Source organism: Tabrizicola sp. (assembly GCF_030694085.1).
GTDB lineage: Bacteria > Pseudomonadota > Alphaproteobacteria > Rhodobacterales > Rhodobacteraceae > Tabrizicola.
In genome coordinates this window covers 110057-165704 of the sequence record NZ_JAUXZE010000093.1, presented here as the reverse complement: position 1 = coordinate 165704, position 55648 = coordinate 110057, and the positions used below count along the sequence as shown (strand labels likewise).

The 55648-nt window shown below is 66.0% G+C and carries 55 protein-coding genes (1 of these 55 only partly in view); 27 read left to right on the top strand and 28 right to left on the bottom strand.

Annotated elements, in window-relative coordinates; translation table 11 throughout:
• The 4 genes in view from Q8M85_RS21855 to Q8M85_RS21840 are tightly spaced (at most 28 nt apart) and all read right to left on the bottom strand, a layout consistent with a single transcriptional unit that may run on beyond the window.
• On the bottom strand, positions 1–1088 hold the 5' portion of the coding sequence (locus Q8M85_RS21855; protein WP_305548702.1) for an NADH-quinone oxidoreductase subunit D. It extends 148 nt beyond the left edge of the window; the window shows 1088 of its 1236 coding nt (coding positions 1–1088); its start codon is at positions 1086–1088; its stop codon lies beyond the left edge, outside the window.
• 28 nt (positions 1089–1116) lie between these two features.
• The gene (locus Q8M85_RS21850; RefSeq protein WP_305548700.1) at positions 1117–1722 is read right to left on the bottom strand and encodes an NADH-quinone oxidoreductase subunit C; all 606 of its coding nucleotides are present in this window, start codon (positions 1720–1722) and stop codon (positions 1117–1119) included.
• A 5-nt stretch (positions 1723–1727) separates the two neighbouring features.
• The gene (locus tag Q8M85_RS21845; protein WP_305548697.1) at positions 1728–2261 is read right to left on the bottom strand and encodes an NADH-quinone oxidoreductase subunit B family protein; all 534 of its coding nucleotides are present in this window, start codon (positions 2259–2261) and stop codon (positions 1728–1730) included.
• Positions 2252–2617, bottom strand: a complete 366-nt coding sequence (locus Q8M85_RS21840; RefSeq protein WP_305548695.1) for an NADH-quinone oxidoreductase subunit A — start codon at positions 2615–2617, stop codon at positions 2252–2254. Before Q8M85_RS21840 ends, Q8M85_RS21845 begins: the two co-directional genes overlap by 10 nt.
• A gap of 270 nt (positions 2618–2887) precedes the next feature.
• On the opposite strand from Q8M85_RS21840, the gene Q8M85_RS21835 reads away from it, so the two are divergent.
• On the top strand, positions 2888–3295 hold the full coding sequence (locus Q8M85_RS21835) for a hypothetical protein (RefSeq protein ID WP_305548693.1): 408 nt from the start codon (positions 2888–2890) through the stop codon (positions 3293–3295).
• Positions 3296–3437: 142 nt separating this feature from the next.
• On the opposite strand, the gene Q8M85_RS21830 is transcribed toward Q8M85_RS21835, so the two are convergent.
• From Q8M85_RS21830 to Q8M85_RS21810, 5 genes are all read right to left on the bottom strand, one after another.
• Positions 3438–4217: an MBL fold metallo-hydrolase gene (locus Q8M85_RS21830; RefSeq protein ID WP_305548691.1), complete on the bottom strand. Its 780-nt coding sequence runs from the start codon at positions 4215–4217 to the stop codon at positions 3438–3440.
• Positions 4218–4222: 5 nt separating this feature from the next.
• Entirely contained in the window at positions 4223–4741 is a 519-nt protein-coding gene (locus tag Q8M85_RS21825; RefSeq protein WP_305548689.1) for a thermonuclease family protein, read from the bottom strand.
• Entirely contained in the window at positions 4741–5973 is a 1233-nt protein-coding gene (locus tag Q8M85_RS21820; protein WP_305548687.1) for a DegT/DnrJ/EryC1/StrS aminotransferase family protein, read from the bottom strand. The genes Q8M85_RS21825 and Q8M85_RS21820 overlap by 1 nt, the downstream gene beginning before the upstream one ends.
• On the bottom strand, positions 5970–7229 hold the full coding sequence (locus Q8M85_RS21815; protein WP_305548684.1) for a TCR/Tet family MFS transporter: 1260 nt from the start codon (positions 7227–7229) through the stop codon (positions 5970–5972). Before Q8M85_RS21815 ends, Q8M85_RS21820 begins: the two co-directional genes overlap by 4 nt.
• Before the next feature lie 382 nt (positions 7230–7611).
• A complete protein-coding gene (locus Q8M85_RS21810) occupies positions 7612–8262 on the bottom strand; it encodes an HAD-IA family hydrolase (RefSeq protein WP_305548681.1) in 651 nt (216 codons plus the stop codon).
• Between the two features lie 92 nt (positions 8263–8354).
• On the opposite strand from Q8M85_RS21810, the gene glmU reads away from it, so the two are divergent.
• From glmU to Q8M85_RS21790, 4 genes are all read left to right on the top strand, one after another.
• The gene (gene glmU / locus Q8M85_RS21805) at positions 8355–9707 is read left to right on the top strand and encodes a bifunctional UDP-N-acetylglucosamine diphosphorylase/glucosamine-1-phosphate N-acetyltransferase GlmU (protein WP_305548679.1); all 1353 of its coding nucleotides are present in this window, start codon (positions 8355–8357) and stop codon (positions 9705–9707) included.
• A 1-nt stretch (position 9708) separates the two neighbouring features.
• Entirely contained in the window at positions 9709–11526 is a 1818-nt protein-coding gene (glmS, locus tag Q8M85_RS21800) for a glutamine--fructose-6-phosphate transaminase (isomerizing) (RefSeq protein ID WP_305548676.1), read from the top strand.
• 125 nt (positions 11527–11651) lie between these two features.
• On the top strand, positions 11652–12185 hold the full coding sequence (locus tag Q8M85_RS21795) for a DUF3833 family protein (protein ID WP_305548674.1): 534 nt from the start codon (positions 11652–11654) through the stop codon (positions 12183–12185).
• Positions 12186–12240: 55 nt separating this feature from the next.
• Positions 12241–12915, top strand: a complete 675-nt coding sequence (locus Q8M85_RS21790) for a DNA alkylation repair protein (RefSeq protein ID WP_305548671.1) — start codon at positions 12241–12243, stop codon at positions 12913–12915.
• Positions 12916–12970: 55 nt separating this feature from the next.
• On the opposite strand, the gene Q8M85_RS21785 is transcribed toward Q8M85_RS21790, so the two are convergent.
• The 3 genes from Q8M85_RS21785 to Q8M85_RS21775 all read right to left on the bottom strand — a co-directional run bounded on the left by Q8M85_RS21785 (position 12971) and on the right by Q8M85_RS21775 (position 16086).
• Positions 12971–13276 carry a hypothetical protein gene (locus tag Q8M85_RS21785; protein WP_305548669.1) on the bottom strand — a complete coding sequence of 102 codons (306 nt, stop codon included), beginning with the start codon at positions 13274–13276 and terminating at the stop codon, positions 12971–12973.
• A gap of 186 nt (positions 13277–13462) precedes the next feature.
• The gene (locus Q8M85_RS21780; RefSeq protein WP_305548666.1) at positions 13463–15298 is read right to left on the bottom strand and encodes a beta-N-acetylhexosaminidase; all 1836 of its coding nucleotides are present in this window, start codon (positions 15296–15298) and stop codon (positions 13463–13465) included.
• Entirely contained in the window at positions 15295–16086 is a 792-nt protein-coding gene (locus Q8M85_RS21775; protein ID WP_305548664.1) for a GntR family transcriptional regulator, read from the bottom strand. Before Q8M85_RS21775 ends, Q8M85_RS21780 begins: the two co-directional genes overlap by 4 nt.
• Before the next feature lie 206 nt (positions 16087–16292).
• Between Q8M85_RS21775 and Q8M85_RS21770 the strand changes: the two genes are divergently transcribed.
• The 10 genes from Q8M85_RS21770 to Q8M85_RS21725 all read left to right on the top strand — a co-directional run bounded on the left by Q8M85_RS21770 (position 16293) and on the right by Q8M85_RS21725 (position 27634).
• Positions 16293–17219 carry a carbohydrate ABC transporter permease gene (locus Q8M85_RS21770; RefSeq protein WP_305548662.1) on the top strand — a complete coding sequence of 309 codons (927 nt, stop codon included), beginning with the start codon at positions 16293–16295 and terminating at the stop codon, positions 17217–17219.
• Entirely contained in the window at positions 17220–18062 is an 843-nt protein-coding gene (locus Q8M85_RS21765) for a carbohydrate ABC transporter permease (protein ID WP_305548660.1), read from the top strand.
• A 32-nt stretch (positions 18063–18094) separates the two neighbouring features.
• A complete protein-coding gene (locus Q8M85_RS21760) occupies positions 18095–19303 on the top strand; it encodes an ABC transporter substrate-binding protein (RefSeq protein WP_305548658.1) in 1209 nt (402 codons plus the stop codon).
• Between the two features lie 58 nt (positions 19304–19361).
• Positions 19362–20459, top strand: coding sequence for an ABC transporter ATP-binding protein (locus Q8M85_RS21755; RefSeq protein WP_305548655.1), 1098 nt, complete (start codon positions 19362–19364; stop codon positions 20457–20459).
• 32 nt (positions 20460–20491) lie between these two features.
• Positions 20492–21634 (top strand): Gfo/Idh/MocA family protein, encoded by a 1143-nt coding sequence (locus tag Q8M85_RS21750; protein ID WP_305548653.1) that lies wholly within the window; start codon positions 20492–20494, stop codon positions 21632–21634.
• A gap of 313 nt (positions 21635–21947) precedes the next feature.
• The gene (locus tag Q8M85_RS21745) at positions 21948–22955 is read left to right on the top strand and encodes an SIS domain-containing protein (protein WP_305548650.1); all 1008 of its coding nucleotides are present in this window, start codon (positions 21948–21950) and stop codon (positions 22953–22955) included.
• Between the two features lie 297 nt (positions 22956–23252).
• Complete coding sequence (locus Q8M85_RS21740; RefSeq protein WP_305548648.1) at positions 23253–24311, top strand: SIS domain-containing protein; 1059 nt, start codon at positions 23253–23255, stop codon at positions 24309–24311.
• Complete coding sequence (locus tag Q8M85_RS21735) at positions 24308–25228, top strand: ROK family protein (RefSeq protein ID WP_305548646.1); 921 nt, start codon at positions 24308–24310, stop codon at positions 25226–25228. Before Q8M85_RS21740 ends, Q8M85_RS21735 begins: the two co-directional genes overlap by 4 nt.
• Positions 25221–26486 (top strand): class II D-tagatose-bisphosphate aldolase non-catalytic subunit, encoded by a 1266-nt coding sequence (locus Q8M85_RS21730; protein WP_305548644.1) that lies wholly within the window; start codon positions 25221–25223, stop codon positions 26484–26486. The genes Q8M85_RS21735 and Q8M85_RS21730 overlap by 8 nt, the downstream gene beginning before the upstream one ends.
• Positions 26483–27634 carry an N-acetylglucosamine-6-phosphate deacetylase gene (locus Q8M85_RS21725; protein ID WP_305548642.1) on the top strand — a complete coding sequence of 384 codons (1152 nt, stop codon included), beginning with the start codon at positions 26483–26485 and terminating at the stop codon, positions 27632–27634. The genes Q8M85_RS21730 and Q8M85_RS21725 overlap by 4 nt, the downstream gene beginning before the upstream one ends.
• Positions 27635–27808: 174 nt before the next feature.
• On the opposite strand, the gene Q8M85_RS21720 is transcribed toward Q8M85_RS21725, so the two are convergent.
• Complete coding sequence (locus Q8M85_RS21720) at positions 27809–28282, bottom strand: hypothetical protein (protein WP_305548640.1); 474 nt, start codon at positions 28280–28282, stop codon at positions 27809–27811.
• A gap of 85 nt (positions 28283–28367) precedes the next feature.
• Here Q8M85_RS21720 and moaA point away from each other — a divergent pair, with 85 nt between their 5' ends.
• The gene (gene moaA / locus Q8M85_RS21715; RefSeq protein ID WP_305548637.1) at positions 28368–29369 is read left to right on the top strand and encodes a GTP 3',8-cyclase MoaA; all 1002 of its coding nucleotides are present in this window, start codon (positions 28368–28370) and stop codon (positions 29367–29369) included.
• Between the two features lie 85 nt (positions 29370–29454).
• On the opposite strand, the gene Q8M85_RS21710 is transcribed toward moaA, so the two are convergent.
• A complete protein-coding gene (locus tag Q8M85_RS21710) occupies positions 29455–29814 on the bottom strand; it encodes a hypothetical protein (protein ID WP_305548635.1) in 360 nt (119 codons plus the stop codon).
• Between the two features lie 136 nt (positions 29815–29950).
• On the opposite strand from Q8M85_RS21710, the gene ppsA reads away from it, so the two are divergent.
• Positions 29951–32365, top strand: coding sequence for a phosphoenolpyruvate synthase (gene ppsA, locus Q8M85_RS21705; RefSeq protein WP_305548632.1), 2415 nt, complete (start codon positions 29951–29953; stop codon positions 32363–32365).
• 134 nt (positions 32366–32499) lie between these two features.
• Here the strand turns inward: ppsA and hemP are convergent, their stop codons facing one another.
• On the bottom strand, positions 32500–32658 hold the full coding sequence (gene hemP, locus Q8M85_RS21700; protein WP_305548630.1) for a hemin uptake protein HemP: 159 nt from the start codon (positions 32656–32658) through the stop codon (positions 32500–32502).
• 262 nt (positions 32659–32920) lie between these two features.
• Here hemP and Q8M85_RS21695 point away from each other — a divergent pair, with 262 nt between their 5' ends.
• Together Q8M85_RS21695 and Q8M85_RS21690 are read left to right on the top strand one after the other, a co-directional pair.
• Positions 32921–33946: a phosphotransferase gene (locus Q8M85_RS21695; RefSeq protein WP_305548628.1), complete on the top strand. Its 1026-nt coding sequence runs from the start codon at positions 32921–32923 to the stop codon at positions 33944–33946.
• A complete protein-coding gene (locus Q8M85_RS21690; protein ID WP_305548625.1) occupies positions 33943–35256 on the top strand; it encodes an aspartate aminotransferase family protein in 1314 nt (437 codons plus the stop codon). The genes Q8M85_RS21695 and Q8M85_RS21690 overlap by 4 nt, the downstream gene beginning before the upstream one ends.
• On the opposite strand, the gene Q8M85_RS21685 is transcribed toward Q8M85_RS21690, so the two are convergent.
• The 4 genes from Q8M85_RS21685 to pstB all read right to left on the bottom strand — a co-directional run bounded on the left by Q8M85_RS21685 (position 35253) and on the right by pstB (position 38217).
• A complete protein-coding gene (locus Q8M85_RS21685; protein WP_305548623.1) occupies positions 35253–35675 on the bottom strand; it encodes a nuclear transport factor 2 family protein in 423 nt (140 codons plus the stop codon). The genes Q8M85_RS21690 and Q8M85_RS21685 overlap by 4 nt on opposite strands.
• Before the next feature lie 337 nt (positions 35676–36012).
• On the bottom strand, positions 36013–36705 hold the full coding sequence (gene phoB, locus Q8M85_RS21680) for a phosphate regulon transcriptional regulator PhoB (protein ID WP_305548622.1): 693 nt from the start codon (positions 36703–36705) through the stop codon (positions 36013–36015).
• Between the two features lie 2 nt (positions 36706–36707).
• On the bottom strand, positions 36708–37409 hold the full coding sequence (gene phoU, locus Q8M85_RS21675) for a phosphate signaling complex protein PhoU (protein ID WP_305548621.1): 702 nt from the start codon (positions 37407–37409) through the stop codon (positions 36708–36710).
• 10 nt (positions 37410–37419) lie between these two features.
• Positions 37420–38217 carry a phosphate ABC transporter ATP-binding protein PstB gene (pstB, locus tag Q8M85_RS21670; RefSeq protein WP_305548619.1) on the bottom strand — a complete coding sequence of 266 codons (798 nt, stop codon included), beginning with the start codon at positions 38215–38217 and terminating at the stop codon, positions 37420–37422.
• Between the two features lie 206 nt (positions 38218–38423).
• On the opposite strand from pstB, the gene Q8M85_RS21665 reads away from it, so the two are divergent.
• Positions 38424–39227 carry an alpha/beta hydrolase gene (locus Q8M85_RS21665; RefSeq protein ID WP_305548618.1) on the top strand — a complete coding sequence of 268 codons (804 nt, stop codon included), beginning with the start codon at positions 38424–38426 and terminating at the stop codon, positions 39225–39227.
• A 167-nt stretch (positions 39228–39394) separates the two neighbouring features.
• On the opposite strand, the gene Q8M85_RS21660 is transcribed toward Q8M85_RS21665, so the two are convergent.
• The 8 genes from Q8M85_RS21660 to Q8M85_RS21625 form a co-directional block, all read right to left on the bottom strand.
• Positions 39395–40258 carry an ABC transporter permease gene (locus tag Q8M85_RS21660; RefSeq protein ID WP_305548617.1) on the bottom strand — a complete coding sequence of 288 codons (864 nt, stop codon included), beginning with the start codon at positions 40256–40258 and terminating at the stop codon, positions 39395–39397.
• A 12-nt stretch (positions 40259–40270) separates the two neighbouring features.
• Complete coding sequence (locus Q8M85_RS21655) at positions 40271–41197, bottom strand: ABC transporter permease (protein ID WP_305548615.1); 927 nt, start codon at positions 41195–41197, stop codon at positions 40271–40273.
• A gap of 2 nt (positions 41198–41199) precedes the next feature.
• Positions 41200–42279 (bottom strand): ABC transporter ATP-binding protein, encoded by a 1080-nt coding sequence (locus tag Q8M85_RS21650; RefSeq protein ID WP_305548612.1) that lies wholly within the window; start codon positions 42277–42279, stop codon positions 41200–41202.
• Positions 42280–42461: 182 nt separating this feature from the next.
• Complete coding sequence (locus Q8M85_RS21645; protein ID WP_305548610.1) at positions 42462–43589, bottom strand: extracellular solute-binding protein; 1128 nt, start codon at positions 43587–43589, stop codon at positions 42462–42464.
• A 259-nt stretch (positions 43590–43848) separates the two neighbouring features.
• A complete protein-coding gene (gene modC / locus Q8M85_RS21640; RefSeq protein WP_305548608.1) occupies positions 43849–44931 on the bottom strand; it encodes a molybdenum ABC transporter ATP-binding protein in 1083 nt (360 codons plus the stop codon).
• Positions 44928–45626: a molybdate ABC transporter permease subunit gene (gene modB / locus Q8M85_RS21635; protein ID WP_305548606.1), complete on the bottom strand. Its 699-nt coding sequence runs from the start codon at positions 45624–45626 to the stop codon at positions 44928–44930. Before modB ends, modC begins: the two co-directional genes overlap by 4 nt.
• A 27-nt stretch (positions 45627–45653) precedes the next feature.
• Positions 45654–46397, bottom strand: coding sequence for a molybdate ABC transporter substrate-binding protein (gene modA, locus Q8M85_RS21630; protein WP_305548604.1), 744 nt, complete (start codon positions 46395–46397; stop codon positions 45654–45656).
• Positions 46398–46452: 55 nt separating this feature from the next.
• A complete protein-coding gene (locus Q8M85_RS21625) occupies positions 46453–46812 on the bottom strand; it encodes a winged helix-turn-helix domain-containing protein (protein ID WP_305548602.1) in 360 nt (119 codons plus the stop codon).
• Between the two features lie 105 nt (positions 46813–46917).
• On the opposite strand from Q8M85_RS21625, the gene Q8M85_RS21620 reads away from it, so the two are divergent.
• The 7 genes from Q8M85_RS21620 (at position 46918) to Q8M85_RS21590 (ending at position 54145) form a co-directional block, all read left to right on the top strand.
• The gene (locus Q8M85_RS21620; RefSeq protein WP_305548600.1) at positions 46918–47940 is read left to right on the top strand and encodes a substrate-binding domain-containing protein; all 1023 of its coding nucleotides are present in this window, start codon (positions 46918–46920) and stop codon (positions 47938–47940) included.
• Between the two features lie 133 nt (positions 47941–48073).
• Positions 48074–49351, top strand: coding sequence for an ABC transporter substrate-binding protein (locus Q8M85_RS21615; RefSeq protein WP_305548598.1), 1278 nt, complete (start codon positions 48074–48076; stop codon positions 49349–49351).
• A 106-nt stretch (positions 49352–49457) separates the two neighbouring features.
• Positions 49458–50408: a carbohydrate ABC transporter permease gene (locus Q8M85_RS21610; RefSeq protein WP_305548596.1), complete on the top strand. Its 951-nt coding sequence runs from the start codon at positions 49458–49460 to the stop codon at positions 50406–50408.
• Complete coding sequence (locus tag Q8M85_RS21605) at positions 50405–51238, top strand: carbohydrate ABC transporter permease (protein WP_305548594.1); 834 nt, start codon at positions 50405–50407, stop codon at positions 51236–51238. Before Q8M85_RS21610 ends, Q8M85_RS21605 begins: the two co-directional genes overlap by 4 nt.
• 4 nt (positions 51239–51242) lie before the next feature.
• A complete protein-coding gene (locus tag Q8M85_RS21600) occupies positions 51243–52244 on the top strand; it encodes an ABC transporter ATP-binding protein (protein WP_305548592.1) in 1002 nt (333 codons plus the stop codon).
• 60 nt (positions 52245–52304) lie between these two features.
• Positions 52305–53090, top strand: a complete 786-nt coding sequence (locus Q8M85_RS21595; protein WP_305548590.1) for a ThuA domain-containing protein — start codon at positions 52305–52307, stop codon at positions 53088–53090.
• Positions 53090–54145, top strand: coding sequence for a Gfo/Idh/MocA family protein (locus Q8M85_RS21590; RefSeq protein WP_305548589.1), 1056 nt, complete (start codon positions 53090–53092; stop codon positions 54143–54145). Before Q8M85_RS21595 ends, Q8M85_RS21590 begins: the two co-directional genes overlap by 1 nt.
• Positions 54146–54235: 90 nt before the next feature.
• Here Q8M85_RS21590 and murD read toward each other — a convergent pair whose 3' ends face one another.
• Positions 54236–55636 (bottom strand): UDP-N-acetylmuramoyl-L-alanine--D-glutamate ligase, encoded by a 1401-nt coding sequence (murD, locus tag Q8M85_RS21585; RefSeq protein ID WP_305548587.1) that lies wholly within the window; start codon positions 55634–55636, stop codon positions 54236–54238.
• Positions 55637–55648 lie beyond the last annotated feature (12 nt).

Genomic DNA, 55648 nt, shown 5'->3' with positions numbered 1-55648 from the left:
CCGTCGGCGACCAGGTAGACCCCGAACTCGCCTTTCGGAGCCTCGACCGCCGCGTAAACTTCGCCCGCAGGGACGTGGAAGCCCTCGGTGTAAAGCTTGAAGTGGTGGATCAAGGCCTCCATCGAGGTCTTCATCTCGCCCCGCTTCGGCGGCGTGATCTTGCCGCGCGCCAGGATATCGCCCTTTTCGACCCGCAGCTTGGCGCAGGCCTGGCGGATGATGTGGGTCGACTGGCGCATCTCCTCCATCCGGCAGAGGTAGCGGTCATAGCAGTCGCCGTTCTTTCCGACGGGGATCTGGAACTCGAACTCGTCGTAACATTCATAGGGCTGCGCGCGCCGCAGGTCCCAGGCCAGGCCCGACCCGCGCACCATCACGCCGGAATAACCCCATTTCTGGATATCCGCCTCGGTCACCACGCCGATATCGGCGTTGCGCTGCTTGAAGATGCGGTTTTCGGTCAGTAGCCCGTCGATGTCGTCCAGCACCCGGGGGAAGGCCAACGCCCAGGCGTCGATATCCTCGATCAGTTGCAACGGCAGGTCCTGGTGAACGCCACCGGGCCGGAAATAGGCCGCGTGCAGCCGCGCGCCCGAGGCCCGTTCGTAGAAGACCATCAGCTTCTCGCGTTCCTCAAAGCCCCAGAGCGGCGGCGTCAGCGCGCCCACGTCCATCGCCTGCGTGGTCACGTTCAGAAGATGGTTCAGCACCCGGCCGATTTCGCTGAACAGCACCCGGATCAGCGACGCCCGGCGCGGCACTTCGGTCCCGGTCAGCCGCTCGATCGCCAGGCACCAGGCATGCTCCTGGTTCATCGGCGCCACATAGTCGAGACGGTCGAAGTAGGGCAGGTTCTGCAGGTAGGTCCGGCTTTCCATCAGCTTTTCGGTGCCACGATGCAGCAGGCCGATATGCGGGTCGCAGCGTTCGACGATCTCGCCGTCCAGCTCCAGCACCAGCCGCAGCACGCCATGTGCTGCCGGGTGCTGCGGGCCGAAGTTTATGTTGAAGTTGCGGATGCGCTGCTCGCCGGTCTCGAAATCGGTCGAGCCGTCGTCATAGGTGTTCACGCGGATGTCGCCGTCCATCAAACAGCTCCCTTATGGTCGCGGGCCATCATTTGGCCCCCGCCTTCTGATCGCCGGGAAGGATGTATTCCGCACCCTCCCACGGGCTCATGAAATCGAACTGCCGGTACTCCTGCACCAGGTTCACGGGTTCATAGACGACGCGCTTCAACGCCTCATCGTAGCGGACTTCGGTGTAGCCGGTGGTCGGGAAATCCTTGCGCAGGGGATGGCCCCGGAAACCGTAGTCGGTCAGAAGGCGGCGCAGGTCCGGGTGACCGCTGAACAGGATCCCGAACATGTCGAAGACCTCGCGCTCGAACCAGTTGGCCGACGGGTGCAGCACATGGATCGAGGGCACCATTTCATCCTCGCGCACCGCGACCTTCACACGGATGCGCTGGTTCCGGTACATCGAGAGGAAGTGGTAGACCATGTCGAACCGCTGCGCGCGTTCCGGCAGATCGACGGCCGTGATGTCGACCAGCGACGAAAACCGGCACGAGGCGTCGTCGCGCAGGAATTCGACCAGGGCTTCCAGGTTCGCAAGGTTCGCCACCAGCGTCAGCTCGCCGAAGGCAACGGTCGACGAGACCACGGCCTCGGGCTGCTTCAGTTCGATAATTCCGGCCAATTCCCGCAGGGCTTCGGACATGGGGCTTACCTCACCAATGTGCCAGTGCGGCGGATCTTCCGCTGCAACTGCAGGATACCGTACAGAAGCGCCTCGGCTGTGGGCGGGCAGCCGGGGACATAGACGTCCACGGGCACGATCCGGTCACAACCGCGCACCACCGAATAGCTGTAGTGATAGTAGCCGCCGCCATTGGCGCAGGAGCCCATGCTGATCACATAGCGCGGCTCGGGCATCTGGTCATAGACCTTGCGCAGCGCCGGGGCCATCTTGTTGGTCAGCGTGCCCGCGACGATCATCAGGTCGGACTGACGCGGTGAAGCGCGCGGCGCTGTCCCGAAGCGTTCCAGGTCATAGCGCGGCATGCTGGTATGCATCATCTCGACCGCGCAGCACGCAAGACCAAAGGTCATCCAGTGCAAGCTGCCGATGCGCGCCCAGTTGATGATGTCTTCGGTCGAGGTCAGCAGGAACCCCTTGTCCGACAGCTCGCGGTTCAGCGCCTGGACGGCAACCTCGTGGTCGCCCCCGGCCGTGTTGGCACCCGCCATCACTCCCATTCCAAGGCTCCCTTCTTCCATTCATAGGCAAACCCGATGGTCAGCACCGCCAGGAACAGCATCATCGACCAGAAGGCCGCCATGCTGATCTCGCCGAAGGCCACCGCCCAGGGAAACAGGAACGCGACTTCCAGGTCGAAGATGATGAACAGGATCGACACCAGGTAGAAGCGCACGTCGAATTTCATCCGCGCGTCGTCAAAGGCGTTGAAGCCACATTCGTAGGCGCTGACCTTTTCGGGGTCCGGGTTGCGCACGGCCAGGACCGCGGCGGCCAGGATCAGGACCAGGCCCAGGCCGATTGCAATGGCCATGAGGATGAGGATGGGCAGATACTCTCGGAGAAGCAGGTCCACGAGGGGCTCCTTCAAATGCTGGCGGCGCGCGTGCATGCGGACGCATACCGCGCCCGCTTTGTCTTCCCGCCCGTTTACTCTGCGCCCATGCCGGGGTCAACCGAAGCCGGGTCAGATTCCGGGGTTTTGCAGGTGCAGAAATTCGGGCGTCCCAAGCGTTTTGGTAAGGAATAATCCGGGCATGTGGCAGGTCCCGGGGCCGGTTCCCCTTACCTTGACCGCCCCCCGGAACCGCCCTTTCCTGTGGCCACCACGAAAGGACCCTGCACCATGCGCCTTGCTCTTCTTCTTGTCCTTGCCGCCGGCCCTGCCGCCGCCCAGACCTGCGAGATCGACCTTTCCGCCGTCGAGACGCGCATCTCCCGGCTGGAGCCCGCTCACGGCATGGTCCTGTCCGACATCTCCTGCGACGCGCCCACCCTGCCCGCGCATATCCTGATGTGCGACGCGGCCGAGACTCCGAACGCAGCCCTTTGGCGCATGGGCCGTCTGGACGATCTGGCCTGGATCTACGCCCTGGAGAACGCAACCGGACAGGATGTGGACGAGACGAACCCGCCACGCGACCAGGATTTTCTCGCCCGCCGCGACGCCTGCACCGACGAGACCTGTCTCTGCGCAGCCCTGACCGAACACACCAACGCCAGCCTCGGCGGCACCTCGCCCTATCCGCAGTGAGGGGCATGCTGACGGGCTTTCAAACGGAGCGCTGACGCGCGAGCCTCTTGTCTCGTCGTCGGGCTTGCGCCCGTCTTCTCGGCGATGGGGGCGCTGCCCCCAAACCCCGGGATACTTGCAAACGGAGAATTTTCAGTCCGCCTCAGCGTGTGACGGGATGGAAGCTGTAACCCGCCCCGTCCCTTTCCAGCCGCCCGATACCGGGGTGCGGCAAATGCGCGCCCGCGACCAGCCAGCCCGCGGCCAGCGCCCGGTCGAACAGCGCCGCCCGCGTCGACCGCGCCATGTCCGGGTCCTCGTCGAACTTCCACGTCACCTCGGGCCGGGCGAACTGCAGCGGGTGATGCACCAGGTCGCCCCAGACCAGAAGCCGCCCCTCCACGAGAAACGCCATATGCCCCGGCGAATGACCCGGAGCGTTCACCGCCACCACCCCCGGCAGCGGCCCGTCCCCCTGCTCCAGCGGCACCAGGCGCGGCAGGACCGGGATCATCCGCGGCTCGGCCCGGAAGGCCATCAGCTCTTCGGTCGCGACGTAAATCCGATCAGCGTTCGGGAAAGCCAGCCCGCCGTCCTCGTCCACCAGTCCCGACAGATGATCAATGTGGGTATGCGTCAGCGCCACCACGTCCACCTCCTGCGGCCCCGACCCCGCCTCGGCCAAGGCCGCGCCAAGCTGGCCCAGCCCCTTGTGCCAGGCACGCCCAGCGCCGGTGTCGATCAGCATGCAGCCCTCGCGGCCTTGCACAAGGAAGGCGCGCACCGGCAGAGGCAACCGGCCGTCCACCAGGTCGCCCGGCCCCGGAGCGAACCCCTCGGGCCCCCGCAGGCAGTCCGGGACCATCACCGTATCGCCGTCCAGCAGCATGGTCACCGTCAGGTCCCCCAGTTCCACCGTCAGGCTGTGTTCTGTCTGCCGCACCACCCTCATCCGCACCAGCTCCCACGCAAACCGCCACCATACTGCCGCGCATGTCCCGCCCGGATCATCAGCCGCCCGACATCCACCCCGTCCAGTTCCAGCCGCACGAGGGACCGGCCATACTGGTCCGTGCCCTCCTGAGCCAGACTGATCCGGTCGGCCTTCTGGATCATCGTCCGCAAGGCCCAACTGGCCTGTTCCGCCGCCACGAACTCGGCCAGGCATTGCGGAGCATACTTTTCCGGAGTGTCGAATCCCAGGATGCGGGCGCTGACCATCCCGTCCTCGGGGCAGATCAGCGACACCGTATCCCCGTCCACCACCCGGATGATCCGGCAGTCGCCCTGGTCGCTGGCCACCGTCTTCATGCCCGCGTTCACAAGGTCGGCGATGGTCGGCACCAGCACCAACCCGCCCAGCCCCAGCACCATCACCCCTTTCAGGTAGAATCGCGGACTTGCCAGCCGCCGCAGGCCCCGAGTGACCGGACCCGCAGGGCGCGCCGGGCGGAACAGCCAGCGCATCAGTCCGCCTTCACGGCCGCGACCGGACCCAGAGCCTTGGCGCGCGCCGCACGCGCGACCTCTTCGCCGATGATCCGGGCGATCTGCGCCACATCCTCGGGCTGGAAGGTCAGGGGCAGGCGCATGTCGATCAACCCCGCCAGAACACGGTCTGTCTGCGGCAAAGGCGCAGGCTTGGCATACTGCCAATGCGCATAGCGGCTGGTGAATCCCTGCGGGTCCGCCGCGCCGAACCACTTCAGTTCCACCCCCCGCGCCGCCGCCGCCGCGACAAAACCCGCCACCCGCGCTGGTTCCCAACCCGGCAGCAGGAACTGGAACGACGACCCCACGTAATCCTCGACTTGAGGGCGCGGGATCAGCTTGACCCCCTCGACACCCGCCAGCCCCCGCTCCATCCCCTGATACAGGGTCCGCCACCGGGCCCGGCGGTCATCCAGCATCGCGATCTGCGGCCGCAGGATCGCCGCCCGCAGGTTGTCCATGCGGCTGGAGACGTTGGGCACCTCCAGCCGCAACGCCTCGAACACCTCCGGCCCCGGCGCCGCCCGATGCCGCGCATAAAGCATGTAGGACCCCGACAACAGCACCGCCCGCGCCGCCAGTTCCGCGTCATCGGTGACCAGAAACCCGCCCTCGCCGCTGTTCATGTGCTTGTAGGTCTGCGTCGAATAGCACCCCACCGCCCCGTGCCGGCCCGAGGGCACGCCCTTCCACGCAGCCCCCATCGTGTGCGCGCAATCCTCGATCACGCGCACGCCCAGCCGGTCGCACAGCGCCATCAGCGCGTCCATGTCGCAGACATGCCCCCGCATGTGGGACAGAAGCAGCACCCGCGCGCCCGACGCCTTCGCCTGCGCTTCCAGATGCCCAAGATCGATGGTCAGATCCTCGGTCACGTCGACGAAGACCGGCTGCGCTCCGATGGACGCAATCGCTCCCGGCACCGGGGCCAGAGTGAAGGCGTTCGACAGCACGGGTTCCCCCGGCTTGACCTGCAAGGCCCGCAATGCACAGGCCATCGCCGCCCCGCCCGAGGCCAGCGCCAGACAATACTTCGCACCAACATAGGCCGCGAACTCTTCCTCCAGAGCCGCCGTCTCGGCGACCTCCCCGGCCACGGTGTTATAGCGGTGCAGCCGCCCGTGCCGCAGCACCGCCATCGCCGCGTCGATCCCTGCCTCCGGGATCGGCTCCTGCTGGGTGAAACTGCCGGTGAAACGCTCGCTCATGCCTTCTCGGACCTCTTCAGCAACACGAACAGGAACGTGGTCAGCGCCAGGAACCCGGCCGCGACCCAATAGGCCACGTCGGTCGACCGCCACATCCGGTCCTCGGCCCAGAAATGGCCGAAGATGAAGGCGAAGAACACCGTGCCGAACAGCATCGCCACGTTGGTCACCGCCGAAATCCCGCCCTGCAATTCGCCCTGCGCATCCTCGGGCACCCGCTTGGTCAGCATCGAGGTCAGCAGGGGATGCACGAACCCCTCCGGCCCGTGCAGGATCATCAGCGCGATCACCGCGCCAAGCGACCCGACAAAACCATAGCCCAGCACCACCAGCGTCGAGCAGACCAGCCCGAACAGCGCCACCTGCCATTCGCCGAACCGCTTGGTTGCGGGGCCGGTAAGAAAGCCCTGGAAGGCCCCGGCGACCAGGCCGAAGACCGCCAGCGTCGCACCCACCATCGCTTCGGACCAGCCGAACTTGGCGATGCCCCAGAAGGTCCAGATCGCCGGGTAGACCGAGGTGGAAAAGAAGAACAGACCCATGACCATGACCATCGGCAAGACACCCCGATAGGTCGCAAAGACCCGGAACGCGCCGAACGGATTGGCCCGCCACAACTCGAACCTGCGGCGGTTTTCGGGGGCAAGAGACTCGGGCAGGACGATCATTCCATATACGAAATTCAACAGCGAGATGCCCGCCGCTACCCAGAAGGGCACGCGCGGCCCCAGCTCTCCCAGAAGTCCGCCGATCGCCGGGCCGATCACGAAGCCGACGCCGAAGGCCGCGCCCATGTAGCCGTAGGCCTTGGCGCGGTCGTCGGGCGCGGTGACGTCGGCGATGAACGCACTGGCGATGATCCAGCTTGCCCCGCAGATGCCCGCGATGACCCGGCCGACGAACAGCCACTCCAGCGTCGGCGCCAGCGCCATCAGGACGAAGTCCATCCCCAGCCCGAAGATCGCCAGCAGCAGAAGCGGCCTGCGCCCGAAGCGGTCCGACAGGTTGCCCATCAGCGGCGCAAAGACGAACTGCGCCAGGCTGAAGGCCGCGAACATCCAGCCGCCGATGATCGCGGCCTCAGCGATGTCGACATGGCCCACATCCTCGATCAGCTTCGGCAGCACCGGCATGATCAGGCCAAAGCCGACCATGTCCAGAAAGACCGTGATCAGCACGAAGGTCACCGCATGGCGGCTGACCGGCCTTTTGGCCCCGGTTGCGGGCAGAGAGGGGGGGGTGCTGGCCTGGCTCATGACGCGCGACCCTATGGGCGGCAGAGTCGACTGTCAAAGGGGGTGCGCGGCTCGATCCCGCATCCCCTGCTCCCGCCGCCCAGCCCTTTCACCTTGCCCCAAATATCCCCGCCGGAGGCCCTTCTCCCAACCGGTCGGCGCGCTGCGCCTAAGACGGGACAAAAGGCTTGCGCCTGCCAAGGCGCTCAGCATGACATCCGACCGCACCCAAGCGCGCGGGCCACCGACAGCAAGCGCCGCCCCGCGCCTTTCGTGGGGGGGGGGATGGGGGTGGGGGGCTGCCGCCGGAAAGCGCGGAACCCAGACGTTAAGAAATCCCTAACGTCCGCGACCAAACCATTGATTTCACTTGTGCATCAAAGAATGTCCACCGTGGACACCGTCAGCCGATCAGCCGCCCCGCCAGCCCGGGCAGGTCCTCGAACCGCTCCAGAAGTGCGGCCGGCTGGAACCGCGATACCCCGGCCCCTTCCGGCCCGAAGGCGACGAGGGCCACCGGCACCCCCGCCGCCACCCCCGTCTTCGCGTCCGTCTCGGTATCGCCCACCAGCATCGACCGGGAAACCAGCCCCCCGGCCCGCTCCACCGCCGCCCGGTAGGGGGTCGGGTCCGGCTTTCTCACCGGAAAGGTATCCGCGCCCACCAGCGCCCCGAAAGCCCCCCGCACCCCCAGCGCCACCAGCAACTGCTCAGCCAGCCCCTCCGGCTTGTTCGTGCAGATCGAGACCGCGAACCCCGCCGATTTCAGCGCCTCCACCGCCTCCATCGCCCCGGGGTAAAGCCGCGTGTGGGTCGCGATCCCGCTCCGGTACGCCTCCAGCACGATCGGATAGCCCGCGTCCACATCGGCCTCCGACCAAGTCATCCCCAGCCGCTGAAACCCCAGCCGCAGCATGGCCCGCCCGCCATGGAACGCCGTCAGCGCATCCTCCGGCCCCAGCACGGACCGCGGCAGCGCCGCATTGGCCGCCGCCAGGAGATCGGCGGAGGTATCCGCCAAAGTTCCGTCCAGATCGAACACTACACAGCGCATATTGGCAGTCCTGTAACCTGTCGTGAAGCACGGCCCCTTGCCAGCCCCCGCCACCGGGGTAAAACGGGCGCCGATACATTGGAAGGGGCAGAATGCAGGTTTCAGTCATCGTTTTGGCCGCGGGGCAAGGGACACGGATGAACTCCGACCTGCCCAAGGTCCTTCACCACGTCGCCGCCGCCCCTCTCCTTCATCACGCCCTTGCCACTGCCCAGGCCCTTGAACCCGCGCGCATCGTGACTGTGACTGGCCACGGCGGCGAGGCTGTCGCTGCCTCAGCCATCGCCTTCAACGAGGCGGTGGAAACCGTCGTCCAGGACCCGCAACTGGGCACCGCCCACGCCGTCGCACAGGCCGCTCCCCTCCTCTCCGACGCGCCGGGCGAGGCCTTCGTCCTTTACGCCGACACCCCCCTGATCCGCGAGGAAACGCTGCGCCGGATGCTCGATTCCCGCGCCCGGCACGCGGTCGTCGTCCTCGGCTTCCACGCCAGGGATCCGGGGCGCTACGGACGCTTGCTCACCGATGGTGACACCCTGCTGGCGATCCGCGAATTCAAGGATGCCTCAGTCGAGGAACGGGCGATCACTCTATGCAATTCCGGGGTCGTCTGCGCCGAGGCGCGGACGCTTTTCTCCCTCATCGCCGAAGTGAGGAATGACAACGCCGCCCAGGAATATTACCTGCCCGACATCGTGGAACTGGCCCGCAAACGCGGCCTTTCGGCCGGGGTCGTCCTCTGCGACGAGGCGGAGACCCTGGGCGTCAACACCCGCGCCCAGCTTGCCGAAGCCGAAGCCGCCTTCCAGGCCCGCGCCCGCGCCGAGGCGCTGGAGAACGGGGTCACGCTCACCGCACCGGAAACCGTGTTCTTCGCGCTGGACACCCACATCGGCCGCGACGCGATCATCGGCCCGAACGTGATCTTCGGGCCCGGCGTCACCGTCGAATCCGGGGCGGAGATCAAGGGCTTCTGCCATCTCGAAGGCTGCCACATCAGCCGCGGCGCAACGGTCGGCCCCTTCGCCCGCCTGCGCCCCGGCGCCGAACTGGCCGAGGATGTCCATGTCGGCAACTTCGTGGAAATCAAGAACGCCATCCTCGACGAGGGCGTGAAGGTCGGCCACCTGACCTACCTTGGCGATGCCCATGTCGGCGAGCATACCAACATCGGTGCGGGCACCGTGACCTGCAACTACGACGGGGTGATGAAACACCGCACCACCATCGGCAAGCGCGCCTTCATCGGGTCGGACACCATGCTGGTCGCCCCGGTGACCGTGGGCGACGGCGCGCTGACGGCCAGCGGGTCAGTCATCACCGAGGACGTCCCGGCAGAGGCTGTCGCCATCGGGCGGGCACGGCAGGTCACCAAGCCCGGACTTGCGACCAGAATGTTCGAAAAGTTGAAAGCCATTAAAGCTGCGAAGGCAAAGGGGAATTAAAATGTGCGGTATTGTAGGGGTATTGGGGAACCACGAGGCTGCGCCCTTGCTGGTAGAGGCATTGAAGCGACTGGAGTACCGCGGCTACGACAGTGCGGGAATCGCCACGGTCAACGCCGGCAAGCTGGACCGTCGGCGCGCCGTCGGCAAGCTGGTGAACCTTTCGGACCTTCTGGTGCATAACCCCTTGGCCGGAAAGGCCGGGATCGGGCACACCCGCTGGGCGACCCACGGTGCCGCGACGGTGACGAACGCCCACCCGCACCGCGCGGGAGGGGTGGCGGTCGTCCACAACGGCATCATCGAGAACTTCCGCGAGTTGCGCGCCGAACTTGCCGCCGACGGCTACACCCAGGAATCCGAGACCGACACCGAAACAGTCGTCCTCCTTGTCAACCGCGCGATGGACCAGGGTGCCTCTCCGGTCGAGGCCGCGAAAGAGACCCTGGCCCGCTTGCATGGAGCCTTCGCGCTTTGCTTCCTGTTCGACGGTCAGGACGACCTGATGTTTGCGGCCCGCAAGGGCTCTCCGCTGGCAATCGGCTGGGGCGACGGCGAAATGTTCGTGGGCAGTGACGCGATTGCGCTGGCCCCGATGACCGACCGGGTCACCTACCTGGAGGAAGGTGACTGGGCCGTCATCACCCGCCAGGGAGCCGAGATCTACGACGCCCAGAACCGCCGCGCCAACCGGGCCGAGACACGCATCCAGCTGGATGCGACACGGATCGAAAAGGCCGGCTACAAGCACTTCATGGCCAAGGAAATCGCAGAACAGCCAGTGGTGATCGCCGATGCGCTGAAGCACTACACATCGCCGCAAGGCACGTTGCAACTTCCGCAAGAACTTGATTTCAAGGGAATCGACCGCATCACTCTGGTCGCCTGTGGCACCGCCTCCTACGCCTGCCACGTCGCGAAATACTGGTTCGAGCAGATCGCGGGCCTGCCCGCCGACATAGATATCGCCAGTGAATTCCGCTACCGCGATCCGGTGCTGTCCCCGGCCTCGATGGCGATCTTCGTCAGCCAGTCGGGCGAGACGGCGGACACTCTCGCCGCGCTCCGCCACGTGAAGGACAAGGTCGCCAAGGTTGTCTCGGTGATCAACGTCCCCACCTCGTCCATCGCCCGCGAGTCGGACCTTGCCCTGCCGATCCTGGCGGGGGTGGAGGTGGGTGTCGCCTCGACCAAGGCCTTTACCTGCCAGCTGGCCGTGCTTGCCCTGATGGCCTTGAAGGCCGCGCAGGACCGGGGCCGGATCGACGCCACCACCCTGGGCGACCGACTGGAATCCTTGCGGTCGGTGCCCGGCCTGATGAACGCTGCACTGGGTCTGTCGGACCCGATCGCCAAGCTGGCCGAGGAACTGGGCACAGCGCAGGACATCCTGTTCCTGGGACGTGGGCCGATGTTCCCTCTGGCACTTGAGGGGGCGCTGAAGCTGAAGGAAATCAGCTACATACACGCCGAAGGTTATGCATCGGGTGAACTGAAACACGGCCCCATCGCCCTGATTGACGCCGCTGTGCCGGTCATCGTCCTGGCCCCGAAGGACGCGCTTTTCGACAAGACCGTCTCGAACATGCAAGAGGTGATGGCCCGCAGCGGCAAGGTGCTGCTGCTGTCGGACGCTGCGGGGGTCGAAGCTGCCGGTCAAGGGACCTGGAAGACCCTGACCCTGCCCGGCGTCGACCCACTTTGGGCGCCGATCCTTTACGCGGTTCCGGCGCAGCTTCTGGCCTATCACACGGCCATCGCCAAAGGCACCGACGTGGACCAGCCGCGCAACCTGGCCAAATCGGTGACGGTCGAATAGGGGGGCGATTTCTTCGGGGGAATCGCATCGGAGCATTCGAAGGCTCTGGTTCGGCGTTCTCAAAAACTCCGCGCCCCTGATCCACCTGCGCGCCGTCTTCGTATCTTCTGAAATAGAGGCGAACAATGCAGCGCAGATCCCTTCTTCTCGGCCTCGCCGCCCTTCCGCTGGCCGCCTGCGCCGCAACGCCCGCCCCGCCGGTCCAGCCCGGCCCGCCCATAACCCTCGTCTCGGCCTTTCAGGGCCGCACGACGGGCCGGGGCCACTTCCGCGTGTGGCTGACCGGAGACGAACGCCGCTTCACCGCGCGGCTAAATGGTACCGTGACGGGCCGCGCGGGCGCGCGCACCCTGACCGTGGTCGAGGATTTCCTGTATGACGACGGTCAGGAAGACCGCCTGACCTGGGTCTTCCGCGAGACCGGCCCTGGCCGCTGGACCGGCAAACGTGAAGACACGGTGGGCGAGGCCACCGTCATCGAGGAGGATGGCCAGATCCGTCTGTCCTACACCGCCGACTTCAAGTCGCCTTCTGGCGTGAACCGGCTGGGCTTTCAGGACATCCTCTACGCCGGCGCCGACGGCACCATCGTCAATGACGCAGTCGTCTCTCGCGCAGGCATCGCCGTCGCCTCGGTCCGTTTCCTGATCCGGCGCTGACTTGCCCTTGGGGCGCGGGGCTGGCAGGTAGGGCCTGACCACCAGAGAGGCTACGATGACCCCGCTTCAGGACCTGCAGGCGCTTGCCGACCCCGTCAAGGCCGCAGAAATGGCCACCTATCACAAGGCCGCACGCCCCTACCTGGGCATCACTGTGCCGCAGATCGCGGACCTTACCGACCGCTGGCGGACGGACCTGACACTCGACGGTCGCCTGGCGCTGGCGTCAGAGCTTTGGCGGACCAACATCCACGAGGCCCGCATCGCGGCCGCGAAACTTCTGACCCAGGCACGTATCCGGCCCGATCAGGCAGTCTGGGATCTGATCGTCTCGTGGGTGCCGGATTTCGACGGCTGGGCGCTGGCCGACCACGCCAGCATCGCCGGGCAGAAGCGACTGGTTGCGGACCCGTCGCGGCTTGATACGGTCGAGGCCTGGGTCGCCAGCCCGCACATGTGGACCCGGCGCGCCGCGCTGGTGATGGCGCTGCCCTGGACCAAGCAGAATTTTCCGAAGCCCCAGGACCTTGCCATCCGCAGCCGGGTGCTGGGCTGGTGCGCGACCCTCGCCCCGGACCGCGACTGGTTCATTCAGAAAGCCGTTGCCTGGTGGGTCAGGGATCTGTCGAAACATGATGCAAAGGCCGCGCTGTCCTTTTTATCCGAGCATGGCAACACGTTGGCACCCTTCGCGCGCAAGGAAGCCGCGCGGCTTTTGACCAAGCCATGAAAAATGGCGGCCGAAATGCGGCCGCCATTCATATGGCATGTGAAAGGTCCCGGGCTTAGCGCCCGTCAAACTTGCCTTCAAACTTGTCGATGCCCTTCCCGTTGATGGACTTGGTCACCGCAGTACCGCCGGAATCGCTGCCAGCATTGGTGCCGCCGACACCGTCCACTTCATCGGTGCCATTGCCCCAGCCGTTGTTGCCTTTGGGCTTCTTCGGCGGATCCGGTTCGTCGCACTCGGAAGATAGACAACCAATCGGATCATCCGGCTCATCCGGAACTTCTTCAGTGATTGCGAAACTGGACGTAGCGAAACTCGCAGCCACGACGAATACTGAGCAAGCAGACAGAAAATTTTTCATTTTCACTTCTTCCCTTCCCTAATTGTTGGGTGAGGCAAGAGTACACAGTTTCGATTAACCCAAAATTAACGCTGATTTTGCAAACTTAAGCTGATTGGTCATTCAGGGTAAACAGTTGGCCATCATCCCGCCCAATTGATGACCGCCTGGTGACACACTTTTGCCCTGAGTTGCAAAGGACGTCTCCTAAGCACCGCGATGCCGCCTCCAGCCGATTCTGTCCAAAAGCGGCCCATAGACCCCTGCGAGCGCCCTCAGGGCGGGGCCATCCGTGCGCCCGGCTGGCTCCCAGCCTTTGGTCGCAATCCCAAGGATCCGGGGGGCGATCATGCCCTCGGCCTGCCTGTCCTCGGTGGTGAACTCGCCCCAGAAGCAGGCCTCGACCCCCGCGATACGGGGTGCAATATCCTCGGCTCCTTTCGGCACCGGGTCCCAGGCCACGGTCTTTTCCAGGGGCACAAAGCCAGCCCAGGCGGCCCCCCAATCGTCGGCATCGTCCGAATGGGCCAGGTCGAAATAGGCGTTCTGTGCCGGGCACATCACCACGTCATGACCCCGCCGCGCGGCCTGGATCCCAGGACCCTGCCCGGTCCAGCTGAACAGCAGCGCGCCGTTGCCCACACCGCCCTGGCAGCCCTTCGCCGCCTCCTCCCAGGCCGCGACCCGCACCCCGGCGGCCCCCAGATCCCCCGCCAGCTTTGCCAGCATCCAGCCCTGCACGTCGTCCGAGGTCTGAAGCCCCTCCCGCGCCTTCAGGGCCGCTACGGCGGGCGATCCCCCCCAGGCCCCGTGGGGCGCTTCGTCGGCTCCAAGGTGCAGCATGCCGAATGGAAACAGCCCGGCAACTTCACGCGCCAGGGGCAGCAGAAGGTCCCAGGTCGCCGGAACGGCCGGGTTCACGATGTTGTCCAGATAGCCCTGGATCGAGACTTCCTCGCCGTTGTCGCCCGGATCGCGCAGGCCCGGCACCGCCTTGATCATCGCATGGGAATGGGCCGGGATCTCGATCTCGGGCAGCACTTCGATGTGCAGCGCCTTTGCCCGTGCCAGCACCCGCGCCACGTCCGCCCTGGAATAGCTGCCCCCCGCCCTTATGCCGCCGCCGAAGACGCCTGGCACCAGCTCGCCCTCGCCCCGGAACGCCGTGCGCTGCCAGAGCAGCGGCTGGCACCTAACCTCAAGCCGGAACGCTTCGTCATCGGCGAAATGCCAGTGGAAGCGGTTCAGCTTCAGCAGCGCCATCAGGTCCAGAAGCCGCAGGATGAAGTCGACGCCGAAGAAATGCCGCGCGCAATCAAGATGTTGGCCGCGCCAACCGAATCGGGGCCTGTCGGTGATGGTCCCGCAGGGCAACTGACCGCCGCACGTCTCGCGCAAGGTCAGGAGGCTGACGCCGGCGTAGTGCAGACCCGCCGCCCCCCCAACTGCAGCCGCCAGCCCGTCCGGGGCGATGGTCAACCGATACCCCTCCGGCCCCAGGTCCGCGTCCTCGGTCACCACCAGTGGGAGACCGCCCGGCGCAAGGATCGGGTCCAGGCCAAGGCGTTCGGCCAGCGTTGCCACCCCCTCCAGCCCCGTCGTCGGTGCCAGTGCCGCAAGGGCCACCCCCCCGCCCGAGGCGCGCCAATCGGTCGGCTGCGGCACCAGCGGCAAACGGTCAGGTGCAAGTTGCAGGGCGGGCGGCCCCTCGGTACGTCGCGGTCCCAGGTCCGTGCCTGGCGGCAACGGCAGACACTCCTTCCCTACGCGCAGATAGGCGCCAAGCGGCAACCAGGCCCGGTTGCGTGGCCCGAACTCTTTGTTCGCGTGCTCCAGCACCACCTCGTGCCGGGCGCCCGCCGCAAGATCGGGCAGCGCCACTTCGGCATACCCCGCGACCCGCCGCACCAGCGTTCCGCCCGAGATCACCTTTGGCGCGGCCATCAGCGAGAAGCAGAAGATCGGCGCGGTCAGGTGGCGGTCCGTGCTGATCAGGCAGCGGATCTGGTTCCCGTCGATGCGGGCCTGAAACGTCAGGGTCATGATGGTGCGTCCAGTCTCAGTTCGGCAATGAAGTCATAGATGTCGCTGCGGTAAAGCCCGCGAGTGAACTCGATCGGCCGGCCCGAGGGGACATAGGCCGTCCGGTCGATCCGCAGCACGGCCGCACCTTCCGGCAGCAGCAGCAGCTTGGCGTCAGCCGCTGTCAGGTTGACGGCCGTGATCCGCTGCACCGCCCGCGTCGGCGCCTTTCCCGAGGCGCGCAGCACATCGTAAAGCGAGGTCCCCACCGCTTCCGGGTCGGGTAGCACATCCGTCGGCAGCGAGGACCATTCCAATGCCAGGGGCGTGTCGTCGGCGAAGCGCAGCCGTTCGACCCGAGCGACCCGTTCGCCCGCCGAAAGGCCAAGCGACATGGTCTCGTCCGGCGTCGGCAGGAACAGCCCCCGGCGCAGGATCCGGCTGGACGAGGTCTTGCCGCGCTGACGCATGTAATCGGTGAAGGACAGAAGTGCGGAGAGCGACTGTTCGATCTTCGACCGCGCGGGTTTGACAAAGGTCCCCGCGCCCCGCCGCTGCTCAAGCACGCCATCCGCGACCAGCTGACTGACCGCCTTGCGCACCGTCACGCGACTCACATCGGCGATCAGCGCAAGGTCGCGTTCGGGCGGAAGCTGCGTCTCGGGCGGCAGTTCTCCAGCGGCGATGGCTGCGGACAGGTGGCGGTAAAGTTGCTCATACCTGGGCCCGCGCGCCTCACGGAACCAGGCTTCGGGGCGAAACAGCGCCTGATCGTCTTCCATCGGCAGCCCCCGAATTGGTATTACCATGATGGGACCAACTCCCTCGGTTCGACGAAAGATGGACCAAGAACCAGGACAGAAACAAGGGAAATTCGCAGTTGGTTCGATTTTTTGGCTAACTTGGTATTATGATGGTAGCGTAAGGTCAGTTTTTTGGTATCGTCATTCCAACGACATGATTCGACCCGCGCTGTCCCTGCCAGGGCGGCCCAAGGCTGAACAGGGGGAACTGCATGACGCTTGTCGCTGAAGGGGCCGCGCCAGAACGGATGCAGCGCCGCGAGATGTCCGAACGCGCCTTCGCCTGGCTTCTCATCTCGCCGGCCCTCCTCTTCATCCTGGTCATCGTCGTCTGGCCCCTGGCCGAGACGATCCGTCTGTCCTTCACCGATGCCACGCTGGGCGGGGAAAACTTCGTCGGGGTCGCCAACTACGCCGCGCTCTTTGCCGATCCGAAGTTCTGGCAGACCGTGGGCCGCACCTTCTACTGGATGGCGCTGGCCGTCAGCCTGAAGTTGATCGTCGGCCTGATCGGCGCTTCACTTCTCAACGCCGCAATCCCCGGCAAGGCCCTGTTCCGTGTCCTCGTGATGCCGCCCTGGGTGATCCCGGTTGCCATTGGTGTCATCGGCTGGAAGTGGATGTACAACGGCTACTTCGGCCTGATCTCGGGCCTGTTGCAGGAATTCGGGCTGGTGCAGGACCGTGTCGCCCTTCTCGCCACCAAGACCTCGGCCTTCTACTCCGCCATCGTTACCGACGTCTGGGTCGGCACGCCGATGGTGACGCTGTTCTTCCTCGCCGCCATGCAGGGCGTCTCGAAGGACCTGTACGAGGCCGCCTGGGTCGACGGGGCCAGCCGCTGGTATCGTTTCCGCCGCATCACCATTCCTCAGATCATGCCGGTGATTGTCTCGATGGCGCTGCTCTCCGCGATCTGGACCTTCAACAGCTTCGAGATCATCTGGATCCTGACCGAAGGCGGCCCGCGCGGGGCGACGACGACCCTGATCATCGACACCTACAAGGTTGCCATTTCGTCCCAGCGCTTCGGCGAGGGCGCGGCGCGGGCCGTGGTGATCGTGGTCCTGCTGGCGGTCTTCTCGCTCTTCTACCTGTGGTTCCTGAACCGCGTGAACCGGCATTACGGGGCCAAATAGATGATCGACCGCCTCACGCTCGTCCAGAAAGTCGGCGTCTACATCGCCACCTTCTTCTTCCTCCTCTTCATCCTGATGCCCTTCATCGAGATGATCCGGGTCTCCTTGCGCCCCATGAGTCACCTGATGACTGCCAAGTTCACCTGGTGGTCCGAGGATTTCAGCCTGCAGGCCTATCGCGACATGTGGAAGACTGTACCGCTTCTGGGGCGCTACATCTTCAACTCGATCTTCGTGGCCTCGTCGGTGACCGCGATCACCATGGTCGTGGTGATCCCCGCCGCATATGCCTATGCCCGGCTCGACTTTCCGTTCAAGGCGCTGTCGCTGGGCGGGTTCCTGGCCGTGAACATGTTCACCGGCGCGGTCCTTCTGATCCCGCTCTACCGGGTGCTGCGCAGCCTTGGCATGCTCAACACCTACTGGGCGATGATCATTCCGGGCGTGGCCTTCCTGATCCCCACCGGCATCTGGCTCTTGCGGTCCTACCTGGAAAAGATCCCCCGCGAATTGGAGGAGGCGGCTTACGTCGACGGCGCCTCGCGGCTTTACACCCTGCGCCGCGTGGTGATCCCGCTGGCGACCCCCGGCCTGATCGTCGTCGGCACCGCCGTCTTCATCGGCGCCTATGCCCAGCAGTTCCTGTTTGCCATCACCTTCAACAACGTCCGCGAGATCCAGCCACTTCCCGCGGGCCTTTACGAATTCATCGGTTACCAGGACGTCACCTGGAACGAGATGATGGCCGCTGCCCTGACCGGCATCACCCCGGTGATGATCGTGTTCCTCTTCCTGCAGAAATACCTCGTCGCGGGCCTGACCGCAGGCGCGGTGAAAGAATGACCACCCAAGACCACCAACAAGGGAGACTACCAATGACCCACTTCAAGACCCTGACAATCGCCGCTGGCCTGATGGCCGGAACGGCGCTGTCGGCCCAGGCGCAAGAGCTGCACTTCATCATGTGCGGCGGCGAAGTGCGCCCGGCCGACCAGGTCGTGATCGACAAGTTCCAGGCCGACAACGCCGGCGTCACCGTGAAGATGGAAGCGGTGGAATGGGGCACCTGCCAGGACAAGTCGATGCAGCTTGCCGCCGCCGGCGACCCGCCGGACGTGGCCTACATGGGCAGCCGCACCCTGCGCCAGCTTGCCAACAACGACCTCATCGTCCCCGTGACCTTCACGCCCGAGGAAGAGGCCGCCTACCAGCCCGGCGTCCTCAAGACAGTGACCAACGGCGGCCAGTATTGGGGCATCCCGCATGCCTTCTCGACCAAGGCCCTCTACATCAACTGCGCCGTGGTCGAGGCTGCCGGGGCCGAGTGCAAGGCCCCCGCCACCTGGGCCGAGCTTGTGACCCTGGCGAAGGCTGTGACCGACAACACCGACGCCGCAGGCATCGGCATCGCGGGCAAGGACTTCGACAACACGATGCACATGTTCCTCGACTTCCTCTATTCGAACGGCGGCAAGGTCTACAACGACGACGGCACCCCGGCGCTGGACAGCCCGCAAACGCGCGAGACGCTGCAGCTTTACGCGGACCTTCTGCCCTACATGCAATCCGGCCCGACCGAATGGGAACGCGACCAGATGCGCGACCTCTTCAACGACGGCCAGATCGCGATGTATGTCTCCGGTCCCTGGGGCGAAGGCCAGCACGCCGAGAAGGTGCCGACCCAGATCGTCGCCCCGATCCCGGCCGGTCCGTCCGGTCCCTCGGGCACCATCCTGATCACCGATTCGCTGGCGGTCTTCAAGGGCACCGGCAACGAGGAACTGGCGATCAAGCTGGCCAAGGCGCTGACCAGCGGAGAGGCGCAGTATGACCTCGATTCGTCCTGGGGCCTGACCCCGATCCTTGACTACGAAAAGATGGGCATGGCCGACGTCTACTACAAGAAAGGCAACTGGCCGATCTTCGTCGCCGGCATCTCGACCGGTGGCCCCGAGCCGATGGTCGAGGACTTCAAGGCGCTGCAGGCCGTCTTCACCAACATGATCCAGGGGATCATGCTGGGCGACGGCACCGTCGACGAACTGGTGACCGAGGCCGGCGTCGAGCTGGCAGCGGTTCGCTGATCCAATCGGGGGGCGCGGGTTGACCCGCGCCCCCCACGTCTCCGCAAAGGATACCCGCATGGCCACGCTCGACCTGCAAAGCATCACGAAATCCTTCGGATCGGCCCAGGTGCTGTCCGGTATCGACCTTGCGATCCGCGACAAGGAATTCGTCGTCTTCGTCGGTCCCTCGGGCTGCGGCAAGTCCACGCTTCTCCGTATCATCGCGGGCCTCGAGGCCTCGACCTCTGGCCGTATCCTGATCGATGGCGTCGATGTTTCAGCCGCCGCCCCGGTCGACCGCGGTATCGCGATGGTCTTCCAAAGCTATGCGCTGTACCCCCACCTCTCGGTCTACGAGAACATCGCCTTCCCCCTGCGCGTCGCCCGCCTGCCGGAACCCGAGGTCAAGCAGAAGGTCGGCCGCGCCGCAGACATCCTGCAACTGACCGAGAAGCTGCCGTTGAAACCCGGCCAGCTGTCGGGCGGCCAGCGCCAGCGCGTTGCCATCGGGCGGTCGATCGTGCGCAACCCCAAGGTCTTTCTCTTCGACGAACCACTCTCGAACCTCGACGCCGCCCTGCGCGGCGAGATGCGGGTCGAACTTTCCGCCCTGCAACGTGATCTCGACGCCACGATGGTCTACGTCACCCATGACCAGATCGAAGCGATGACGATGGCCCACCGCATCGTCGTCCTGAACAAGGGCCGCATCGAACAGTTTGGCACCCCGATGGAGCTTTACCACCACCCCGCGACCCGCTTCGTCGCCACCTTCATCGGCCAGCCCAACATGAACCTCTTGCCCGCCACGGTCGTTGGCACCGGACCCGAAGGCCTGACAGTCGAACTTCACGGCGGCACCCGGATGACCCTGCCTGTCGACACCGCCACCGCGCGCGCTGGCGACAGCGTCGAAGTCGGCATCCGGCCCGAAAGCCTGCAGCTTGGCACCGGCGTCACCATGCACCTCCGCGTCCTTGAACGCCTTGGCGGCACCGCCATCGCCTACGGTCAAATGGCTGACGGGCTGAAGCTTTGCGCCGCGCTGCCCGGCGACACCACCGTCCACGAAGGCGAGGATGTCGGCCTGACCTTCGCCCCCGCCGACGCCCATGTCTTTGACGCCAATGGCCGCGTGATGCGGCGACGGCAAGCCCCGGCCCTTGCAGCTTAAGGGACGGCTCGCCGCCTGAAAGGAGATTACCCATGCGCATTGTCACCTCAGGCATCGGCCTGCGGGCCGGTCATGTCCTGACCACGCTTCGCGAGGAAATGCCCGAAGCCCAGATCGTCGGCTACTACGACCCCCAGCCGACCCACCTTGAGATGATCGGCACCGACACCCCCCGCTACCCCTCGGTCGAGGCGATGCTCTCGGACGCCAATCCCGACCTCTACTGCGTCTTCTCGCCGAACGTCTTCCACCTCGACCAGATCCGCCTGGGGTTGGAGGCCGGGGTGCAGGTGTTTACCGAAAAGCCCGTCGTCGTCTCGATCGAGGAGACCCTGGAACTCGCCCGCCTTCTCGCCAAACACGGCGGCGTCAATCGCGCGATGGTCGGCCTCGTCCTGCGCTATTCGCAGCACATGGTCGACCTCCGCGCGGCCATGGCCCAAGGCTGGCTCGGCGACGTCACGTCGCTTGAGGCGAACGAACACATCGGCCCCTACCACGGCGCCTTCTTCATGCGCGACTGGCGCCGCCGCACCGACCTTGCCGGCGGCTTCATGCTGGAAAAATGCTGCCACGACCTCGACATCTACAACATGGTCACGGAGTCCCGACCGCAGCGCGTCGCCAGCTTCGGCGGCCGCAAATCCTTTGTCCCGCAGAACGCGCCAAAGTCGAACGCCGAGGCCGAAATCTTCCACGTCAAGAAGTCCGTCTGGGAATCCACCGATGATCCCTTCCTGTCGGATGGCGACATCATCGACTACCAGACCGCGATCCTGCAGTACGAGACCGGCGCCTCCCTCGCCTTCCACACCAACCTCAACGTCCCCGACGAACACCGCCGCTTCTGCGTCATGGGCACCCACGGCATGGCCGAGGGCGATTTCGTGCGCGGCTTCCTGAAGGTTACCGCCCGCGACGGAAGCCGCCTCGCGGACCATGACTACACGCAGGGCACCGCGATGAAAGGCGCGCATTACGGTGCCGACCAGCTCATGTGCCGCGACATGACCGCTTACCTGCGCGGTCAGGCGGACAGCCTCCCCGTCTCGATCCTCGACGCGATGGAGGCCGGCATCGCCGCCATCGCCCTCGACCAGGCCCGCACCACCGGACAGGTCGTCGACCTCACCGACACCTGGGCCAAACTCGACGCGCATGGGCTGCGCCAATGATCCGGCCCCTGAACCCTTCAGCCCCGGCGCCCGACCGCCCGTCCCGGACGCCAGGCATCGATGCTGGCTCAACCATTCCCGCCAGAGGATCTTCCCCGCTCTTGCGCCCGCCGACCACCCGTCGCCGCGCCGCGTCCCCGACCCAGCCCAGCGCCTTTCATCTTTGCCCAAATATCCCCGCCGGAGGCTCCGACAGCGCCACTCGCGCTGAACCGTACCTGCCCCGAGACCCTGCCCCCAAACGCCACCTCTCCCTTGTTGCGCCGACGTGGGGGGGATGGACGTGGGGGGACGCCACGACCCTGGACGCCCGATGACCGCCCTTCCTCCCGATGCCGGACAGCACATGTCGCGCGAGATCGCCGAGGCCCCTGCCGTCTTCGCGGCCTCCGTCGCACAATCCGTGACGCTTCCAGACCTGACCCAGCTCCGCGCGATCTACACCGTCGCCCGCGGCTCCTCCGACGCCGCCGCCAACATCCTGTCCTACGAGATCATGCGCGAGACCGGCCTGCCCGTGACCTCGCTCCCGCCCTCGATCTTCTCGCTGGGTCGGGGTGTCCGCCTCACCGATGCGGCCGTGCTCGTCGTCTCGCAGTCCGGTGCCTCGCCCGACCTTGTCGGCTCTGCCCGCGGCGCACGCGAAGCCGGGGCCACCGTCCTCGCCCTCACCAACGCCCCCGGCAGCCCGGTCGAGGCCGAAGCCCACGCCACCCTGTCGATCGGCGCCGGCCCCGAACTGGCCGTCCCCGCCACCAAATCCGTCGTCGGGGCCATCGCCGGGGGCATGGCGCTCCTCGCGGCCCTGGCCCCCGCCTACGCCCCCCGTGCGAAAGCCTCCGCCACAGCCCTCGCCGCGCTGCACGGCCGCGACCTGCCGCAGAAGAAAGCGCTCCTCGCCGCCCTCCTGCGCGCCTCACACGTCTATGTCATCGGGCGCGACACCGGCTTTGGCGCGGCGCAGGAACTGGCGCTGAAACTCAAGGAATGTTGCGCCCTTCACGCCGAGGCCTATTCCTCGTCCGAAGTCCTGCACGGCCCGCTGCAACTGGTGACGAACCCGCTCCTGATCCTGATCCTCGACACCGAACAGCCCGAGGTGCAACCCAGCCTCGACACGGCAGAACAGCGTTTCCGCGCCGCTGGCGGTACCGTCTTCCGCCTGCGTGCCTCCGACGCAGGTGCCACCGACCTCACCCCCGCCGCCGCCGCCGCCGCCCTTCTTTGCCTCACCTACCCGCTCGCGCATGATGCCGCCCTCGCGCTCGGCCACGACCCCGACCGCCCCACGACCCTCGCCAAAGTGACCCAGACCCGATGATAGGCAAAGCCGCCCCTGTCCGGTCTTGCCGCCTCCCGCCGAACGCGCCCCCAGGCTGCCCTTTCATCTTTGCACAAATATCCCCGCCGGAGGCATCGCAAAGCCGTTGCGCGTTCTTCACGCGCACAAGGCGACCGAAAAGACTTGCGCGGAACGCGCTCCGTCTGAAAGGCGCCCCGTCCACAAGGACCGCAGTCTGCCACCGCCGCGCGCTGACGCCCAGGCCAGGCCACTCCTGCCCCATCGCCAAGCGGACCACCCGGCCAATCCTGCCCGGCCAATCCTGGAAGTGACGACATGACCGACCTTTCCCGCCACGCCACCTTCCGCGAAATCCTCGCCCAACCCGCGATCTGGCGCGACTGGGGCGCGCGGCTCCAGGTGGCCGACCTCCGCCAGTGGATCGCCGAAACCGGCGTCAGCGAGGTCTGGTTCTGCGGCGCAGGCACCTCCGCCTATATCGGCGACATCCTCGCCTCTGGTCTCGAGGGCCAGCCGGGCCCGCGCTTCCGCTCGGTCCCCACCACCGACATCGTCGCCCGTCCCCGTGCCTATCTCACCGGCCAACCGAAACTCATCGTCAGCTTCGGCCGCTCCGGCAGCTCAACGGAATCCATCGGCCTCCTCGACGCACTCGACACCCTCGCCCCCGCCTGGCCACGGCTCAACATCACCTGCAATGCCAGGTCCGCCCTCGCCACCAGACCCGGCTCACACGTCATCACTCTGCCCGAAGCCACCCACGACCAGGGCTTCGCGATGACATCCAGCTTCTCCACCATGCTCCTCACCGCCGCAGCCCTCTTCGACGCAAGCCTCCCAGCCAGCCAAATGCCAAGCCGCTTCGCCTTCCTTGCCGACACCCTTCAGACCCTGCTCCCGGACTTCATCTCCCAAGCCACTGCCACCCGCCGCCCTGCCCGGGCCGTGTTCATCGGCTCTGGCCCCCTGGCCTTTGCCGCGCGCGAGGCCGCGCTGAAGGTGATGGAGCTCGCCGCAGGCCAGATCCCCGCCCTCTGGGACTCGACCCTCGGCTTCCGCCACGGCCCGAAAAGTTTCACTGTGGGCGACACCGACCTCTGGCTCTTCCGCTCGTCCGACCCCCACACCCGCGCCTATGACGAGGACCTCCTGGCCGAGCTTCGCACCCAGTTCCCGCAAAGCCGCATCACTGCACCCGACATCCCGCAACCCCACGGAGACCTCTGGTCCGTCCCGCTCTACGTCTCCCTCGCCCAGATCCTCGCGGTCATCTGGTCCGACGGCCTTGGCCTGAATGTCGACGACCCTTTCGCCGGGCAGGGCACCCTCACCCGCGTCGTCTCGGGCGTCCGCCTCCACCCGGTGCACCCATGATCGCGGCCCCGATCTCTGCGGGCATCGACCTCGGCGGCACCAAGATCGAGGCGCAGGTGTTCGCCCCGGACTGGTCGCTTGCCACCCGCAACCGCTGGCCCACGCCAAAAGACTATCCGACGCTGGTCACCGCGATGGCCGACGCGATCCGCTGGTGCGACGCCCATGCACCCGGCCTGCCCGTCGGGATCTCTGCCGCAGGTCTCATCAATCCCGGAACCGGTCTCGCCCTCACTTCGAACCTCCCCGCCACTGGCCTGCCCTTCCCGCAGGACATCGCCCAGGCCGCAGGGCGCCCGATCGCCTGGATCAACGACTGCCGCGCCCTGACGCTGTCCGAGGCGACGCTCGGCGTCGCCAAAGGCGCGGACCCCGCCGTCGGTCTTATCCTTGGCACCGGCGTTGCGGGTGGCGTCGTGACAGGTGGCAGACTCCTGCCGTCCCCTGCCCAAACCGGTGGGGAATTTGGCCACTTTCCCCTCGCCGCCGCCCCGATCGTCACGCACGGCCTACCCATCCTGACCTGCGGCTGTGGCCGCCAGGGCTGCAGCGAGACCTACCTCTCCGCCCCCGGCCTCGCCCGCATCGCCGCCCGCCTGACCGGCCAGCAGCACGCCCCCGAAACCATCGTCGCGGGCCGCGCCACCACCCCCGCCTTCGCCATGGCCTGGGACATCTGGCTTGACCTCGCGACCGAGTTTCTCGTCACCCTCTGCCTCACCCTCGACCCAGAGGTGATCGTGATCGGCGGTGGCCTCTCCCGCGCCCCCGGCCTGACCGACGACCTGACGAAACGTCTCGCAGATGCCACCCTCAAGGGCTTCCCGATCCCCGCCATTCACCTGGCTCAGGGCGGCGACGCCTCGGGCGCCCGCGGAGCCGCCCTCCACGCCCTGAACGAGGCGCACCATGCCTGACCTTGCCCGGATCATCGCCCGCAATCGCGCGGGGGAAGCCATCGCCATTCCCTCGGTCTGCACCGCGCACCCCGACGTGCTTGAGGCCTGCCTCACACTCGCCGAAACGCTTGACCAGCCAATCGTGGTCGAGGCCACCTCGAACCAGGTCAACCAGGATGGCGGCTACACCGGCCTGAAACCCGCCGATTTCATCGGCTTTGTCAAAGACATCGCAACCCGATCCGGGGTCTCGCACAACCGCATCCTCTTCGGCGGCGACCACCTCGGCCCGCAAGCCTGGCGCAAGCTTCCCGCCGATCAGGCCTTGCAGAAGGCGCACCAGATGGTCGCCGATTATGCCACCGCAGGCTTCACCAAGATGCACCTCGACTGCTCCGAGGGCTGCGCGGGCGAACCCGCCCAGCTTCCCGACGCCATCACCGCCACCCGATCGGCCGACCTCGCTGCGACGGTCCTCAAGCATGCGCCCGACCCGACGAAAATCCTTTTCGTCATCGGCACCGAAGTCCCTCCCCCCGGCGGAGCCCGCACCGACGACCACGGCGACATCCAGCCCACGACGCCCCAGGCTGCCCGGGCCACCCTCGACGCCCACCGCGAGGCTTTCACCGCGCTGAACCTGCCGCTCGACCAGATCGGCGGCCTTGTCGTCCAGCCGGGGGTGGAATTCTCGCCGATGGAGGTCCACCACCTCCCCCTCGCCCGCGACCCCGGCCTTCTCGCCGCCCTCGCCAAATGGCCGGGCCTCTGCCTTGAGGCCCATTCCACCGACTACCAGCGTCCCGAAGCCTACCCCCGCCTTGCCGAACTCGGCTTCGCCTTCCAGAAGGTCGGCCCCGCCCTCACCTTCGCCTGGCGTGAGGCGCTTTATGCACTGGACACCATCCGCGCCCAGAACGGCTGGGCCAGCGGCCCTTCCCTGCCCGACAGGATGGAAGAAGTGATGCTGGCGAACCCCGCCCACTGGCAGGCCCACATCCACGGCGACAGCGCTGCTCCGCGCACCGAACGCCACTTCGGCCTCGCTGACCGCATCCGCTACTACTGGCCCGAGCCAAAGGCGCAACAGGCCGTCCAGCACCTGTTGACCGACCTTCAGGACAAACGATTGCCCAACCCTCTCCTGGCGGCGCATTTCTGTGCCGCAGAGATTGCCATTGCCCGCGAAAGCCGCCATTCCCTGCCCCGCGCTCTGGCCCTGGCCCGGGTGCAATCCGCCCTTCGCCCCTATTTCTTCACGGGACCCCGGTCATGACCGCCACACCCGACCTCTGGCTTCTCCCCGATGCGATCTTCGACGGGACGCGGCTCCGCGGCGGCGCAGCCCTCGGCATCGCGCAAGGCCGCAGCCTGATGCTCGACATCCCCCCGCCCGGCGCACCGACCCGCCGCTTGAAAGGCACCCTGACCCCCGGCTTTCTGGACCTCCAGGTCAACGGCGGCGGTGATGCGCTTCTGAACAGCGACCAGTCGCCCGAGGCCCTGCACCGCATGGCCGCGGCCCACCGCAGGTTCGGCACCGTCGGCATCCTGCCCACCGTGATCACCGACGCGCCCGAGGTCCTCGCCCGGGCCGTCGAGGCGACGCTGGCCGCCCAGTCCGAGCCGCAGCCCGACCGCAGCCTGCTTGGACTTCACATCGAAGGCCCCCACCTGTCGGTCGCCCGCCGCGGCACCCACGCCGCCGCCTATGTTCGCCCCTTCGACGGCACCACCTTGACCCATGTCCAGCGCCTCCGTGCCGCGGGGGTCTTCGTCAAGATCACCGTCGCCCCGGAAAGCACCACACCGCAGGACGTCGCCCGGCTGGTCGGGACCGGGGCGGTCGTCTCCATCGGCCACTCCGATGCCACGGCGGACGAGGTCCGCGCCCTCCTCGACGCCGGAGCCAGCTGCTTCACCCATCTTTTCAACGCCATGTCGCCGATGCTGAACCGCGCGCCCGGCGTGACCGGCGCCTGCATCAACTCCACGGCTTTCGCGGGCATCATCTGTGACGGCATCCATGTCGCGGACGAGATGGTCGGCCTCGCCATCCGCGCCCGTCCCGTCCCCGGCCGGATGTTCCTTGTCTCGGACGCGATGAGCACGGTGGGCGGCTCCGACCACTTCCGGCTCTACGGCCAGGACGTCTGGCTGAAGGATGGCCGCCTCGTCAACGCCGAAGGCTCGCTGGCGGGGGCCCATGTCACGATGGCCGAGGGCCTCCGCCGTCTGATCACGGTCGTGGGAACCTCGCCCGAGACCGCTTTCGACATGGTCAGCGCCGCCCCCGCGCGCCTTCTTGATCGCCCCGACCTCGCCACGCCCGAATATCGCGACCTCGCCGACCTCCTCCTCCTCGATGCAGACTGGACCGTCACAGCCACCGTGGCCGACGTCCTGCACACCGAACCCGCCTAGCCGGAAAGCCGGCCAGCCTTTCATCTTTGCCCAAATATCCCCGCCGGAGGCTCCCGCGCCATCCAGGGGCACCAGCCTCAAAGGATCCATGCGACCCCAAGAGTGGGGGGCCAGTCCATACGACGCCAGAAGACCTGGTTGCGTCGCAGCGGCGCCCGGTTCAGGACGCCGCGCCTAGGGCCCGTAGACCGTGACCTGCGGCAACTCGGTCAGATTCAGCCCAAGCGCCTGGAACGCCGCCAGGGACAGCAGCGCCCCGCCGGTTCCGGGCCGCAGCTCCACCGCCAGGCTCTTGCCCGCCGCGGTCACGATCCGACCCTTGGCGACGGCCTTGACCAGCGCCGACGACAACCAGAGACCCTGTTCCGCCGGCGGACCCAGCGCGACGACGACGCGACCCAACTCGCGCTCCCCGCCCGAAGCCGGCGCCGCCAGCGCCGCGGCCCGCTCCTCTGCCGTCGTCTTGTCCAGCGCGGCCGCGCTCACCGCCCGCGCGCCCAGCACGCTGGTCGACACCGCCGGGGCGAATTCGGTCGCCGGCTGCGGCTCGGTCGGTCCGGTCACGCCCGACCGCTCTCCCTCTGGCTGGAACACGGCACAGCCCGACAGGGTCAGGGCCAGGGCGGAAATCATGGCAATCTGTCTCATGGTCGTAGCCTAACCCGCCGCTTCCCACCCCGCAATTGCCGCTCTCGCACTTGTGCGTCCCCCCGCGCAGGCCTACCTTTGCCCGATGACACCCCTGATCGACCCCTTCGCCCGCGCGATCAACTACCTGCGCGTCTCGGTCACTGACCGCTGCGACTTCCGCTGCACCTATTGCATGTCGGAACACATGACCTTCCTGCCGAAAGCCGACCTCCTGTCGCTTGAAGAACTGGACCGCCTCTGCTCCACCTTCGTCCGCCTCGGCGTCCAGAAGCTGCGCGTCACCGGCGGAGAACCCCTCGTCCGCAAGGGTATCCTCACCTTCTTCGAGGCAATGAGCCGCCACCTCCAGACCGGCGCCCTGAAGGAACTGACGCTCACCACCAACGGCAGCCAACTCGCCAAATTCGCCCAGCCCCTCGCCGATCTTGGGGTGAAACGCGTCAATGTCTCGCTTGACACGCTCGATCCGACGAAATTCGCCGAGATCACCCGCTGGGGTCGCCTGCCGCAGGTCCTTGACGGGATCGAGGCCGCCAAGGCCGCTGGCCTGAGGGTCAAGATCAACGCCGTCGCGCTCAAGGGCTTCAACGAGGACGAGCTTTTCCCCCTTCTCGACTGGTGCGCGGGGCAAGACCATGACCTCACCTTCATCGAGGTCATGCCGATGGGCGAGGACATGTCCCCCCTTCGCCTTGACCAGTACTGGCCGCTCAAGGACCTCCGCGCCCGACTGGCAGAACGCTTCACGCTCTGCGACCTTGCCGAACGCAGCGGCGGCCCTGCCCGCTATGTGCGCATCGAGGAAACCGGCCAGAAGGTCGGTTTCATCACGCCCCTCACCCACAATTTCTGCGAAAGCTGCAACCGTGTGCGGCTGACCTGCACGGGCGAGCTTTACATGTGCCTCGGCCAGGAAGACATGGCTGACCTCCGCGCCCCCCTGCGCGCCAGCCCCGACGATGCGCCGCTTGAACAGGCGATCCGTGCCGCCATCGCGCAGAAGCCCAAGGGGCACGACTTCGACTATTCGCGCCAGAAGGTCGCCGGCCAGATCACCCGCCACATGAGCCACACCGGGGGCTGATCAGGGGCCCGTTCGGGCGGCGGCTCCTTTGCGTTTCTCCTCGTCGGTGCGCCCGCGAGGAGTGACGCAGTCATCGACGAGCCTTTCAGACCAGGGCCTTCTGCTCGGTCACGTGCAAAAGCGCCTCCAGCAGCGCCAGTTCCACCATGCGTCCGGTTCCCAGACCGATCACCTCGACCTCGTCGCTGCCCCGCGTTTCGCGCAAGCTGCAGCGCCAATGCCCGTCGGGCTCGGTTGCCTTGCCGGTCAGCTGGATCGTCCAGCCCGGCAGGCAAAGATCGATCATGTGCAGAAGCTGGCCGACCACATCCGCCTGGCCCGCCACCTCTGGCGTCTTGGGAAACACCCGCCGGATCAGGACCGCCGCCTCATCCAGCAGCGCGGGCGTCACGGCAGGCTCGCTCTTGATGCGGCCAATCAGGATCAGGATTTCGCTCTTGCTCATCTCGCCTCTCCCCAGGTTCGGTCTCCACCAGATAAATCCACAGCGCCGCCCCCGCCTTGATCCGCATCAAGACACCGGCCGCGGCAATGGTCCATGCTTCGCGCAGAAAGCGACGTCACCCGGCAGGAGGCCCGCAATGCCGAAAAGATCCCCCAATGTCCTGTGGTTCGAAGACCTTTCGCGCGGCGATGTCGCGCTGGTCGGCGGCAAGAACAGCTCGCTCGGCGAAATGGTCCGGCAACTTGGCCGCAAGGGCATCAAGGTCCCCGGCGGCTTTGCCACGACTGCGGACGCCTATCGTGCCTACCTCGCGGCGAACGCGCTGCCCAACCGGATCGCCGAGACGATCCAGCGCTGGCAGGACCACCGGATCACCCTGCACGAGGCCGGCTCCCAGATTCGCGCCATGATCCTTGATGGCAGCTGGCCACAGGACATCGAGGCCGACATCCTGCTGGCCTACCGCGAGCTGTCGCGCCGCGCCGGGACCACCGACCTTCCCGTCGCCGTCCGCTCCTCCGCCACGGCCGAGGATCTGCCCGATGCAAGCTTCGCGGGCCAGCAGGAAACCTACCTCAACGTCCGCGGTGAAAAGGCCCTGCTGGCCGCCTGCCGCCGCTGCTACGCCTCGCTTTTCACCGACCGGGCGATCACCTACCGCACGCTCAAGGGCTTCGAGCATGCCAAGGTCGCGCTCTCCATTGGCGTGCAGCGCATGGTCCGGTCGGACACCGGAGGCGCGGGCGTGATGTTCTCGATCGACACCGAAAGCGGCTTTGACAAGGTTGCGCTCATCACTGCCGCCTGGGGCCTTGGCGAAAACGTCGTGCAGGGGGCCGTGAACCCCGACGAATACGAGGTCTACAAGCCCTTCCTGACGAAGAAATCGCTCACTCCCATCGTCAAGAAGTCACTTGGCGCGAAAGAGATCAAGATGGTCTATGCCGGGGCCGAGGGCGGCATGACGAAGAACGTCCCCACCTCCAGGGCCGAACGCGCGGCTTTTGTGCTGTCGGATGCCGAAATCCTGTCCCTCGCCCGCATGGCGGTGACCATTGAACAGCACTACGGCCTGCCGATGGACATGGAATGGGCCCGCGATGGTGACACGGGCGAATTGTTCATCGTCCAGGCCCGCCCCGAAACCGTGCAATCGCGCGCCAACACCGGGCTGATCCGCTCCTACACCGTCAAGAAGGCCGGAAAGCCGTTGATCAAGGGCCTCTCCGTCGGCTCTGCCGTCGCGACCGGCAAGGTCTCGATCCTTGAATCGGCCAAGGACATCGACCAGTTCATCGAGGGTTCGATCCTCGTCACCTCGACCACCGACCCCGACTGGGTGCCGATCATGAAGCGGGCCTCGGCCATCGTCACCGACCACGGTGGTCGGACCAGCCACGCCGCCATCGTCAGCCGCGAGCTTGGCCTGCCCGCCATCGTGGGCACCGGCCACGCCACCCACGTCCTGCACGACGAACAAGAGGTCACCGTCAACTGTTCGGGCGGCGACGAGGGTGTGATCCACGAAGGGCTGGCCGATTTCACCACAGAAGACCTCCGCCTCGACGACCTGCCAAAGACGAAGACCAAGGTCATGCTCAACATGGCCAATCCCTCCGCCGCCTTCCGCTGGTGGCGCCTGCCGTCAGACGGCGTCGGCCTTGCCCGGATGGAATTCGTGATCAACAACGCGCTCAAGGTGCACCCGATGGCGCTTGTCCACTTCGACACTCTCAAGGACCAGGCGGCAAAGGCGAAGATCGCCGAGCTGACAAAAGCCTTCCCCGACAAGACCGAATATTTCATCGACGGCCTTGCCCGCGGCCTGTCGCAGATCGCCGCCGTCGCTTATCCGCACCCGGTCATCGTTCGGATGAGCGACTTCAAGACCAACGAATACGCCGACCTCCTCGGCGGCCGCGAGTTCGAGCCGCATGAGGAGAACCCGATGATCGGCTTCCGCGGCGCCTCGCGCTATTACTCGCCGCGCTACGAGGCCGGCTTTGCGCTGGAATGTCGCGCCATCCAGCGCCTGCGCCGCGACATGGGCTTCGACAACGTCGTGGTCATGATCCCCTTCTGCCGCAGCCCCGCCGAAGCCGACCGCGTCCTCGCCACAATGGCGAAACACGGCCTGAAGCGCGGCAAGGACGGCTTGCAGGTCTATGTCATGGGCGAAATTCCGGCGAACGTCATCCTCGCCAAGGATTTCGCCACCCGCTTCGACGGCTTCTCCATCGGCTCGAACGACCTGACCCAGCTCACCCTCGGCGTCGACCGCGATGCCGAGGACCTGGCCGCGCTTTTCGACGAATCCGACCCCGCCGTCCTCTGGATGATCGAGACGCTGATCGCGCGCGCCCACCAGGCCCGCGCCAAGGTCGGCCTCTGCGGGCAGGCCCCATCGAACGACCCGGCCTTTGCCAGGCTGCTGGTGAAGGCCGGGATCGACTCGATCTCCGTCACCCCCGACAGCTTCATCGCCGTCAAACACAACATCGCCGCCGCCGAAAGCCCGGGCCGGACCGCAAAACCCCGAAAGCGGTCATGACCGCGCTTTCCCGCCTGGACGTATCCGGCATGTGGTTTCAAACGATACGAAACCCATCGCGGCCTTGCGTGGACCGAAGTCGCCCATCGGAACCCCGCGCAGGATGGGCTATCCGCCCACCGCCCGAACCAGAATCACTTGGTCAGGATCAGCTTCCCCGCCCGGGTGATCCGCAGGGAATAGACCTGCCCGTCCAGCAGGATCCGCGCCAGGCTGCCCCCCTCGGTCAAGGCCCGCGCATCATGCACCGGCGTCGCATCCGTCGTCAGCCAAGTATCGACCAGGGCGTTCATCTTCCCACCTCCAGCCGTGCGATCAGAGCCTCCAGAGCCGCGCAAGGGAAAACCCCCGCCGTGCTGAACAGCAATTCCAGGATATCGCCCCGCAGGGCGTTACGTTCGGGCATGATGACCTCCAGATGATCGACGCACCGGGCGGACCCGAACCGGGCTGGCTTGGCTTCGCATATATCCTTACTAAAATACTCAACCATGTCAACGCATATTCCGCTGGCCCCTCGCGAGCCAGCCGCTATCCTGCCGCCCGGACCTGATCATGACCCAAGACCCTGCTGGCAGCCTCCTTTCCCTCCCGCCGCCACAAGTGCCCCTCCCGGCACTTGCGCAACTTGCCGCAACCCATTGGGGCGTCACCGGCACCCTGCACCCCCTCACGTCCGAGCGTGACCAGAACCTCCGCCTCGACACGCCGCAAGGCAGCTTCACCCTGAAGCTTGCCAACCCTGCCGAGTCCGCCGATCTGACCGGGTTCCAGACCGAAGCCCTCCTCCACACTGCCCGGCACGCCCCCGACCTACCCATCCCTCGCGTCGTCCCGGCCCATGACGGGCGCACCATCGTCCCCACGCCTGACGGGGCGCTCCGCCTTCTGACCTGGCTTCCCGGCTCGCCGCTTGCCCATCTGCCCCGGACGCCCGCCCTGGCGGCCTCCATCGGCGACGCCCTCGGCCGTCTTGACGCCACGCTCGCCAGTTTCCAGCACCCCGCCGCCGACCACCACCTCCTCTGGGACATCCGCAACACCTCTGACCTCGCCCCCCTCACCGCCGCCCTTCCAGACGATCTGAAGCCGCGCATCACGGCCTTTCTCACCCGGTTCGCCACCCGGACCGCCCCGGTCCTGGCCCAACTTCCACGCCAGGTTGTCCACGGTGACTTCAACCCCCACAACCTGCTCGCCGACCCCACTTTGCCCTCAGATCTTGCCGGGATTCTGGACTTCGGAGACATGACACTCTCGCACCGCGTCTGTGACCTCGCCGTCGCCGCGTCCTACCTGATCGACCCGTCGGACCCCTCGGCCCTTCTGGCCCCCCTCACACGCGCCTATCACCAGGCCAACCCCCTGACGGACACCGAACTCCGCCTCCTGCCCGACCTCATCACCGCCCGCCTGGCGACGACGCTTACGATCTCGGCCTGGCGGGCCGCCCGCTACCCGGAGAATGCGCCCTATATCCTGCGCAATGCTCCCACCTCGCGCGCGGGCCTGGACGCCCTTGGCGACCCGGACGCCCTCGCCGACCACCTTCTCCACGCCTGCGAAAGCCCCCCGCAATGACCCGCCAAACCACCATGCTGAACGCCTACACCCCCGGCGCCGGGCACCTTTCACCAGAAGACGAGGTCTTGGCCGAACGCCGCGCCAAGGCCCTCGGCCCCGCCTACCGGCTGTTCTACGAAACCCCCGTCCACCTCGTCCGCGGCCAGGGCGTCCACCTCTACGATCCCCAGGGCAACGCCTATCTCGACTGCTACAACAATGTCGCCTCGGTCGGCCACTGCCACCCCCGCGTCGTTGACGCGATGACCCGGCAGGCCGCCACGCTCGCCACCCACACCCGCTATCTGCACGACGGCATCCTCGCCTATGCCGAGCGCCTCCTCGCCCACTTCCCGCCCGACCTCAGCCACGTGATGTTCACCTGCACCGGGTCCGAGGCGAACGACCTCGCTCTGCGCATCGCCCGCGCGGCCACGGGGGGGACAGGCGTCATCGTCACCGACAACGCCTACCACGGCGTCACGCTTGCCACCGCCGAGATGTCGATGTCGATCGGCCCCTCCGTCGCTCCGGGACCGACAGTCTTCCCGGTCCCCGCCCCGTCAGCGCAGACCTACCCGCAGGGCATCGCCGACGGCTTCGCCGCCGCCGTCACCGCCGCCTGCGACCGGATGGAGGCGCAAGGGATCAGGCCCGCCCTTCTGATCGTAGATACCATCTTCTCCTCGGACGGTGTCTACCCTGATCCGAAGGGCTTCCTCGCCCCCGCAGCTGCCGCGATCCGCGCTCGCGGCGGCCTGTTCCTCGCCGACGAAGTCCAGCCCGGATTCGGCCGCACCGGAGCGCAGTTCTGGGGCTTCCAGCGCCACGGCGTCATCCCGGACATGGTGTCGATGGGCAAGCCGATGGGCAACGGCTACCCGCTCGCCGGGTTGGTCCTGCAGCCGCAGACCATTGCCGAGTTCGGCGCAAGGGCGCGCTACTTCAACACCTTCGGCGGCAACGCCGTCGCCGCCGCCGTGGGTCTCGCCGTCCTGGATGTGATCCAGGACGAGGGCCTGCAACATAACGCCGCCACCGTCGGACAGGCCTTCGCGCAAGGTCTCAGGTCCCTCGCGCAACGCCATGAAACCCTTGGTGAAACGCGCGCCGCCGGCCTTTTCGTCGGCCAGACCATCCTCACCGACGGTCAGCCCGACCCCACCCGCACCGCGCGCCTCGTGAACGCCCTTCGGGACAACCGCATCCTGATCAGTTCGACCGGGCCGAAAGGCGACAGCCTGAAGATCCGCCCGCCGCTTCCCTTCAGCCTTGGGGATGTCGATCAGGTCCTGACCACCCTCGACCGCCTCCTGCCGACCCTCTAGGCCCCAGCCGACGTTTGGGCCCCTGCCGGCAGCCCCTGCCCGGCATGGACGTGATAGGCCTTGGTCACGATCTGCCAACGCCCCATCGCATCGGGCCGGTCCTTCACCATCACCAGGTAATCGGTGAAATCCGTGCCGAAACAGGTGTCGGTCAGCTTCGCAACCGCCACCGTCCCGGTCACTTCGATCGACAGCAGCTCGGCGATGATCGGGGAGCCCTCGGCCTCCGTCTCCGCACTCTTCAACCAGGCAATGAACTCCTCCAGCGGGAAGAATTCATAGGTCTCGCCGAAATGCCCGACCTGCAGGGCACCGGGATGAAACGCCCGCCGCAGCTTCGCCTCATCACCCCAGCACATCCCCTCCAGGTAGTCCACGACCACCGCCCGCACCGCGTCATGCTCTGCACCCCAGGCCATCCATCCCTCCGCCGTCACCCCGGCCCAAGACTGCGCCGAAACCCGCCAAACGCAAAGCCTTTCATCTTTGCCCAAATATCCCCGCCGGAGGCGCCCTTTGCCCGCCCCACAGCCTGAGATACTGCTGATACCGTCCGGGACGCTCGAGGGGCAGCGCCCCTCGTCAGCCGAGGAGGAGGGCGCAAGCCCCGACGACAAGACGGGGGACTTCGCGCGGCAGCGTTCCGAATGAAAGCCGACCCGGCCCGCGCAGCAGTCAATAGTTGACGGAAGCTTAACGTCCGCAATCAATATATTGATTTCAAAACGAAATCCAGATTTGTCCACCGTGGACAGATCACCCCAGGGCGTAGCCCGCGCCGCGCACCGTGCGCACCGGGTCGGCCCCACCATGCTGCATCAGGCTCTTGCGCAGCCGTCCCACATGCACGTCCACCGTCCGGGTATCGACATAGATGTCCCGACCCCAGACCAGGTCCAGAAGTTGCTCGCGACTGAACACCCGCCCCGGCCGCTCCATCAGCGTGACCAGAAGCTTGAATTCGGTCGGCCCCAGCTTCAGCACCTTCTCGCTCCGGTAGACCCGGTGGCTTTCGGGGTCCAGCCGGATATCCTCGTGCTCCAGCACCACCCCGGCAGTCGAGGGCCTGACGCGCCGCAGCTGCGCCCGGGCCCGCGCCATCAGTTCCAGCACCGAATAGGGCTTCACCACATAATCGTCCGCGCCTGTCTCCAGCCCGCGGATCCGGTCCACTTCCTCAGCCCGGGCCGAGAGCATGATGATCGGAATCCCCCGCGTCTCCGGCCGCATCTTCAGCCGGCGGCAGACCTCGATTCCGCTGACCTTCGGCATCATCCAATCCAGGATGATGATGTCCGGCTCTTCCTCGTCGACCAGGACCATTGCGTCCTCGCCGTTGTCGGCCTGGGTCACCGCAAAGCCCTCGGCTTCCAGGTTGTAGGCCAGCACCGTCCGCTGCGCCGGTTCATCCTCGACCAACAGGACCCGTGGCTGTCCGCCCTTTCCCATCGTCAGGCCCCCACCCCGGTGCTGTCGACCTTCGGCCGCTCATCCTCGGGCAGCGCGCCGGTCACGAGGTAGATCACCTGCTCGGCCACCGAGGTCGCATGGTCCCCGACACGTTCGATGTTCTTGGCGATGAAATGCAGGTGCATGCAAGGCCCGATGGTGCGCGGGTCCTCCATCATGTGGGTCAGGAACTCGCGGAAGATCGAGTTGTACATCTGGTCGATGTCGCGGTCGCGGGCGCGCACGTCCTCGGCCAGCTTCAGGTCGCGGCGGATATAAGCGTCCAACGCGTCGGTCAGCATCTGCACCACGGCCTTCGCCAGCCGCCGGATCGAGCCCGAGGCCCCCGGCACGGTCGTCATCTGCGACAAGGCGGCGGTTCGCTTGGCCAGGTTCTTGGCGTAATCCCCCGCCCGTTCCAGGGCCGCCGCGATCTTCATCACGGTCAGCACGGTCCGCAGGTCGCCAGCAGTCGGGCCACGCAGCGCCAGAAGCAGGGCGCAGCGGGTGTTGATCTCGTCCTCCAGCGCGTCGATGGCGGCGTCGCCGGCCCTGACCCGGGCGGCCATGTCCTCGTCGCGGGTGTCCAGTGCCTCGGCAGCATCCAAGAGCGCGGCCTCGACCAGCCCGCCCATGCGCATGACCAGCGCCTGAGCCGCTTCTAGATCGCGGTCGAAGGCCGTGAGGATATGTGCGGTGTTCATCGCCTGCTCCTTATCCGATCCGGCCGGTGATGTAGGCCTCGGTGCGGGGGTCCTTCGGGTTGGTGAAGATCTCGGTCGTGTCGGCGTATTCAACCAGGTTTCCCAGATGGAAGAACGCCGTCTTCTGGCTGACGCGCGCGGCCTGCTGCATCGAGTGGGTCACGATCACCACCGAGAACTGGTTGCGCAACTCGCTGATCAGCTCCTCGACCTGGGCCGTCGCGATCGGGTCCAGCGCCGAGCAGGGTTCGTCCATCAGCAGAACCTCCGGCCCGGTCGCTACGGCGCGCGCGATGCAAAGGCGCTGCTGCTGGCCGCCGGAAAGCCCGGTGCCGGCGGCGTCGAGACGATCCTTGACCTCGTTCCAGAGCGCGGCTTTCCGCAGCGAAGATTCGACGATCTCGTCCAGCTCGGCCTTGTTGCGGGTCAGGCCGTGGATCTTTGGCCCGTAGGCGACGTTGTCGTAGATCGACTTCGGGAAGGGGTTCGGCTTCTGGAACACCATGCCCACCTTGGCCCGCAGCTGCACCGGGTCGACGCGTGGGTCGTAGATATCCTCGCCGTCCAGCAGGATCGTGCCCGTCACGCGCGCCGAGGCGACAGTGTCGTTCATCCTGTTCAGGCAGCGCAGGAAGGTCGACTTGCCGCAGCCCGACGGGCCGATGAAGGCCGTCACCGCGCGGTCCTGGATATCGACCGACACATCCTTCAGTGCATGGTTCTGCCCGTAGTGGACCTGCACGTCCGAGGCGCTGATCTTCATGGTCGTGGACCTGATGTCCCTGACCGTTCCGCGCATGTCGTCCATCGCTCGCTCCATCACCGCCGCTACCTGCCGCCCACACTGCCGCTCTAGGACGGCATGATGAAGCCTATGCGACGGAAATGTAACAGTCCAATGACAGACAGCAACGGATGCCGGGATACGCTGCATTAGGCGCATGTGGTCTGCGCTGGCTCTTGCGGTGGCTCGAGGCCCGGCGCAGTCTGCCGGCACGCAGACTGGAGCCCGACGTGACCGACCGACCGCCCTATGGCTGGCCCGACCCGGACCGCGACTACGCGAACGGAGCCTTCATCGCGGGGGCCGCCGACTATCCGCCCCGCTGGACCGAGGCGGCGGCAGGTTTTCGGCGTGCGTTGGGCAAGCAGGCCGAGCTTGACCTTGCCTATGGCCCCTCGCCGCGCGAAAAGCTGGACCTCTTCCTGCCCGAGAGCACGCCCAAGGGGGTGGTGGTCTTTGTTCACGGTGGCTACTGGCACCTGTTTTCGAAGGCGCACTGGTCGCATCTGGCGGCGGGTCCCCTGGCGCGGGGCTATGCGGTGGCGATGCCAAGCTACACCCTGGCTCCCGCAGCCCGGATTGCCGAGATGACGGCCGAGATTGCGCGAGCCTGCTGGTTCGTCGGCACCCGCGTCGCGGGACCGATGGTGGTGACGGGACATTCCGCCGGGGGGCATCTGTCGGCCCGGATGGGCTGCGACGACATGCCGGTGCCGGTGACGCGGGTCGTGCCGATCTCTCCCCTGGCCGAGCTGGGGCCGCTGATCGCGACCGAAATGAACCGGACCCTGAAGATCGATGCGGCGGAGGCCGCGGCAGAAAGCCCGGCGCGGCACCGCTTGCGCGACGGGGTCAGCGCCCGCGTCTGGGTTGGAACCGAGGAGCGGCCGGCCTTTCTGATGCAGGCGCGACTTCTGTCCGAGGAATGGGGCTGCCCCTGGACTGCCGATCCGGGACACCACCATTTCAGCGTGATCGACGGGCTGCAGGACCCGACGTCTTCGCTGTGCGCCGCACTTCTGGAGGGGCTCTAGGCGGCTCTGTCCACGGTGGACAAAACCGGATATTCCTTTTTAATCAGAATCTTGCCTGTGAACGTTCAGGATTTCTTAACCCCTCCCAGCCCTGGCTCGTCGTGCGACTTCGTCTTCTCCTCGCAGAACCCCAGCGAGGAGTGACGAAGTCATCGACGAGCGGGAAGTCAGAGCAGCAGCGCCTCTTCGGCGCGACGCGCCTCGGCCTCGCGCTCGGCCTCGATCCGGGCGCGGCGGCGGCGGTTGATCTCGTAGACCAGGGCCATTACCAGGGTCACGCAGATCAAGAGGAACGCCAGTGCGTTGATCGTCGGCGTGATACCGGAGCGGACCTGGCTGAAGACATAGACGGTCAGCGTATCGGCGCCGCCCCGGGTGAACTGCGTGACGTTGAAGTTTTCGATAGACTGGAAGAAGGCCACCGCCGCCCCGGCCCCGATGGCCGGGTAAAGATGCGGTAGCAGAATCCGGCGCATGACCTGGGTATGTGACGCCCCAAGATCCAGCGCCGCTTCTTCCAGACCGGCATCAAAGCTTTGCAACCGCGCCAGAACCAGAAGCATCACCATCGCCGCAATATAGCTAACCTGGCCCAGGACGGACAGATGCAGCCCCGGGTTGAACAGGAAGAACTCGGTATCCAGCGCATTGCCCATCTTGGTCCAGAGGATCATCGTCGAAATGCCGATCACCACGCCGGGGATCAGGATGGTCGAGATCATCAGCCCGTAAAGCACGGTCCGCACCTTGCCCGAGACCGAGTTGATCAGGATCGCCGAGGCCGTGCCCACGATCACCGCCAGGATCGCCACCGCGACCGCAACCCAAAGCGTGTTCACGAAGGCCAGCATCATGCGCTGGTCCTGCACCATCGCGGAAAACCACATCGTCGTGAACCCGCGCCAGGGCACGATCGACGGCAGCTTCGAATCGTTGAAGGCCGCGCCGGACATCACCACCAGCGGCGCCAAAAGGAATACCAGGAACAGCACCATGTAGAGATGGGCAAGGTTCTGACGGAAACGATGCATGGTCGGCCTCCCCTACTTCGCGATGTCGGACAGCTTCACCCGGAAGACCCACATCGCCAGGCTGACGAAAAGGGTGCAGAGGAGAAGCAGCAGGAAGGCATAGGCCGAGGCCGTGTTCCAGTCGAGCGCGTCGTTGAACCACTGGTTGATCGTCTGGGTGAACCATTGCGAGGTGGTGGACCCCAGGATCGACGGCACCAGAAGCGAGCCGGCGGAAAGCATGAAGACCATCACCGACCCCGAAGCGATGCCGGGCTTCGAATGGGGCAGCACGATGCGCCAGTGGATCTTCCACCAGGGCGCACCCAGGTCCTCGGCCGCCTCGATCTGGTTGGTGTCCAGCGACTGGATCGCGTTGTAGATCGGGAAAAGCATGAAAAGGACATAGGTGTAGACCAGCCCGATCACGACGCCGGTGTAGCCCATGTTGGTCCAGCGGATCGGGTCCTCGATCAAACCCAGGTTCAGCAAAAGCCAGTTCAGCGGACCGCGGAACGCAAGGATGATCCACCAGGCGAAGGCGCGCAGCACCTCGGACACCCAGAGCGGGATGAACAAGAGCAGGATCAGCGTCGGCAGCGACCGGGGATTGACGATCTTGGCCATGTAATAGGCCAGCGGATAGGCCAGAAGGAAGCACATGACCGTCACGACCATCGAATACCAGATCGTCAGCCAGAAGGTCAGCACATGCACCGGGATCGTGAAGGTGAAGCCAAGGAAGCTGCGTTCGATGCTGCCATCGAAGACCTTGAGATAGTTGTTGAAGCTGTAGGTGTCCCTCGGGCCGCCGACCTCGGTCACCGGCAGGTAGGGTCGGAAGCTTTGCTCGAACAGCGTCATGTTCGGGATGATGACCAGCATCAAGAGCCAGAAGGCGACCATCAGCGCCATGATCAGGGTAAGGCCGGGGCCGTAGCGGCGGAGGAGGTCCTGCATCGTCAGCTCCGCACGTTCGCGTCGGGCAGGATCGCGGCCCGCGCGGGATCGAAGGACATGTAGGCTTTCGCACCCTTTTCCGGCATCGTGGCCGATCCGTCGTTGCGAAGTTCCGCGGAAAGCACCGCCCCGCTGTCGCTGACCGCGTGGACCGATATGAAGTTGCCCTCGAACGATATGTCGCTGATCGTGACGGGGACCGAGTTCTCGGCCGCCGCCGTGGCCGAGATCAATGTGTGTTCGGGGCGGACGTAAAGCTTGCCGTCGCGGCCAGCAAGGTCGCCCAGCCTGGCGCGGAACGTGCCTTGCGGGGTGGCGAAACTGGCCATGCCGTCGGCGACTTGCTGAACCTCGCCCTTGAAGATGTTGTTTTCGCCGACGAAACTGGCGACAAATCCGTTGACGGGGTTGTTGTAGATCTCGCGCGGGTCGGCGATCTGCTGGATGCGGCCCTGGGACATGACGCCCACCCGGTCCGACATCGCCAGCGCCTCGCCCTGGTCGTGGGTGATGTAGATGAAGGTGACCCCGGTGCGCTGCTGGATGGCGCGAAGCTCGGCGCGCATATGTTGGCGCAGCTTAAGGTCAAGCGCCGACAGGGGTTCGTCCAGCAGCATCACCTGCGGTTCCACCGCAAGCGCGCGGGCGATGGCGACGCGCTGCTTCTGCCCGCCGGAAAGCTGGCTGACCATCTTGTCGGCAGCGCCGTGCAGGTCGACCAGCTGCAACAGCTCTTCAGCACGTCTGCGGCGGGTGGCCTTGTCGACGCCGCGCACTTCCAGGCCGAATGTGATGTTCTCCCAGATCGGCATCAGCGGAAAGAGGGCGAGGTTCTGGAAGATCAGCGCGGTCGGGCGCTGGTTCGGGCGCTTGCCCCGCACATCCTCGCCCCCGATGCGGATCACGCCCTCGGTCGGCTCGATGAAGCCCGAGACCATGCGCAGGATCGTAGTCTTGCCGCAGCCCGAGGGCCCAAGGAACGAGAAGAACTCGCCCGGTTTTATCGACACGTTGGCGTTGTCGACGGCCCGGAAGGTGCCGAAGTCGCAGCAGACGTTTTCCAGATCAATTCCCGCGCTCATGGTCTGCGTGGTCCCCCTGAAGTGCATTATTTTCGTTGCAGGCTAGCAGGCAGCCCGGCCCCCGCAATGGGTATCGCCAGATTCTGCCCGACATTCGGTCCAGACCGACGCCGCGCTGCCCAAAAAAGTCACGCCGAGCCCTTTCGGACCCGGCGTGGGGATCGCCTGTCAGAGGCCCCGGATCAGGCCGCCTTGTACTTGTCGGCGTATTCCGACCGCTTGGCGATGAACTCGGCCGACTGTTCCGGCCACCACCACAACTTGCCCAGCGCCTCGTCGTTGAAGGTGCCGCCGTAGTAAGCCGCAACATCCGGGTCGATGAAGTCAGCCGAGCCCTTGCCGACCGCGTTCGACGAGAAGGCCGCCGCCCACATCGCCGAGCCTTCGGCGGTCGAGACGAACTTGGCAAACTCGTGTGCCTGGTCGACGTTGGCGGCGTTCTTCATCAGCACGAAGCCCTGGTGCCAGGCGAAGGCGCCTTCGGCGGGGGCCACGTACTTGTAGCCGTCATTGCGCAGGTTGTAGCCGGTCGAATCCCAGCACAGACCCACGGTCGCTCCGTTGGCGGTGAAGCCGGCGTTGGCCTCGTTCTCGCCCGACCACCACTGCACGACATTGCCCTTGGCCTTGATCGCCTCGGCCAGCGCGATGTCCCACAGCTCGACCATCGCCCCCATGTCGCTGTAGCCGTCCATCCACGGACGCGGCAGCTTGCCGGTCGCATCCAGCCAGCGGCCCATTGCGGCCAGGGTCGAGTGCGGACGCAGCACGACCGAGTTGTCGGGGCTGAAGAGATCGCCCAGCGACGGCGGCGAGGACAGCTTGGCTTCCGCCTCGTTCACGACCAGTGCTTCGGTGCCCCAGTTCGAGGGCACGTACATCAGCGCGTCGCCGGCACGCGAACGCTCGCCAGCCGAGCCGTCGGCCAGACCGGGCAGGTAGTTGTCCATTGCCAGCTTTGCCGGGTCCCAGGCACCAAGCAGGCCGTTCGAGTTCCAGCCGCCCCAGCGGTCGATCGTCGGCTCCAGAACGTCGACGCCACCGGCTTCCAGTGCGACCTTGCCTTCGGCAAACATCGTGTCCTGGTCGGGGAGTTCCTTGAAGTTGACCTTGATCCCGGTCGCGGCTTCGAAAGCCGGGAACACCTTTTCGGCCAGTGCCGGATAGCCGGCCCAGCCGATGAAATTGACTTCGCCCGACGAGGCAAGCGCCTTGGACGAGATGATTGCCGGTGCGGCAAGGATGCCAGCGCCCGCGGCGGAACCTTGCAGGAACCGGCGGCGGCTGAAGGCGGAGGTGGAGTGTTTCACGGTTAGTCTCCCTGAGTTGATGGCAGAGGCGCGGGCTGTCCCCGAGTTTTCTGGTTCTTGCGGACGCGCGCTGCCAGCCTGAGTGCAGCCTGAATGTAACAGGACCTTGTCAGACCGGAAGGAACGCCCCCTGCGGGCAAACCTTACTCCTTCAGCCGGTGGGCCTGTCAACGATGCAATGCGCGCATACAACCGAAGGTGAGCAGAGAGCCGCATCATGCCGGGTTTTCCAGCGCCCCGGCACTGCGCGGGTCGGCGCTCAGGCCGAATCAGGCGCGGGTCTGCCACCCACATCAGACTGCGCGACGGAGACGGATTTCAGCACCGCATGGACCGACAGCCCTGGCTGCAACTCCAGCATCTGAGCCGAGCGCCGCGTGACGCGCGCCAGCAGGAACTCGCCCCCAAGGTCAAGCCGCACCAGAACCCCCGGTCCCTGCCCCTCGTGCAGCGCCGCGATCCGGGCCGGAAGGATGTTCAGTGCCGACAGGCCCTTGGGCCGGTGCCGGGACAGGATCACATCCTGCGCCGCGATCCGCACCCGCAACGGCCGACCGACCGGCCCCGCGACATGCGGCAGCCACAGCGGCCCCGCCGCCGTCTGAAGCCGGGTCAGTCCGTCCGCCTCATGCGCGTCAATTCGTGCGGTCAGGACCGCCCCCGCATCGCGCAACCCCAGAAGCGCGGCCGTGCCAGGGTCAGACAGGATCTGGGCCGCTGGACCGACCGCCGCGATCCGCCCGGCCTCGACCAGGACGATTGTGGTCGCAAGCCGCGCCACCTCGGGCACGGAATGGCTGACATACAGGATCGGCAGGCCGGTCTCGTCGCGAAGCGCCTCGATGTAGGGCAGGATCTCGGCCTTCCGCGCCTCGTCCAGCGCGGCAAGCGGTTCGTCCATCAGCAAAAGCCGTGGCCGCGACAAGAGCGCCCGCCCGATGGCGACGCGCTGCCGTTCGCCCCCTGAAAGGGTGCCGGGTCGGCGATCAAGCAGGCCGCCGATGTCCAGAAGCGCGATGATCCGGTCCAGCCCCACGGGCGGATGCCGCCGGACGCGGGGGCCGTAGGTCAAGTTTTCTGCCACGGTGAGGTGCGGGAACAGTCTGGCGTCCTGAAAGACATAGCCCACTTCGCGCTTGTGCGGCGGCAGATCGTGCAACGCCGCCCCGTCCAGCATGATCCGCGCCTGATCGGGCCGCAGAAGGCCCGCCACCGCATTGACGATGCTGGTCTTGCCCGACCCCGACCGCCCGAACAGGCAGGTCAGCCCGCCCGGCAGGGTCAGGTCTACATCCAGCCCGAAATCGGGAAAGGCATGTGCCAGGCGGATCTCCAGCGTCATCGCCCGGCGATCCTTCTGGCCACCCGGCGCGAGAGCCATTCCGACACGGCCAGTGCCAGCATCGCCACCGCGACCGAGATCAGGACCAGCTGCAAGGCCGCGCCGTCGCCACCTGGCACCTGCAGGAAGCTGTAGATCGCTGTCGGCAGGGTCTGCGTCTCGCCGGGGATGTTGGCGACAAAGGTGATCGTCGCGCCAAACTCGCCCATCGCCTTGGCAAAGGCCAGAACTGCCCCGGCGATGACGCCGGGCAGGATCAGGGGCAGCGTTACCGTGGCAAAGACCACGACCCGCGAGGCACCAAGGGTCGCGGCGGCCTCTTCCAGTTTCGGGTCCACAGCCTCGATCGCCAGCCGGATCGCGCGGACGAGGAGCGGGAAGGCCATCACCCCGGCGGCCAGTGCCGCGCCGGTCCAGCGGAAGGCGAAGGTAAAGCCGAACCAGTCCCACAAGGCCGCCCCGACCCAGCCCTGCCGCCCGAAGGTCAGCAGGAGCAGGTAGCCCGTCACCACCGGAGGCAGGATCAGCGGCAGATGGACCAGACCGTTCAGCAGGCCATGCCCCGGAAAGCGCCAGCGGGCCAGCGCATAGGCGACCAGCACCCCCAGCGGCAAACTGACCAGCACCGCCACCAGCGACACGCGCAAGGACAGTGAAAGGGCGATCGCCGCCTCGGGGGGAAGCCAGTCAGTCATGCGCGGACGCTGCCATGCGGGTCCTGTTTACTGCAAGGGCAGGAAGCCGTTGGCCTGGAACACTGCTTGCGCAGCGGGGCCGGAGAGGTGGTCAAGGAAGTCCATCGCATCGGGTCCCGCCTCCAGGGTCAACGCGGCGGGATAGACGATGGGGGTGTGGCTCTCTGCCGGGAAACTGCCGATCACCGTCACGCTCGGCTCTGCCACCGCGTCCGAGGCGTAGACGATGCCCAGCGGCGCCTCGCCCAGGGCAACCAGGTGCAGGGCCGCGCGGACGTTCTCGGACTGCACGATGCTGGGTTCGGCCGCGACCCAAAGGCCCAGTGTCGCAAGCGCCTCCTTGCCGTATTGCCCGGCGGGCACCGCGTCGACCAGCGCCATCGCCAGCTTGCCGCCTTGCAGGAGGCCCGGAAGGTCAAGGCTGGCGTCAATGGTCACCGGAGCCGCCTGCCCATGCGCCACCAGCACCAGGCTGTTGCCAAGAAGGTCGCGGCGGGTCTCGGGCCGGATCAGCGCCTTGTCCTGAAGATCGTCCATCCAGGCCTTCGACGCGGAAAGGAACAGATCGGCTGGCGCGCCCTCGGCGATCTGCCGCGCCAGTGCCGGGGTGCCGCCATAGGAGAGGGTGACCCTGCTGCCGGTCCGAGCGGTCCAGTCCAGCGCGATCTGGTCCAGCGCCGTCTTCAGGCTGGCGGCGGCAAAGACCGTGACATCGGCCAGCGCGGTCTGGGCCGACAGGACCAGGGCAAGGACGGGAATGGCAAGGCGCATAGGGTCTCCGATATGTCTGGCGGACCATATGGACCGGGCCAAAGCCGGGCAAGCGTTATTTCCCACCAGACATATCGAGCATCGCCACCATCCGTGCGAGCTGCGGCGCCGCGGCAGTCTCGACCGCGTCAAGCATCGCCCGGTAGGCGGCCAGGACCTCCTGCCCCTCGGCAGTCAGCGTTGCCCCGCCACCACCCGCTCCGCCCCGGGCCGAAACCACCAGCGGGGCACGGAAGGCAGCGTTCATCTCTTCGACAAGTGCCCAGGCGCGCTTGTAGCTCATCCCCATCGCCCGGCCAGCGGCGGCGATCGAGCCGGACTCGGAAATGCGTGCCAGAAGTTCGCCCTTCCCCGGTCCGAAGACCAGCCGGTCGCCGAAGAGAAGCCGCAGACGCAGGGTGACAGTGTCGGACATGGACGCAGCATTGCGACGCAGGTCCGTCGTGGCAAGCCGCGCGGAAGATTTTGGTTGATTTTCCTATCCGAAATGTTTCGGATATGTTCCAAAGGGGTTTGACTCATGGCGACGCTGAAAGACATCGCGCGCGCGCTTGATCTGTCCATCACCCAGGTCAGCCGGGCGCTGAACGACCATTCCGACGTGAACGAGGAAACCCGGCTGCGCGTCAAGGCCACGGCGCGGGCGATGAACTATCACCCCAACGCCTCGGCCCGGAAACTGGTCTCGGGACGGTCGGGGATGGTCGGCCTGGTGGTGCCGCAGTATCGCAACATCGGCCAGGACCGCATCTTCATGGAGGTGGTGGCGGGGCTGTCCACCCAGTTTTCCGGTCGGGGCATGCAGTTCGTGCTGCACATGATGGCCGAGCAGGAAAACGCGCTGCCGGTCTACCAGAAGCTGATCGGCACCGCGATGCTGGACGGCTTCGTGCTGATCGACCCGATGGAACGGGACCCCCGGATCGACTTCCTGCGCAAGGCCGGGGTTTCGTTCGTGGTGCATGGCCGCAGCGGCAAGGTGATCGACTACCCGTATTTTGACATTGAAAATGAACAGCTTGCCTATGATCTGACCGCGCACCTTATCCAGCGCGGCCACCGGCGCATCGCCTTTCTGAACGGGATCGCTGATCGGTCCTACGTCACTGTGCGGGAACAGGGCTACATCCGGGCGTTGCGCGACGGGGGGGCCGAGGTCCTGCCGCACCTGCACTTGCATGGCGTCATGGACGAGGCGCACGGGTTGACCGACACGATCCGGCTTTTTTCGGGCGATGCGCCATGTCCCACCGCCATCGTCTGCGGCAACGTCCGTCTGGCGCGCGGGGTTTATCAGGGGTTGGAGGCGCTGGGGCTGTCGGTGCCCGGCGATGTTTCGGTCGTGGCGCATGATGACGAGCTGCCCGCGCTGCGCGCCTCGGCCTTCTTCCCGTCGCTGACGGTCACGAAATCCCCGCTGCGCGATAGCTGGGAGCCACTGGCCGACTGCCTGGCGGGGGCGATCGAGGGCAAGCCGCTTGGAACGCTCCAACGTCTGGGCAGCTACAGCTTCATCGAGCGGAACTCTGTCGCCAACCTCTGACGCCGGTGGCATCCACACGAATCGTTGACCGAAAGCGCTTTGGGGACTATGTTTTCCGAAACGTTTCGGGAAAACCGGGCGTTTTGCTACAGGAGATGGCACGCCACACCGGCGGCCTTTGGGAGGAAACCAAATGATCATCATGAAAGGCCGCGCACTCCGCGCGACCGCAACTGCCGCCATGCTTGCCGTCTTCGGCGCCCCGGTCGCGGCCGAAGAGCTGTTCTATGTCTCGGGCGCTGTCGGCAATGCGGTCGAGAACTTCAAGGCACTGGTCAAGCCGTGGGAAGAGGCGACCGGCAACACCGTGACGATGGTGCCGATGCCCGCGTCGACCACCGACCAGTTCGGCCAGTATCGCCTGTGGCTGGCCGCCGGTGCCGCCGACATCGACCTTTACCAGACCGACGTGATCTGGGCCCCGCAGCTGGCAGACCACTTCGTCGACCTGACCGAGGTCGCAAAGGATCTGGCACCGACCCACTTCCCGTCGATCATCGAATCGCAGACCGTGAACGGCAAGCTGGTCGCGCTGCCGATCTTCACCGACGCACCGGCGCTTTACTACCGCACCGACCTGCTGGAAAAGCACGGCAAGACCCCGCCGCAAACCTGGGCCGAGCTGACCGAGACCGCTCAGTTCATCCAGGATGCGGAACGCGCCGAGGGCAACGCCGACCTTTGGGGCTTTGTCTGGCAGGGCAACGCCTATGAAGGCCTGACCTGCAACGCGCTGGAATGGGTGAAATCCTTCGGCGGCGGACAGATTGTTGAAACTGACGGCACAATCAGCATCAACAACCCCAATGCCGTGGAAGCCCTTGAAACCGTCAAGGGCTGGGTCGGAACGATCAGCCCCGGGGGCGTTCTGGCCTATCAGGAAGAAGAGGCGCGCGGCGTCTGGCAGACCGGCAACGCCGTCTTCATGCGCAACTGGCCCTATGCCTACGGCCTGGGCAACGGCGACGATTCGGCCGTCAAGGGCAAGTTCGCCGTGACCACCCTGCCGATTGGCAAGGACGGCGACACCTCTGCGGCGACGCTGGGCGGCTGGAACGTTGCCGTGTCGAAGTATTCGACCAAGCAGGACGCCGCGATCAGCCTGGCGATGTATCTCGCCGGACCCGAGGCGCAGAAGCAGCGCGCGATCAACGAATCGAACCTGCCGACGATCGTCGCCCTTTATGACGACGCCGACATCGCCGCAGCGCAGCCGATCATCCCGCAATGGAAGGACGTGTTCCTGAACGCCGTTCCGCGCCCCTCGGCCCCGACGCTGGGCAAGTACAACGAGGTGTCGGCCAAGTTCTGGTCTGCCGTTCACAGCACCCTGTCGGGTGAAGGCTCGGCTGCCGAGAACCTGGAGCTTCTCGAAGTCGAACTGACGGACCTCAAGGGGTCGGGCTGGTAAGTCCTCCCGGACCTGACTGACCCCATCGGCGGGCGGCTTTCTTCACGGCGAGCCGCCCGCCTTTTCTAACCGGGTCTCGGAGGGGGACCCGAAAGGGGAGGGAATCATGGCAACAAATACCGGGGGGCTCAGCCTCTCGCAGCAACGGCAACGCGCGGCCTTCTGGTTTCTTGCGCCCATGCTGGCTGCACTGTTCTTCGTGGCCGCCTGGCCGCTGCTGCGCACGATCTGGTTTTCGCTGACCAACACCCTGTTGTCCGACCTTTACGGCGGCGAGTTCATCGGCTTTGACAACTATCTGTCCCTGCGCGTGCTGGAGAGCGGGCGCTGGATCTGGCGCGGGACGCTGGTCGATCCGGCCTGGTGGAACGCAGTCTGGAACACGGTGCGCTTCGCCTTCGTCTCGGTCCTGTTCGAGACGGTGCTGGGCCTGATCGTCGCCCTTGTCCTGAACGCCGAATTCAAGGGCCGTGGCTTTGTGCGCGCCGCCATCCTGATCCCCTGGGCCATCCCGACCATCGTGAGCGCGAAGATGTGGGCCTGGATGCTGAATGACCAGTTCGGGATCATCAACGACATCCTGCTGAGCCTGGGCCTGATCGACCAGAAGATCGCCTGGACCGCATCCGTCGACACCGCGATGTATGCCGTCCTGATGGTCGACATCTGGAAGACCACGCCCTTCATGGCGCTCTTGATCCTGGCTGGCCTGCAGATGGTCCCCCGCGACATCTACGAGGCGGCAAAGCTGGACGGCGTGAACCCGGTCAAGGTGTTCTTCAAGATCACCCTGCCCTTGATCCGCCCGGCCCTGGCCGTCGCGATCATCTTTCGCATGCTTGACGCGCTGCGCATCTTCGACCTGGTCTATGTGCTGACGCCCAACAGCGCCGCCACCAAGACCATGTCGGTGATCAGCCGCGAAAACATGATCGACTTCGACAAGTTCGCCTACGGTGCCGCGCAGTCGACCCTTCTTTTCGCGATAATCGCGGTCTTCGTCAGCCTCTACATCTGGCTGGGCAAGGTCGACCTTTCCGGGGAGGGCCAGAAATGAACGCCCGCAAGCTTCTGAACGACGTCGCCTTCTACGCGCTTGTCGTGGTGATCGTCGTCTTCTCGGTCTTCCCGTTCTACTATGCGATCGTCACTTCGTTCGCGACCGGGACCGAGCTTTTCAAGGTCAACTACTGGCCCAAGGCCTTCAGCTGGGCGAACTACGAATCCGTGCTGGGCGGGCGGAACTTCGTCCGCTCGATCTGGAACTCGGTCTTCATCGCGACGACCACCGTGGTCTTCGCGCTGTTCCTGGCCGTGACCGCATCCTACGCCCTGGCGCGGGTCCGGTTCAAAGGGCGGGGCCTTCTGCTGATGATGATCCTGGCGGTGTCGATGTTCCCGCAGATCGCCGTGCTGGCGGGCCTGTTCGAGCTTGTCCGCTTCCTGGGCATCTTCAACACGCCCTACGCGATGATCATGTCCTATGTGATCTTCACCTTGCCCTTCACGGTCTGGGTGCTGACCACCTTCATGCGGGACCTGCCGGTCGAGATCGAGGAAGCGGCCATCGTCGACGGCGCGACCCCCTGGATCATCATCACCAAGGTGTTCCTGCCGCTTCTCTGGCCCGCTTTGGTGACGACCGGCCTTCTGGCCTTCATCGGTGCCTGGAACGAATTCCTGTTCGCCCTGACCTTCACCAGTTCCGAGACGACCCGGACGGTTCCTGTGGCAATCGGCCTTCTGTCCGGCGCAAGCCAGCAGGAAATCCCCTGGGGTCCGATCATGGCGGCGAGCGTTATCGTGACCGTCCCGCTGATCATCCTCGTCCTCATTTTCCAACGCAAGATCGTCGCGGGTTTGACCGCGGGCGGCGTGAAGGGCTGACATCATGGCAAAGATCGAACTGAAGAACGTCACCAAGTCCTACGGCGCCGTGCAGGTGATCAAGGGCATCGACCTGACCATCGAGAAGGGCGAATTCATGGTCTTCGTCGGGCCTTCGGGCTGCGGCAAGTCCACGCTTCTGCGCCTGATCTCGGGCCTGGAAGAGATCACTACCGGCGACATGACCTTTGACGGAGAAAAGGTGAACAACCTGATCCCCTCCAAGCGTGGCATCGCGATGGTGTTCCAAAGCTACGCGCTTTATCCGCACATGAAGGTCTATGACAACATGGCCTTCGGGATGAAGCTGGACAAGACCAGCCCCGAGGAGATCCGCAAGCGCGTCGAATCCGCCGCGAAACTTCTGCAGATCGACCACCTGCTCGACCGCCTGCCAAAGCAGCTCTCGGGCGGCCAGCGCCAGCGTGTCGCCATCGGCCGCGCCATCGTGCGCGATCCGCGCGTGTTTCTTTTCGACGAACCCCTGTCGAACCTCGACGCCGCCCTGCGCGTCCAGACCCGTCTGGAAATCGCCAAGCTGCACCATTCGATGTCCAACGTCACGATGATCTACGTCACCCACGACCAGGTGGAAGCGATGACCCTGGCCGACCGGATCGCCGTGTTGCGGGACGGCAAGCTGGAACAGGCGGGCACCCCGGCCGAGCTTTACGAGAATCCGAACTCGCTCTTCGTGGCAGGTTTCATCGGCAGCCCGAAGATGAACTTCCTGACCGGGAAATTCGCCGCCGACCACGGCTGCACCACGCTGGGCGCGCGGTCCGAACACATCGAGGTCGTGGAGAACGGACCCTGGTCGGGCGAAGTCCTCCACGTTGAGGACCTGGGGTCCGACCACTTCCTCTTCGTGGAAATCGGCAGCGATGAGCCCGTCATCGTCCGCCGCCCCGGCAAGGCCAATATCGCGGTCGGCGCGAAAGTGTCGCTCGCGCCGCAGCCGGGCCACCTTTACCGCTTCGACGCCGACGGCATGCCCGTCCGCTGACCCCCTACCCCGCGCGCCCGGGACCGCCTGGGCGCGCATCCATCCTGAAGGAGACTACCCATGACCATCCGCGTCACCGTCTGGGGCGAGAACGTCCACGAACAGAAGAACAAGGTCGTGGCCGAGGTTTATCCCAAGACCATGCACGGCACGATTGCCGAGTTTCTGAACAAGGAAGACGGGATCACCGCGACGAGTGTCACCCTGCAAGACAAGGAGCATGGGATGACCGCGAAGAAGCTCGCGGAAACCGACGTCCTGATCTGGTGGGGCCATGCCGCCCACGGCGACGTCGATGACAAGATCGTCGAACGCGTGGCCGAGGCCGTCTGGTCCGGCATGGGCGTGATATTCCTGCACTCTGCCCACTTCTCCAAACCCTTCAAGCGCCTGATGGGCGCGCCCTGCAACCTGTCGTGGCGCGAAGCCGGGGAACGCGAACGGCTCTGGGTCACCAGTCGCCAGCACCCGATCGCCCGCGGCATCCCGGACCATTTCGACATCGAATACGAAGAGATGTATGGCGAGCCCTTCGGCGTGCCCGAACCGCTTGAAACCGTCTTCGTCAGCTGGTTCCAGGGCGGCGAGGTCTTCCGCTCGGGCCTGACCTACCGGCGTGGTGCGGGCAACATCTTCTACTTCCGCCCGGGGCATGAAACCTACCCGACCTACCATCAGCCGCTGGTGCAGAAGGTGATCTGCAACGGCGTCCGCTGGGCCTTCAACCCCGAGGCGCGACTGGCAAAACCCACCGATGCCCCGAACACCCCCATCGGCAAGACGCTGGAACCGCTGGAGGAACGCGGGCCGCGCCTGCACCATGACGGCGAGGAAGGGTACCGCTGATGCAGCCCGTCCGCGTCCTGATCCTTGGCACCGGCGGCATGGCGCGAAACCATGCCGAAGCCTTTGCGGCGATTCCGGGCGTCACCCTGGTCGCCGGGATCGACACCCGCTCCGAACAGCTGGGCGCCTTTCAGAAGGCGCACAACATCGCGCATGGCTTTGCCTCGGTGCAAGAGGCAATCGCCTGGGGGGAATTCGACGCGGTGACCAACGTCACCCCCGATGCCGCGCACTATGCGACCACCCTGCCCTTCCTGGCCTCAGGCAAGCATGTCCTGTGCGAAAAGCCGCTCGCGACCAACGCCAAGGACGCCGAAGAGATGACCACCGCGGCCGCCAAGGCGGGCGTGGTGAACATGGTCAACCTCAGCTACCGCAACGTGCCCGCGCTGCAACATGCCGCCCAGATGGTCCGCGACGGCGCCATCGGCACCATCCGGCATTTCGAGGCCTCCTACCTGCAAAGCTGGCTGACCCAGCCTGCCTGGGGCCATTGGGACCGCGAACCGCAATGGCTGTGGCGGCTGTCCACCAAGCATGGCTCCAAGGGCGTCTTGGGTGATGTCGGCATCCACATCCTCGACTTCGCCACCTTCATCGCCGGGATGGACGCGACGCAGGTCTCCTGCCTGTTGCAGACCTTCGACAAGGCGCCGGGCGGGCAGATCGGGGACTATGTGCTGGACGCCAACGACAGCGCGACCATGCAGGTCCGGCTGGCAAATGGCGCTCTGGGAACGGTCGCGGCGACACGCTTTGCGACCGGACATCTGAACGACCTGCGGCTTCGGCTTTACGGCCAGACCGGGGGTCTTGAAGTGACCTTCGAGAAGGCCGTCAGCCACCTGCGCGCCTGCCTGGGTGACGACATCCAGACCGGCACCTGGCATGACGTGGACTGCCCGCCCGTGCCGACGATCTATCAGCGGTTCATCGCCGCGATCCGTGGCGAAGGCCCCGCCGACCCGGACTTTGCGCGCGGTGCGGCCCTGCAACGGCTTCTGGACTGCGCGGTGGAGTCGGCCGACCAGGACGGAAAGCTGCTGGCGGTCTGACGGCCCGCTCTTCGATGCCCTTCGGGCACTCATCGCTGAGCTCACCCTCCGAGGAGTGCCCGAAGGGCTTAGACGAGGTGCGTCCTGGACCTAACCGATCAGCGCCTTGACCCGGGCGGTGAAATCCTCGCCGCGCTTCTCGAAGTTGGGATACTGGTCGAAACTTGCCGCGGCCGGGGCCAGTAGCACGACCTCCCCCGCCTGGGCCTCCTCGGCGGCGCGCGCCACCGCCCGCTCCATCGTCTCGCAGATCTCGTGCGGGGTGTCGCCGATCTGGAGCGCAAAGTCCCGCGCTGAATGGCCGATGAGATAGGCCTTCACCACCGATCCCAGCACCGGCCGCAACGCCGCGATCCCGCCGTCCTTGCCCAGCCCCCCGGCAATCCAGCGGATCTTCGGGAAGGCTTGCAAGGCCTTCGCCGCCGAATCCACGTTCGTCGCCTTCGAATCGTTCACGAACCGCACCCCGGCCCGCTCACCGACCAGCTGGCTTCTGTGCGGCAGGCCAGCAAACGACTGCAGTGCCCCCTCGATCAGCTTCGGTGCCAGCCCCAGCGACCGGCAGGCCGCATAGGCCGCGCAGGCGTTCTGGTGGTTGTGCGCGCCTGGCAACCCCTTGATCTCGCGCAGGTCGATGCTTGCCACCTGCCGACCCTTGCGCCACTCCGCCAGAAACCCTTTGCGGGCAAAGACCGCCCAGCCAAACTCGTCCAGCTTCTGGCCCGACGACACCCGGATTACCCGGTCATCCTGCGGCCCCTGCGCCAGCGCACCCGCCAGGAATCGACCCTCGACCTCGTCCACGCCGATCACGGCCCGGTCCGGCCCGCCCAGCGTGAAGAGCCGCGCCTTGGCCGCAAAATACCCGCCCATGCCGCCGTGCCGGTCCAGGTGGTCGGGCGACAGGTTGGTGAAGACCGCCACGTCCGGCGTCAGCGCGCGGGCAAGTTCGGTCTGGTACGAGGACAGCTCCAGCACCACCACCTCGCCATCCAACGGCGGATCGATGGCAAGAACCCCCGTGCCGATGTTCCCCGCCATCTGCGTCGGCTTGCCCGCCACGTCCAGAATGTGATGGATCAGCGCCGTCGTCGTCGACTTCCCGTTTGATCCCGTCACCGCCACGATCTTCGGCGGAGTCTCCATCTCGGCCCACTCGTCTCCGGCCGCGCTCTGGAAGAAAAGGCCGATGTCGTTGTCGACCGGGATCCCCAGCTCCAATGCCCGGGCGATGACCGGGTTCGGGGTGGGGTACAGATGCGGGATGCCGGGCGAGGTCACCAGGCAGGCCACCCCCTCCAGCGCTGCGTGCCGCGTCAGGTCGGTCAGGGCGAAGCCCTCCGCTTCGGCCTTGGCCCGCGCCTCGGGGCTGTCATCCCACAGGAGAGGCTCCGCACCCCCGGCGGCCAGGGCCGCTGCCGTCGCCAGACCCGACCGGCCCAGTCCCAGCACCGCAACCTTCTGCCCGTTGTAGCCCTTTACCGGGATCATGCGCCTGCCCCC

Excerpts from the sequence above, each read along its gene's own strand:
- Q8M85_RS21780 (WP_305548666.1), bottom strand. The coding sequence starts at position 15,298 with ATGACCCTGACGTTTCAGGCCCGCATCGACGGGAACCAGATCCGCTGC.
- Q8M85_RS21815 (WP_305548684.1), bottom strand. The coding sequence starts at position 7,229 with ATGAGCCAGGCCAGCACCCCCCCCTCTCTGCCCGCAACCGGGGCCAAA.
- Q8M85_RS21790 (WP_305548671.1), top strand. The coding sequence starts at position 12,241 with ATGACCCCGCTTCAGGACCTGCAGGCGCTTGCCGACCCCGTCAAGGCC.
- Q8M85_RS21820 (WP_305548687.1), bottom strand. The coding sequence starts at position 5,973 with ATGAGCGAGCGTTTCACCGGCAGTTTCACCCAGCAGGAGCCGATCCCG.
- Q8M85_RS21760 (WP_305548658.1), top strand. The coding sequence starts at position 18,095 with ATGACCCACTTCAAGACCCTGACAATCGCCGCTGGCCTGATGGCCGGA.
- Q8M85_RS21750 (WP_305548653.1), top strand. The coding sequence starts at position 20,492 with ATGCGCATTGTCACCTCAGGCATCGGCCTGCGGGCCGGTCATGTCCTG.
- phoU (WP_305548621.1), bottom strand. The coding sequence starts at position 37,409 with ATGAACACCGCACATATCCTCACGGCCTTCGACCGCGATCTAGAAGCG.
- Q8M85_RS21735 (WP_305548646.1), top strand. The coding sequence starts at position 24,308 with ATGATCGCGGCCCCGATCTCTGCGGGCATCGACCTCGGCGGCACCAAG.
- Q8M85_RS21785 (WP_305548669.1), bottom strand. The coding sequence starts at position 13,276 with ATGAAAAATTTTCTGTCTGCTTGCTCAGTATTCGTCGTGGCTGCGAGT.
- Q8M85_RS21625 (WP_305548602.1), bottom strand. The coding sequence starts at position 46,812 with ATGTCCGACACTGTCACCCTGCGTCTGCGGCTTCTCTTCGGCGACCGG.
- Q8M85_RS21845 (WP_305548697.1), bottom strand. The coding sequence starts at position 2,261 with ATGGGAGTGATGGCGGGTGCCAACACGGCCGGGGGCGACCACGAGGTT.
- Q8M85_RS21720 (WP_305548640.1), bottom strand. The coding sequence starts at position 28,282 with ATGAGACAGATTGCCATGATTTCCGCCCTGGCCCTGACCCTGTCGGGC.
- Q8M85_RS21795 (WP_305548674.1), top strand. The coding sequence starts at position 11,652 with ATGCAGCGCAGATCCCTTCTTCTCGGCCTCGCCGCCCTTCCGCTGGCC.
- Q8M85_RS21755 (WP_305548655.1), top strand. The coding sequence starts at position 19,362 with ATGGCCACGCTCGACCTGCAAAGCATCACGAAATCCTTCGGATCGGCC.
- Q8M85_RS21710 (WP_305548635.1), bottom strand. The coding sequence starts at position 29,814 with ATGAGCAAGAGCGAAATCCTGATCCTGATTGGCCGCATCAAGAGCGAG.
- Q8M85_RS21600 (WP_305548592.1), top strand. The coding sequence starts at position 51,243 with ATGGCAAAGATCGAACTGAAGAACGTCACCAAGTCCTACGGCGCCGTG.
- Q8M85_RS21660 (WP_305548617.1), bottom strand. The coding sequence starts at position 40,258 with ATGCATCGTTTCCGTCAGAACCTTGCCCATCTCTACATGGTGCTGTTC.
- Q8M85_RS21825 (WP_305548689.1), bottom strand. The coding sequence starts at position 4,741 with ATGCGCTGGCTGTTCCGCCCGGCGCGCCCTGCGGGTCCGGTCACTCGG.
- Q8M85_RS21605 (WP_305548594.1), top strand. The coding sequence starts at position 50,405 with ATGAACGCCCGCAAGCTTCTGAACGACGTCGCCTTCTACGCGCTTGTC.
- Q8M85_RS21695 (WP_305548628.1), top strand. The coding sequence starts at position 32,921 with ATGACCCAAGACCCTGCTGGCAGCCTCCTTTCCCTCCCGCCGCCACAA.
- Q8M85_RS21725 (WP_305548642.1), top strand. The coding sequence starts at position 26,483 with ATGACCGCCACACCCGACCTCTGGCTTCTCCCCGATGCGATCTTCGAC.
- Q8M85_RS21835 (WP_305548693.1), top strand. The coding sequence starts at position 2,888 with ATGCGCCTTGCTCTTCTTCTTGTCCTTGCCGCCGGCCCTGCCGCCGCC.
- Q8M85_RS21690 (WP_305548625.1), top strand. The coding sequence starts at position 33,943 with ATGACCCGCCAAACCACCATGCTGAACGCCTACACCCCCGGCGCCGGG.
- Q8M85_RS21770 (WP_305548662.1), top strand. The coding sequence starts at position 16,293 with ATGACGCTTGTCGCTGAAGGGGCCGCGCCAGAACGGATGCAGCGCCGC.
- Q8M85_RS21850 (WP_305548700.1), bottom strand. The coding sequence starts at position 1,722 with ATGTCCGAAGCCCTGCGGGAATTGGCCGGAATTATCGAACTGAAGCAG.
- ppsA (WP_305548632.1), top strand. The coding sequence starts at position 29,951 with ATGCCGAAAAGATCCCCCAATGTCCTGTGGTTCGAAGACCTTTCGCGC.
- Q8M85_RS21595 (WP_305548590.1), top strand. The coding sequence starts at position 52,305 with ATGACCATCCGCGTCACCGTCTGGGGCGAGAACGTCCACGAACAGAAG.
- Q8M85_RS21655 (WP_305548615.1), bottom strand. The coding sequence starts at position 41,197 with ATGCAGGACCTCCTCCGCCGCTACGGCCCCGGCCTTACCCTGATCATG.
- Q8M85_RS21650 (WP_305548612.1), bottom strand. The coding sequence starts at position 42,279 with ATGAGCGCGGGAATTGATCTGGAAAACGTCTGCTGCGACTTCGGCACC.
- Q8M85_RS21685 (WP_305548623.1), bottom strand. The coding sequence starts at position 35,675 with ATGGCCTGGGGTGCAGAGCATGACGCGGTGCGGGCGGTGGTCGTGGAC.
- Q8M85_RS21740 (WP_305548648.1), top strand. The coding sequence starts at position 23,253 with ATGACCGACCTTTCCCGCCACGCCACCTTCCGCGAAATCCTCGCCCAA.
- Q8M85_RS21810 (WP_305548681.1), bottom strand. The coding sequence starts at position 8,262 with ATGCGCTGTGTAGTGTTCGATCTGGACGGAACTTTGGCGGATACCTCC.
- pstB (WP_305548619.1), bottom strand. The coding sequence starts at position 38,217 with ATGGACGACATGCGCGGAACGGTCAGGGACATCAGGTCCACGACCATG.
- Q8M85_RS21620 (WP_305548600.1), top strand. The coding sequence starts at position 46,918 with ATGGCGACGCTGAAAGACATCGCGCGCGCGCTTGATCTGTCCATCACC.
- modC (WP_305548608.1), bottom strand. The coding sequence starts at position 44,931 with ATGACGCTGGAGATCCGCCTGGCACATGCCTTTCCCGATTTCGGGCTG.
- glmU (WP_305548679.1), top strand. The coding sequence starts at position 8,355 with ATGCAGGTTTCAGTCATCGTTTTGGCCGCGGGGCAAGGGACACGGATG.
- Q8M85_RS21615 (WP_305548598.1), top strand. The coding sequence starts at position 48,074 with ATGATCATCATGAAAGGCCGCGCACTCCGCGCGACCGCAACTGCCGCC.
- Q8M85_RS21765 (WP_305548660.1), top strand. The coding sequence starts at position 17,220 with ATGATCGACCGCCTCACGCTCGTCCAGAAAGTCGGCGTCTACATCGCC.
- hemP (WP_305548630.1), bottom strand. The coding sequence starts at position 32,658 with ATGAACGCCCTGGTCGATACTTGGCTGACGACGGATGCGACGCCGGTG.
- murD (WP_305548587.1), bottom strand. The coding sequence starts at position 55,636 with ATGATCCCGGTAAAGGGCTACAACGGGCAGAAGGTTGCGGTGCTGGGA.
- moaA (WP_305548637.1), top strand. The coding sequence starts at position 28,368 with ATGACACCCCTGATCGACCCCTTCGCCCGCGCGATCAACTACCTGCGC.
- Q8M85_RS21775 (WP_305548664.1), bottom strand. The coding sequence starts at position 16,086 with ATGGTAATACCAATTCGGGGGCTGCCGATGGAAGACGATCAGGCGCTG.
- modA (WP_305548604.1), bottom strand. The coding sequence starts at position 46,397 with ATGCGCCTTGCCATTCCCGTCCTTGCCCTGGTCCTGTCGGCCCAGACC.
- Q8M85_RS21610 (WP_305548596.1), top strand. The coding sequence starts at position 49,458 with ATGGCAACAAATACCGGGGGGCTCAGCCTCTCGCAGCAACGGCAACGC.
- Q8M85_RS21745 (WP_305548650.1), top strand. The coding sequence starts at position 21,948 with ATGACCGCCCTTCCTCCCGATGCCGGACAGCACATGTCGCGCGAGATC.
- Q8M85_RS21590 (WP_305548589.1), top strand. The coding sequence starts at position 53,090 with ATGCAGCCCGTCCGCGTCCTGATCCTTGGCACCGGCGGCATGGCGCGA.
- glmS (WP_305548676.1), top strand. The coding sequence starts at position 9,709 with ATGTGCGGTATTGTAGGGGTATTGGGGAACCACGAGGCTGCGCCCTTG.
- phoB (WP_305548622.1), bottom strand. The coding sequence starts at position 36,705 with ATGGGAAAGGGCGGACAGCCACGGGTCCTGTTGGTCGAGGATGAACCG.
- Q8M85_RS21730 (WP_305548644.1), top strand. The coding sequence starts at position 25,221 with ATGCCTGACCTTGCCCGGATCATCGCCCGCAATCGCGCGGGGGAAGCC.
- modB (WP_305548606.1), bottom strand. The coding sequence starts at position 45,626 with ATGACTGACTGGCTTCCCCCCGAGGCGGCGATCGCCCTTTCACTGTCC.